At 70.0% G+C, this 57273-nt stretch carries 49 protein-coding genes and 2 tRNA genes (1 of these 51 only partly in view); 13 read left to right on the forward strand and 38 right to left on the reverse strand.

What is annotated here, in order from left to right:
• Window positions 1–335 precede the first annotated feature (335 nt).
• Entirely contained in the window at window positions 336–566 is a 231-nt protein-coding gene (gene rpmB, locus KDK95_RS10780) for a 50S ribosomal protein L28 (RefSeq protein ID WP_212517997.1), read from the reverse strand.
• Window positions 567–1030: 464 nt separating this feature from the next.
• Window positions 1031–1103, reverse strand: a tRNA-Glu gene (locus tag KDK95_RS10785).
• A 133-nt stretch (window positions 1104–1236) separates the two neighbouring features.
• On the opposite strand from KDK95_RS10785, the gene KDK95_RS10790 reads away from it, so the two are divergent.
• Both KDK95_RS10790 and KDK95_RS10795 read left to right on the forward strand, forming a co-directional pair.
• The gene (locus tag KDK95_RS10790) at window positions 1237–1812 is read left to right on the forward strand and encodes a P-loop nucleotide/nucleoside kinase family protein (RefSeq protein WP_212517941.1); all 576 of its coding nucleotides are present in this window, start codon (window positions 1237–1239) and stop codon (window positions 1810–1812) included.
• A 57-nt stretch (window positions 1813–1869) separates the two neighbouring features.
• Window positions 1870–3927 (forward strand): M3 family metallopeptidase, encoded by a 2058-nt coding sequence (locus KDK95_RS10795; RefSeq protein ID WP_212517942.1) that lies wholly within the window; start codon window positions 1870–1872, stop codon window positions 3925–3927.
• A gap of 137 nt (window positions 3928–4064) precedes the next feature.
• On the opposite strand, the gene KDK95_RS10800 is transcribed toward KDK95_RS10795, so the two are convergent.
• The 5 genes from KDK95_RS10800 to cimA all read right to left on the reverse strand — a co-directional run bounded on the left by KDK95_RS10800 (window position 4065) and on the right by cimA (window position 9729).
• Window positions 4065–5345, reverse strand: a complete 1281-nt coding sequence (locus KDK95_RS10800) for an LCP family protein (protein ID WP_212517943.1) — start codon at window positions 5343–5345, stop codon at window positions 4065–4067.
• Window positions 5346–5430: 85 nt separating this feature from the next.
• Window positions 5431–5502: transfer RNA gene (locus KDK95_RS10805), tRNA-Gln, on the reverse strand.
• 123 nt (window positions 5503–5625) lie between these two features.
• Window positions 5626–7164 (reverse strand): glutamate--tRNA ligase, encoded by a 1539-nt coding sequence (gene gltX / locus KDK95_RS10810; protein WP_212517998.1) that lies wholly within the window; start codon window positions 7162–7164, stop codon window positions 5626–5628.
• A gap of 22 nt (window positions 7165–7186) precedes the next feature.
• A complete protein-coding gene (locus KDK95_RS10815; protein WP_212517944.1) occupies window positions 7187–7987 on the reverse strand; it encodes a fumarylacetoacetate hydrolase family protein in 801 nt (266 codons plus the stop codon).
• Window positions 7988–8040: 53 nt separating this feature from the next.
• Window positions 8041–9729 carry a citramalate synthase gene (gene cimA / locus KDK95_RS10820; protein ID WP_372463303.1) on the reverse strand — a complete coding sequence of 563 codons (1689 nt, stop codon included), beginning with the start codon at window positions 9727–9729 and terminating at the stop codon, window positions 8041–8043.
• Window positions 9730–10075: 346 nt separating this feature from the next.
• On the opposite strand from cimA, the gene KDK95_RS10825 reads away from it, so the two are divergent.
• Window positions 10076–10654: a Uma2 family endonuclease gene (locus KDK95_RS10825; protein ID WP_212517946.1), complete on the forward strand. Its 579-nt coding sequence runs from the start codon at window positions 10076–10078 to the stop codon at window positions 10652–10654.
• Between the two features lie 57 nt (window positions 10655–10711).
• Here KDK95_RS10825 and KDK95_RS10830 read toward each other — a convergent pair whose 3' ends face one another.
• From KDK95_RS10830 to serA, 4 genes are all read right to left on the reverse strand, one after another.
• Window positions 10712–11968 carry an MFS transporter gene (locus KDK95_RS10830; RefSeq protein WP_212517947.1) on the reverse strand — a complete coding sequence of 419 codons (1257 nt, stop codon included), beginning with the start codon at window positions 11966–11968 and terminating at the stop codon, window positions 10712–10714.
• A 57-nt stretch (window positions 11969–12025) separates the two neighbouring features.
• Window positions 12026–13147 carry a branched-chain amino acid aminotransferase gene (locus tag KDK95_RS10835; protein ID WP_212517948.1) on the reverse strand — a complete coding sequence of 374 codons (1122 nt, stop codon included), beginning with the start codon at window positions 13145–13147 and terminating at the stop codon, window positions 12026–12028.
• Between the two features lie 152 nt (window positions 13148–13299).
• Window positions 13300–14433, reverse strand: a complete 1134-nt coding sequence (locus KDK95_RS10840; RefSeq protein WP_212517949.1) for a 3-isopropylmalate dehydrogenase — start codon at window positions 14431–14433, stop codon at window positions 13300–13302.
• A 396-nt stretch (window positions 14434–14829) separates the two neighbouring features.
• Window positions 14830–16422: a phosphoglycerate dehydrogenase gene (gene serA / locus KDK95_RS10845; RefSeq protein WP_307844306.1), complete on the reverse strand. Its 1593-nt coding sequence runs from the start codon at window positions 16420–16422 to the stop codon at window positions 14830–14832.
• A gap of 234 nt (window positions 16423–16656) precedes the next feature.
• Between serA and KDK95_RS10850 the strand changes: the two genes are divergently transcribed.
• Complete coding sequence (locus KDK95_RS10850) at window positions 16657–17106, forward strand: DUF2000 domain-containing protein (protein ID WP_212517950.1); 450 nt, start codon at window positions 16657–16659, stop codon at window positions 17104–17106.
• A gap of 41 nt (window positions 17107–17147) precedes the next feature.
• Window positions 17148–17966: an AraC family transcriptional regulator gene (locus KDK95_RS10855; RefSeq protein ID WP_212517951.1), complete on the forward strand. Its 819-nt coding sequence runs from the start codon at window positions 17148–17150 to the stop codon at window positions 17964–17966.
• Here KDK95_RS10855 and KDK95_RS10860 read toward each other — a convergent pair.
• The 9 genes from KDK95_RS10860 to KDK95_RS35725 form a co-directional block, all read right to left on the reverse strand.
• On the reverse strand, window positions 17951–19006 hold the full coding sequence (locus KDK95_RS10860; RefSeq protein WP_212517952.1) for an ABC transporter ATP-binding protein: 1056 nt from the start codon (window positions 19004–19006) through the stop codon (window positions 17951–17953). The genes KDK95_RS10855 and KDK95_RS10860 overlap by 16 nt on opposite strands.
• The gene (locus KDK95_RS10865) at window positions 19003–20148 is read right to left on the reverse strand and encodes an ABC transporter ATP-binding protein (protein ID WP_249160889.1); all 1146 of its coding nucleotides are present in this window, start codon (window positions 20146–20148) and stop codon (window positions 19003–19005) included. Before KDK95_RS10865 ends, KDK95_RS10860 begins: the two co-directional genes overlap by 4 nt.
• Complete coding sequence (locus tag KDK95_RS10870; RefSeq protein ID WP_212517953.1) at window positions 20148–21089, reverse strand: ABC transporter permease; 942 nt, start codon at window positions 21087–21089, stop codon at window positions 20148–20150. The genes KDK95_RS10865 and KDK95_RS10870 overlap by 1 nt, the downstream gene beginning before the upstream one ends.
• 59 nt (window positions 21090–21148) lie before the next feature.
• Window positions 21149–22126 carry an ABC transporter permease gene (locus tag KDK95_RS10875; RefSeq protein ID WP_212517954.1) on the reverse strand — a complete coding sequence of 326 codons (978 nt, stop codon included), beginning with the start codon at window positions 22124–22126 and terminating at the stop codon, window positions 21149–21151.
• A gap of 115 nt (window positions 22127–22241) precedes the next feature.
• Complete coding sequence (locus KDK95_RS10880) at window positions 22242–23993, reverse strand: ABC transporter family substrate-binding protein (RefSeq protein WP_212517955.1); 1752 nt, start codon at window positions 23991–23993, stop codon at window positions 22242–22244.
• A gap of 158 nt (window positions 23994–24151) precedes the next feature.
• Entirely contained in the window at window positions 24152–25153 is a 1002-nt protein-coding gene (gene ilvC, locus KDK95_RS10885; protein WP_212517956.1) for a ketol-acid reductoisomerase, read from the reverse strand.
• 60 nt (window positions 25154–25213) lie between these two features.
• On the reverse strand, window positions 25214–25756 hold the full coding sequence (ilvN, locus tag KDK95_RS10890; protein ID WP_212517957.1) for an acetolactate synthase small subunit: 543 nt from the start codon (window positions 25754–25756) through the stop codon (window positions 25214–25216).
• Window positions 25757–25832: 76 nt separating this feature from the next.
• Complete coding sequence (locus KDK95_RS10895) at window positions 25833–27596, reverse strand: acetolactate synthase large subunit (protein ID WP_212517958.1); 1764 nt, start codon at window positions 27594–27596, stop codon at window positions 25833–25835.
• 213 nt (window positions 27597–27809) lie between these two features.
• Window positions 27810–29858, reverse strand: coding sequence for a diguanylate cyclase domain-containing protein (locus KDK95_RS35725; protein ID WP_212517959.1), 2049 nt, complete (start codon window positions 29856–29858; stop codon window positions 27810–27812).
• 263 nt (window positions 29859–30121) lie between these two features.
• Here KDK95_RS35725 and KDK95_RS10905 point away from each other — a divergent pair, with 263 nt between their 5' ends.
• Genes KDK95_RS10905 through KDK95_RS10920 form a run of 4 tightly spaced genes read left to right on the forward strand, consistent with a single transcriptional unit; the run spans window position 30122 to window position 33510 of the window.
• Window positions 30122–31039, forward strand: coding sequence for a hypothetical protein (locus KDK95_RS10905; RefSeq protein ID WP_212517960.1), 918 nt, complete (start codon window positions 30122–30124; stop codon window positions 31037–31039).
• Window positions 31040–31056: 17 nt separating this feature from the next.
• Window positions 31057–31728: a hypothetical protein gene (locus KDK95_RS10910; protein WP_212517961.1), complete on the forward strand. Its 672-nt coding sequence runs from the start codon at window positions 31057–31059 to the stop codon at window positions 31726–31728.
• A complete protein-coding gene (locus KDK95_RS10915; RefSeq protein WP_212517962.1) occupies window positions 31728–32510 on the forward strand; it encodes a hypothetical protein in 783 nt (260 codons plus the stop codon). The genes KDK95_RS10910 and KDK95_RS10915 overlap by 1 nt, the downstream gene beginning before the upstream one ends.
• Window positions 32503–33510, forward strand: a complete 1008-nt coding sequence (locus KDK95_RS10920) for a hypothetical protein (RefSeq protein WP_212517963.1) — start codon at window positions 32503–32505, stop codon at window positions 33508–33510. The genes KDK95_RS10915 and KDK95_RS10920 overlap by 8 nt, the downstream gene beginning before the upstream one ends.
• Here KDK95_RS10920 and gatB read toward each other — a convergent pair.
• From gatB to KDK95_RS10965, 9 genes are all read right to left on the reverse strand, one after another.
• Window positions 33437–34990: an Asp-tRNA(Asn)/Glu-tRNA(Gln) amidotransferase subunit GatB gene (gene gatB / locus KDK95_RS10925; RefSeq protein ID WP_212517964.1), complete on the reverse strand. Its 1554-nt coding sequence runs from the start codon at window positions 34988–34990 to the stop codon at window positions 33437–33439. The two genes, KDK95_RS10920 and gatB, sit on opposite strands and share 74 nt — an antisense overlap.
• 28 nt (window positions 34991–35018) lie before the next feature.
• Complete coding sequence (locus KDK95_RS10930) at window positions 35019–35282, reverse strand: hypothetical protein (protein ID WP_212517965.1); 264 nt, start codon at window positions 35280–35282, stop codon at window positions 35019–35021.
• A gap of 70 nt (window positions 35283–35352) precedes the next feature.
• Window positions 35353–36855, reverse strand: a complete 1503-nt coding sequence (gene gatA / locus KDK95_RS10935; RefSeq protein WP_212517966.1) for an Asp-tRNA(Asn)/Glu-tRNA(Gln) amidotransferase subunit GatA — start codon at window positions 36853–36855, stop codon at window positions 35353–35355.
• Between the two features lie 5 nt (window positions 36856–36860).
• Window positions 36861–37169 (reverse strand): Asp-tRNA(Asn)/Glu-tRNA(Gln) amidotransferase subunit GatC, encoded by a 309-nt coding sequence (gene gatC / locus KDK95_RS10940; RefSeq protein WP_212517967.1) that lies wholly within the window; start codon window positions 37167–37169, stop codon window positions 36861–36863.
• Window positions 37170–37390: 221 nt separating this feature from the next.
• Window positions 37391–39490, reverse strand: a complete 2100-nt coding sequence (locus KDK95_RS36820) for a putative bifunctional diguanylate cyclase/phosphodiesterase (protein ID WP_212517968.1) — start codon at window positions 39488–39490, stop codon at window positions 37391–37393.
• Window positions 39491–39684: 194 nt separating this feature from the next.
• Window positions 39685–41928 carry an NAD-dependent DNA ligase LigA gene (gene ligA, locus KDK95_RS10950; RefSeq protein WP_212517969.1) on the reverse strand — a complete coding sequence of 748 codons (2244 nt, stop codon included), beginning with the start codon at window positions 41926–41928 and terminating at the stop codon, window positions 39685–39687.
• 74 nt (window positions 41929–42002) lie between these two features.
• Window positions 42003–42308, reverse strand: coding sequence for a hypothetical protein (locus tag KDK95_RS10955; RefSeq protein WP_212517970.1), 306 nt, complete (start codon window positions 42306–42308; stop codon window positions 42003–42005).
• 78 nt (window positions 42309–42386) lie between these two features.
• On the reverse strand, window positions 42387–43313 hold the full coding sequence (locus tag KDK95_RS10960; protein ID WP_212517971.1) for a polysaccharide deacetylase family protein: 927 nt from the start codon (window positions 43311–43313) through the stop codon (window positions 42387–42389).
• Window positions 43314–43376: 63 nt separating this feature from the next.
• Window positions 43377–44345 carry a uroporphyrinogen decarboxylase/cobalamine-independent methonine synthase family protein gene (locus KDK95_RS10965; RefSeq protein WP_249160890.1) on the reverse strand — a complete coding sequence of 323 codons (969 nt, stop codon included), beginning with the start codon at window positions 44343–44345 and terminating at the stop codon, window positions 43377–43379.
• A 207-nt stretch (window positions 44346–44552) separates the two neighbouring features.
• Here KDK95_RS10965 and KDK95_RS10970 point away from each other — a divergent pair, with 207 nt between their 5' ends.
• On the forward strand, window positions 44553–45029 hold the full coding sequence (locus KDK95_RS10970; RefSeq protein WP_212517973.1) for a hypothetical protein: 477 nt from the start codon (window positions 44553–44555) through the stop codon (window positions 45027–45029).
• A 26-nt stretch (window positions 45030–45055) separates the two neighbouring features.
• The gene (locus tag KDK95_RS10975; RefSeq protein ID WP_212517974.1) at window positions 45056–45445 is read left to right on the forward strand and encodes a DUF4190 domain-containing protein; all 390 of its coding nucleotides are present in this window, start codon (window positions 45056–45058) and stop codon (window positions 45443–45445) included.
• A 112-nt stretch (window positions 45446–45557) separates the two neighbouring features.
• Here KDK95_RS10975 and mnmA read toward each other — a convergent pair whose 3' ends face one another.
• The 4 genes from mnmA to KDK95_RS10995 all read right to left on the reverse strand — a co-directional run bounded on the left by mnmA (window position 45558) and on the right by KDK95_RS10995 (window position 49955).
• The gene (gene mnmA / locus KDK95_RS10980; protein WP_212517975.1) at window positions 45558–46676 is read right to left on the reverse strand and encodes a tRNA 2-thiouridine(34) synthase MnmA; all 1119 of its coding nucleotides are present in this window, start codon (window positions 46674–46676) and stop codon (window positions 45558–45560) included.
• A 144-nt stretch (window positions 46677–46820) separates the two neighbouring features.
• The gene (locus KDK95_RS10985) at window positions 46821–48038 is read right to left on the reverse strand and encodes a cysteine desulfurase family protein (RefSeq protein ID WP_212517976.1); all 1218 of its coding nucleotides are present in this window, start codon (window positions 48036–48038) and stop codon (window positions 46821–46823) included.
• A gap of 147 nt (window positions 48039–48185) precedes the next feature.
• Complete coding sequence (locus KDK95_RS10990) at window positions 48186–49145, reverse strand: electron transfer flavoprotein subunit alpha/FixB family protein (RefSeq protein WP_212517977.1); 960 nt, start codon at window positions 49143–49145, stop codon at window positions 48186–48188.
• A gap of 30 nt (window positions 49146–49175) precedes the next feature.
• A complete protein-coding gene (locus tag KDK95_RS10995) occupies window positions 49176–49955 on the reverse strand; it encodes an electron transfer flavoprotein subunit beta/FixA family protein (RefSeq protein ID WP_212517978.1) in 780 nt (259 codons plus the stop codon).
• A gap of 255 nt (window positions 49956–50210) precedes the next feature.
• Between KDK95_RS10995 and KDK95_RS11000 the strand changes: the two genes are divergently transcribed.
• Both KDK95_RS11000 and KDK95_RS11005 read left to right on the forward strand, forming a co-directional pair.
• Complete coding sequence (locus KDK95_RS11000) at window positions 50211–51434, forward strand: hypothetical protein (protein WP_212517979.1); 1224 nt, start codon at window positions 50211–50213, stop codon at window positions 51432–51434.
• An 81-nt stretch (window positions 51435–51515) separates the two neighbouring features.
• A complete protein-coding gene (locus KDK95_RS11005) occupies window positions 51516–51752 on the forward strand; it encodes a hypothetical protein (protein ID WP_212517980.1) in 237 nt (78 codons plus the stop codon).
• A gap of 12 nt (window positions 51753–51764) precedes the next feature.
• Here the strand turns inward: KDK95_RS11005 and KDK95_RS11010 are convergent, their stop codons facing one another.
• The 5 genes from KDK95_RS11010 to KDK95_RS11030 all read right to left on the reverse strand — a co-directional run.
• The gene (locus KDK95_RS11010) at window positions 51765–52751 is read right to left on the reverse strand and encodes an ABC transporter ATP-binding protein (protein WP_212518000.1); all 987 of its coding nucleotides are present in this window, start codon (window positions 52749–52751) and stop codon (window positions 51765–51767) included.
• Window positions 52752–52825: 74 nt separating this feature from the next.
• Complete coding sequence (locus tag KDK95_RS11015) at window positions 52826–53923, reverse strand: ABC transporter ATP-binding protein (RefSeq protein ID WP_212517981.1); 1098 nt, start codon at window positions 53921–53923, stop codon at window positions 52826–52828.
• Window positions 53924–53997: 74 nt separating this feature from the next.
• Window positions 53998–55008 (reverse strand): ABC transporter permease, encoded by a 1011-nt coding sequence (locus tag KDK95_RS11020; RefSeq protein WP_212517982.1) that lies wholly within the window; start codon window positions 55006–55008, stop codon window positions 53998–54000.
• 107 nt (window positions 55009–55115) lie between these two features.
• Window positions 55116–56909: an ABC transporter substrate-binding protein gene (locus tag KDK95_RS11025; protein ID WP_212517983.1), complete on the reverse strand. Its 1794-nt coding sequence runs from the start codon at window positions 56907–56909 to the stop codon at window positions 55116–55118.
• A 142-nt stretch (window positions 56910–57051) separates the two neighbouring features.
• On the reverse strand, window positions 57052–57273 hold the 3' end of the coding sequence (locus KDK95_RS11030; protein ID WP_212517984.1) for an ABC transporter permease. Its footprint extends 789 nt past the window's final position; only the last 222 of its 1011 coding nucleotides appear in the window; its start codon lies beyond the right edge, outside the window; it ends in the stop codon at window positions 57052–57054.

Consider the following 57273-nt stretch of genomic DNA (forward strand, 5'->3'; position numbering starts at 1 on the left):
CATTGAGGGCCTGTCTGTCTTCGGCGTGCGAGTTTGGTCGCTACACACCGAGCCAGAAGGCCCTCACCCATTTCAAGATCCACCGCCAGTGAGCCGTGTCACTAACCTCTGTGGTCAGTACAACTAGCGGACGCACCGACGCACAACGGTGCACCGACGCACCGACGCACCGACGCACAACCGTGCTCGGCCTAGCGCGAACGGCGAAAAGCCGGGTCGGATTGGATCCGACCCGGCTTCGACAAGCTAACCCCGAATGCCTTGAACTGCTGCTGTGTCCCGCGTGAGTTTCGGGGGGCGGCTGAACGGCGTCGACGGGTGCCGACGGCCGCGCACTAGCCGCGCGCCGAGGCCTGACGCTCGACCTTGCCGGCCTTCAGGCAGGAGGTGCAGACCTTCAGACGGGTCGGCGTACCGTTCACGACCGTCTTCACCGGCTGGATGTTCGGGTCGAAGCGCCGCGAGGAGCGACCCTTGATCCGGCGGTGCACAGCGTTCTTACCAAGACGCGAGATCGTCTTGCCGAAAGTGGGCTCCTTGCCACAGATATCGCAACGCCTAGCCATCAGAACATTCTCCACTTCCGGAATACAGAACCGCCACGCAAAGCAATGAGGCGCGCGGAAACACGGCAACAAGGCACCATAGTCTAGCACAGAGCGAGGCAGCCAATTCGCCGACCACTGCGCGCATCGTCGCGATGCCAATCTGGCTTTCGCAATGATACCAGCGCCGCGGGGTCCGACCGGCGCGCCGCCGGCGGCCGCGACCTCGCTGGGCCGGGAGCAGCAGGGACGGTGCGACGTCCGCCCTGCCGCGCTCCAGCTTCGCTCGCCCTCGGCCCCGCCGAGGGCGAGCGCCGGAACGAACGCGTTGATCTCGTCGATTCCCTGAGCCCGCGCGCCGGCTCGAGCGGCATGCGCGCCCGGAGGGCTTTGACGGAGTAGTCCAGATTCGCATCCCTGCGTATCCGACCACGAAGACATCAGAAAAGCCGGATCAGATTTCTCTGATCCGGCTTTCTCCAACGTAGCCCCGACGGGATTCGAACCCGCGCTACCGCCTTGAGAGGGCGGCGTGCTAGGCCGCTACACAACGGGGCCCTAGCGGTGGCTCCGCGGTGTTAGTTCCGCTCGCCAACGGGCTTAACTATAGGCGACGGTGCGCCGTGCGGCCAAATCGATTACCGGAGGGTGGCCCCTGGGCGTCCGGCGAGCGGTCGCCTAGAGTGCGGGCATGGCTGATGCGGCGCGGGTCTGGATCGTGGCGGGGGCGCCGGGCGCGGGGAAGACCACGGTGGCGTCGCTGCTGCTTGCGGCACTGGAGCCGACTCCGGCGCTGCTGGACAAGGACACGGTGTACGGCGGGTTCGTAGCGGCGACGCTGGCCGCCGGCGGCCGGCCGCCTGGCGAGCGCGAGGGCGACTGGTACGACGCGCACATCAAGGCGCACGAGTACGCCGGGCTCACCGCGACGGCGAAGGAGATCCGCGCGCACGGCTGCCCGGTGATGCTCAGCGGGCCGTTCACCGGCCAGATCCGATCGACGGCCCGGTGGACAGCGTGGGTCGAGGCGCTCGGCGGCGATCCGGTGACGCTCGTCTATGTGCGGAGCGACGCGGAGACGCTGCGGTCGCGGCTGCTCTCGCGGGGTAGCTCGCGGGACGCCGGCAAGCTGGAGGCGTTCGACGCGTTCCTCGCGCGCATGACGCCGGATGTGCCGCCGCCGGTGACGCACGTGCTGATCGACAACCGCTCGTCGGCGGCGATGACGCTGCCGGAACAGGTGAGAGCCGTCGCCGCGCTGCCTTGACTTCACCGTGACGATGCTTCAGGGATAACCCGGTGCCGTTTTGGCTAGGCTCCGGTTATGTCGACACCCACCCTCAATGCGAACCCGTTCTTCGCGCCCTCCACCCTCCCCTATCAGCTGCCGCCGTTCGAGTCGATCACGCAGGAGCACTACCGCCCCGCGTTCGAGCGCGGCATGGCGGAGCAGCTCGCCGAGATCGACGCGATCACCTCGTCCGCCGAGGCCCCCGACTTCACGAACACGCTGATCGCCCTCGAACGCAGCGGGCAGGTGCTGCGCCGCGTGGCGGCCGTCTTCTACAACCAGACCTCCTCGGACACGAATCCGGGCGTCCAGGAGATCGAGGCGGAGATCAGCCCGCTGCTGGCCGCGCACGCCGACGCCATCCACCTCAACGGCGCCCTGTTCGGCCGGATCAAGGCGCTGTACGAGGCCCGGGACTCGCTCGCGTACCCCGCCGAGGCCGACGAGGCCGAGTCGCGGCGGCTGGTGGAGAAGTACCACGAGGACTTCGTGCTCGCCGGCGCCGAGCTCTCGTCCGCCGACCAGGACCGGCTGCGCGAGCTCAACGCCGAGCTGGCCACGCTCCAGACCACCTTCCAGCGCAACCTGCTGGCCGACACGAAGGCCCGCGCGCTCGTGCTCGACGACGCGGCGGACCTGGACGGGCTGCCGGCGGACGAGATCGCCGCGGCGGCCGAGAACGGCACGGCGCGCGGCCACGAGGGCAAGTACGTGCTCAGCCTCAAGCTCTACTCCAACCAGAGCGAGCTGGCCTCCCTCAACAACCGGGACGTGCGCCGCCGGCTGCTGGAGGCCTCGCTCGGCCGCGGCTTCTCGGTCAACTCCGAGGTCATCAACAAGATCGTGCGGCTGCGCGCGGAGCGGGCCGCGCTGCTGGGCTTCGAGTCGCACGCGGCGTACGCGGTCGCGGACAAGACCGCGCGCACCGTCGCCAACGTGGAAGAGATGCTCGGCCGCCTCGTGCCGCCGGCCGTCGCGAACGCGCGCCGCGAGGCCGAGGCTCTGCGCGCGGTCAACGGCGGGGCCGAGATCGCCGCGTGGGACTGGCAGTTCTACTCGGAGAAGGTCCGCAAGGCCGAGTACGACATCGACTCCGCCGCGCTCCGGCCGTACTTCGAGCTGGAGAGCGTGCTGCACGACGGGATCTTCTTCGCGGCGAACCAGGTCTTCGGCCTCTCCTTCACCGCGCGGCCCGACCTGCGCGCCTACCATCCGGACGCGAGCGTGTTCGAGGTCTTCAACGAGGACGGCAGCGGGCTCGGCCTGTTCCTGTTCGACCCGTACGCGCGCGAGTCCAAGCGCGGGGGCGCCTGGATGGACAGCCTGGTCGACCAGTCCGGCCTGTTCGGCACGAAGCCGGTCGTCATGAACAACCTGAACATCGCCAAGCCGCCGGCCGGCGAGCCGACGCTGCTGACCTTCGACGAGACCAGGACCGCGTTCCACGAGTTCGGGCACGCGCTACACGGCCTGTTCTCGAATGTGGGCTACCCCTACTTCAGCGGCACCCGGGTGCCGCGCGACTTCGTCGAGTACCCCTCGCAGGTCAACGAGATGTGGCAGGACTGGCCGGAGGTGCTGGCGAACTACGCCAAGCACTACCGCACCGGCGAGCCCATCCCGGCGCCACTCGTCGAGAAGCTGGCGGCGGCGCAGCAGTTCGGCGAGGGCTTCCGCACGGTCGAATACCTCGGGGCGACGCTGCTGGACTGGGCCTGGCACAAGCTGTCCGCGGGCGAGGACCCGGGCGAGGACCTCGCCGCCTTCGAGGCGACCGCGCTGGAGAAGGCGGGCCTCGCCCTGCCGGAGATCCCGCCGCGCTACCGGACCGCCTACTTCGCGCACGTCTTCAGCAGCGACTACAGCGCGGGCTACTACTCGTACATCTGGTCCGAGGTGCTGGACGCGGACTCCGTCGAGTGGTTCAAGGAGAACGGCGGCATGACCCGCGCGAACGGCGACCACTTCCGGGCCACGCTGCTCTCCCGGGGCGGCAGCGTGGACGCGATGCAGGCCTTCGCCGACTTCCGCGGCCGGGCGCCGGAGATCGAGCCGCTGCTGATTCGCAGAGGCCTGACGGCGCAGGGCTAGAAGGCGGGCGGCCGCAGGACCAGCCGACGGATGCCGACGGGCTCGGCGGCCGCAGTCCGATCCACACGCGGCGCAGTTCCATCCACGCGGCGCCGTTCCATCCACGCGCGACGCAGTTCCATCCACGCGCGGACGGCTCAGCTGACCGCGCAGGTGCCGACGTCGGCGCCGCCGGGGGACGCGGTCCCGGTGGCGCCGGCGCTCGCGGTGCTGCCCGCCGTGCCGGCCGCCGTGCCGGCCGAGCCGGCGCCGGTGCTCTCGCCGTTCGCCGCCAGCATCTCGAGCTCCATCACGCTCTCGAGCTGCCGAAGTGCCGCCGCGGACGTCGTCGTTCCCGAGGTGGCCGACTTCAATGCCGCGGCCGGCGAGGTGGTGGCGGCGCCGGTCGGGTCCGTCTCGTCGATCAGGCTCGTCCACAGGTTCGTGGCGGCCGGCTCGCTCCAGATGACGCGGTTGGTGTCCTGCGGGTACGGCTCGTTCGGGACCGTCACGTAGGTGATCTTGCCGCTGGGGATCTCGTTCAGCGTCTGGGTGAGGTTGTAGAGGTCGGTCACGGTGCCCAGGCCGGGATCGGTGGTGATGGACTGGGTCGCCGCGTCGAGCACCTTGTAGAGCTTGACCGGATCGGTGAGCAGCCCCGCCGAACGCACCTGCTGCTCCAGCTGGTCCAGGAAGTACTGCTGGCGCTTGATCCGCTCCAGGTCCGAGCCGTCTCCGACGCTGTGCCGCAGCCGGACGAACGCGAGCGCCTGCTTGCCGGTGAGCGTCGTGGTGCCGGCCGGGATGTCCAGCCCCGAGTCCGCGTCGTCGATCGCCTGCGTGACGCAGACCTTCACGCCGCCGAGGGCGTCGACGACGCCGACCACGCCCTCGAAATCGATCGCGATGTAGTGGGTGAGGGTCAGGCCGGTCAGCGATTCGACGGTCTTGACCGTGCACGGGGCGCCGCCCTCGGTGAAGGCGCTGTTGAACATCCCGAAGTTGGCGGCGACCGTGACCCCGCTGGTGGCCGTGCTCGCGCAGTCCGGGATCTGCACCATCGAGTCGCGCGGGATGGAGACCTCGGTGCCCCGGCGGCGGTCGGCCGGGGCGTCGAAGACCATCGTGGTGTCCGAGCGCGCGCCGGTCACGGCTCCCCCGCCGAGCGTCTGGTTGCCGCCGGCGCGCGAGTCGGAGCCGATGAACAGGATCTCCTGCTTGCCGTTCATCGAGGAGGGCTTGAGCCGCGCGTTCTCGGTCTTGATGTTCCCGTTCAGGTGCCGCCAGACCACCGCGACGCCGACCACCCCGAGGACGATCACCGCGGCGAGCGCGCTGCTTCCCCAGACGAGCAGCTTCTTGCGCAGCGACCACTTCTCGCGGCCGGCTGCGCGCCGCCCGCCCGGCCCGGTCGGCCACCGCGGCCCGTTCTGCTCCATGAATCCGATGTTCGGGCAGAAGGGGGTCCGGGCGCGCCCCGGAAAAGCCAAATGGGCGTATCGCTTTTCAGCGATACGCCCGAAGCTGGGGTACCAGGACTCGAACCTAGAACAACAGAGCCAGAATCTGCCGTGTTGCCAATTACACCATACCCCACTGGTGTTGCAGGCCAGCCGGTTTCCCGGGCGGCGCCGCGAGGACAACTATAGCGGTCACCGCCCGGGGGCCCAAATCAGTTAGTCCCCCGGGGTTCACCCGGCGGTGTTCAGGCGGCCGGGGTCACGCGGCGGCCCGGGCCCGGGCGTCGGCGGCGCGCAGCCGGGCGAGGGTGCGCTCCCGGCCGAGCAGCTCGAGCGACTCGAACAGCGGCGGGGAGACGCGGCGGCCGGTGACGGCCACCCGGACCGGGGTGAAGGCGTTCTTCGGCTTCAGGCCCAGGCCCTCGATCAGCGCGGTGCGCAGCGCCTCGTCGATCGCGGCCGCGGTCCACTCGGGCAGCGCGTCCAGCGCGGCGAAGGCGGCGGTCAGCGTGGGCCACGCGTCGGCGGTGAGCACCTTCGCCGCGTCGTCCTCGTTCAGCGCGAAGGCGTGCCGGGCGTCCGAGCCGTCGCCGGTGTAGAGGAAGCCGAGCATGCCGATCGCCTCGGAGAGCACCGTCATGCGCTCCTGGACCAGCGGGACGGCGGCGAGCAGCGTGCGCCACTCCTCCTCGTTCGCGAGGTGTCCGTCGGTGCCGCCGAGAAGCAGGCCCTCGCGGTCCAGGAAGGGCAGGATCCGCTTGGCCAGGTCCTCGGTCTCCAGCGCGCGCAGGTGCACGGCGTTGATCGCCTCGCACTTCTTCAGGTCGAAGCGCGCCGGGTTGGCCGAGACGCGGGTGCCGTCGAAGGCCGCGACCAGCTCGTCGAGGGAGAAGATCTCCTCGTCGTTGCCGAGCGACCAGCCGAGCAGCGCCAGGTAGTTGACCAGGCCCTCGGGCAGGTAGCCGGTGCGCGGGTAGAAGCTGAAGCTCGCCTCCGGGTCGCGCTTGGACAGCTTCTTGTTGCCCTCGCCCATCACGAACGGCAGGTGGCCGAACTCCGGGACGCCCTTGGACAGGCCGAGCTCGACCAGCGCCTCGTGCAGCGGGATCTGCCGCGGGGTCGAGGAGAGCAGGTCCTCGCCGCGCAGCACGTGCGTGATCCCCATCAGCGCGTCGTCGGTCGGGTTGGTCAGCGTGTAGAGCGGCGAGCCGTCAGCGCGCAGCAGCGGGTAGTCGGGCACGTTGACGGACTCGAAGGAGATCGCGCCGCGCACCAGGTCGTCCCAGCTGATCGTGCGGTTCTCCGGCATCCGGAAGCGCACCACGTGCGTGCGGCCCTCGGCCTCGTACGCGGCGATCTGCTCCGCCGTCAGATTCCGGCAGGTGCCCTCGTATCCGGGCGCGCGCTTTTCCGCCTTCGCCTTCTCGCGGGCGGCCTCGAGCTCCTCGGCGGTGCAGTAGCAGGGGTACGCCTTGCCGGCCTCGAGCAGCTTGGCGGCCGTGTCCGCGTAGATCTCGCCGCGCTCGGACTGCCGGTAGGGGCCGAACTCGCCGCCGACCTCGGGGCCCTCGTCCCACTCGATCCCGGTCCACCGCAGGGTGTTGAGGATCGCCTGGTAGGACTCCTCGGTGTTGCGCGCCGCGTCGGTGTCCTCGATCCGCAGCACCAGCTTGCCGCCGTAGTGCCGGGCGAAGGCGTAGTTGAACAGCGCCGAGCGGACCATGCCCACGTGCGGGTCGCCGGTCGGGGACGGCGGGAACCGGACCCGGACGCTGTTGTCGAGCTTCGAGGTGTCGATAGTCACTGTCTTCTGCTGCCTTCTACCGCTTCACGATCCGGTTCGTCAGGGTTCCGATGCCCTCGATGCTGACCGAGACCCGGTCGCCGACCTGCATCGGGCCGACGCCCGCCGGCGTGCCGGTCAGGATGACGTCGCCGGGCAGCAGCGTCAGCGCCTCGGAGATGAACGCGACGATCTCCTCGATGCCGCGCATCATCTGGCTGGTGCGCCCGGCCTGCCTGAGCTCGTCGTTGACCGTGCAGGTCACGGCGAGGTCGGCCGGGTCGATCTCGGTCTCGATCCACGGCCCGAGCGGGCACGAGGTGTCGAAGCCCTTGGCGCGGGCCCACTGGCCCTCGGCCCGCTGCGCGTCGCGGGCGGTGACGTCGTTGGCGCAGGTGTAGCCGAGGACGACCTCCGTGACCCGCTCACGCGGGACCTGGCTGCACAGCCGGCCGATCACGATCGCGAGCTCCGCCTCGTGCTGCACGTCCTGCGAGAACGTCGGGTAGGCGATCGTCTCGTTCGGGCCGATCACGCTGGTGGACGGCTTGAGGAAGGTCAGCGGGACGGCCGGGACCTCGTTGCCCATCTCCTTCGCGTGATCGGCGTAGTTGCGGCCGACCGCGACGATCTTGCTGGGCAGCACCGGGGCCAGCAGCCGGACGTCCGCGAGCGGCCAGACCCGACCGGTCGTACGCGGCTCGGGCGTGAACGGGTGCCCCTCGAGCTCGGCGATCACCATCGCCTCGGGCTGTTCCACGTCGCCCTCGACCAGGCCGAAGCGGACCGCTCCGGCGTCTGCGGCGCTGTCAGGTAGGGAGAATCTCGCGATACGCACGGAGCCAAGTCTAGGTGCTGCCGAGCCTGGTCAGCGCGCCGGTTTCGGCCCGGTCAGCCCTCCAGCTTCAGCAGGCCGTAGGTGACGGCCTCGACGATGGCGTTCCAGCTCGCCGCGACGATGTTCTCCTGCACGCCGACCGTCGCCCACTCGTCGCGGCCGTCGGTCGTGGTGACCAGGACGCGGGTGCGCGAGCTGCTGCCGTGGTCGCCCTCCAGGATGCGGACCTTGTAGTCCCGCAGCTCCAGCTCGGCGAGCTCGGGGTAGATCTGCCCGATCGCGTTGCGCAGCGCGGTGTCCAGCGCGTTGACCGGTCCGTTGCCCTCGCCGACGGAGATGATCCGCTCGCCCCTGGCGTGCAGCTTCACGGTCGCCTCGCTCATGTGGCTGCCGTCCTGCCGCTGCTCGACGATGACCCGCCAGCTCTCGACGTCGAAGAAGCGCTGGCTCTCCTCGCCCTTGAGCTCGTCCAGGATCAGCAGCTCGAAGGAGGCGTCGGCCGCCTCGAAGGAGTGCCCCTGCGCCTCGAGCACCTTGACCTTCTCCGTGATCCGGGACAGCGCGTCCCGGTCCCCGGACAGGTCGTAGCCGAGCTCGCGGCCCTTGAGCTCGATCGAGGCGCGCCCGGCCATCTCGGAGACCAGCATCCGCATGTCGTTGCCGACGACCTCGGGGTCGATGTGCTGGTAGAGCATCGGGTCGGCCTTCACCGCCGACGCGTGGATACCCGCCTTGTGCGCGAACGCCGAGAAGCCGACGTACGGCTGCTTCGTGTGCGGCGCGATGTTGGTGACCTCGGAGATCGCGTGCGCGATCCGGGTCATCTCGGCCAGCGAGTCGTCCGGCACGACGTGCAGGTTCTTCTTGAGCTGCAGGTTCGCGACGATGGTGAAGAGGTTGGCGTTGCCGGTCCGCTCGCCGTACCCGTTCGCCGCGCCCTGCACGTGCGTCGCCCCCGCCTCGATCGCGATAAGCGAGTTCGCGACCGCGCAGCCGGAGTCGTCGTGGCAGTGGATGCCGACGCGCGCCCCGGTCCGCTCGATCACCGTGTGCACGACGTCGCCCAGCTCGCTCGGCAGCATGCCGCCGTTCGTGTCGCACAGCGCGACCAGCGACGCGCCGGCCTCGGCGGCGGTGCGCACGAACTCCAGCGCGTACGCCGGATTGTCCTGGTATCCGTTGAAGAAGTGCTCCGCGTCGACGAATACCCGCCGGCCTTCCGACACCAGGTGCTCGACGGTGTCCCTGACCATCGCCAGGCACTCGTCCAGCGTCGTGCGCAGCGCGAGCTCGACGTGCCGGTCGTGCGCCTTGGCCACCAGCGTGACGACGGGAGCGAGGGAATCGCGCAGGGCGGCGACCTGGGGGTCGTCGGCCGCCGCCAGGTCGGCCCGGCGGGTCATGCCGAACGCGGCCAGCTGCGCGTGCTTCAGGTCGAGCTCGGTCCGAGCCCGCTCGAAGAACTCGGTGTCCTTGGGGATCGCCCCCGGCCACCCTCCCTCGATGAACCCGACCCCGAGCCCGTCCAGCTGGCGGGCGATGACGAGCTTGTCCGCCACGGACAGCGCGAGCCCCTCCTGCTGGGCTCCGTCGCGCAGCGTCGTGTCGTAGACGTGGAAGCTGTCGTTCACGGCTGGCACCTCGTTCGCCTTCTTCGGCTGGTATCGGTCAGGGTCGGCGGTCGGCACTGAAATCGCGGCGTAAAACAAGAAAACCCCTCGCGGAGCGCGAGAGGTCTGCACATCGACGGCGGGAGAAGAGGATCAGCGTCTGCTTCAGCCCTGTGCCGATGCGCCCACGGTAATAATGAACCGCCGAGACTGCATGCTCCGCAGTCTGCCACGCCTCCCCCGATCACGGACACCGCGTCTCGCACCGTGAGACGCGCGTGAGGAAGCGGTAACCGTGGGGTGATCGGCGCGCAAGCCTTTTCACCCGGAATGCGACGCCCCCGTCGCTCACTCGTTCGAGCGAAGATTGGATCACCCGATGAGGTGATCGGAATCTGAAAGCTTGTCAGCCGAGGTTTGCGCAGGCCACGCTTGTGTTCGGCAGACAGGATCTATCGCTGGAGTTACCATGACCCTCATGAGCCTTGCTCCGGTTCCAGAGTGGATGTTCCCGCCGGAAGGCGGATTCACCGCGGAAGACCTCGACCACCTCCCCGATCTGCCGCCGCACACGGAACTGATCGACGGGAGCCTCGTCCTCGTGAGCCCGCAAGCTGCTTTTCACGCACTCGTCCTCTTCGTGATGGAGCACGCGCTGCATCACGCCGCGCCGCCGCACCTGCGGGTTCGCCGCGAGATGACGATCACGCTCGACGACGACCAGCGGCCGGAGCCGGACCTCCTGGTCATCCACGCCAACGCGGCGCGCAACCTGCCCCAGACCACGTTCGTTCCCAGCGACGTCGTCCTTGCCGCCGAGGTCGTCTCCCCCGAATCCCGCTCGCGAGACCGCAAGCGCAAGCCGATGCTCTACGCCGAAGCAGGGATCGAGCACTTCTGGCTGATCGAGAACGAGCGGGGAAAGCCCGTTCTCTACACGCACCAAATCAACGATTCCAGCGACGGATACGACCAGACCGGGCGCCACGAGGGGATCGCCAGGCTCGGCGAGCCCTTCCCGGTCGAGATCGACTTCGGCGAGATCGACCGGCTTTGATCCGCCCCGCGCGCGCCGATCCGCGCCGCCGCCGATCTCGTTGATCCTTAGTGATCCTCACTGATCCGGCACGTCGCGCATCGTTCTGAGCGGGGAGAAGAGGACGAACAGGCCGCCGAGGGCGCTGCCGAGGACGCCGATCCAGACGGTGGGGCGGATGCCGATCCAGGTGCCGAGGGCGCCGCCCATCAGGGAGCCGAGCGGGAGGGTGCCCCAGACGATCCAGCGGACGGAGGCGTTCATGCGGCCGAGGAGTTCGGGCGGGCAGATGCGCTGGCGGTAGGAGACCTGGGCGGAGTTGTAGAGCAGGGCGGAGAACGAGAAGACGATGTTGCCCGCGGCGAACAGGAGCGTGCCCCAGCCGGGGGTGGCGAGCGGGATCATCACGACGAGGGGGGCCGGGATCAGGATCGAGGCCCAGATGATCCGTGCGGAGCCGACTCGTCGGGAGAACCAGCCGGCGGTGAGGCCGCCGATGAGGCCGCCTACGGCGCCGAGCGAGAAGAGCAGGCCGACCAGGGCGGCGGAGGCGTGCAGGACGCGGACCAGGTAGACGATCTCGACGGCCTGGACGGCTGAGCTGAAGAGATTGCACATGCCGGTGCAGGCGACGATGCGGCGCAGGATCGGGTGCTTGACGACGAAGTTCAGGCCCTCGTGCATCGCCGCGCGGAAGGTGACGTGCTCGGCTCTCCGCTCGGGCCTGGGCTCGGGGGTGCGGATCATGACGAGCGAGAGGGCGCTTATCGCGAAGGAGACGGCATCGACGGCTACGGCCTTCGCCGCGCCGATCAGGCCGACCAGTGCGCCGCCGACGGACGGTCCCAGGAGGCCGGCGAAGGAGTTGGTGGTGCCCAGCTTGCCGTTGGCGTCCATCAGCTGGTCGCCTTGGACCAGCGCGGGAACGTAGCTCTGATACGCCACGTCGAAGAAGACGCTCAGCGCGCCGCCGAAGAGGGCGACGAGGTAGATCTGCCACAGCGTCACGTGCCAGAGCACCGCGACGACCGGGATGGAGCCGACGAGTGCGGTGCGGGCCAGGTCGCACCACATCATCAGGCCGTGCTTGCGCACCTGGTCTACCAGCACTCCGGCCGGCAGGGTGATCAGCAGGTACGCAAGGTATGTCAAGAATATGATGAGCGAGACCTGGAACGTCGTCGCCTTCAGCACGGAGACGGCGAGCAGCGGCAGCGCGAGCGCGGTGACCGCGCTGCCCATGTCGCTGACCGTCTGGCCGCCCCAGAGCAGCAGGAAGTCCGCGTGCCGCCAGAGGGATCCGGAACTGCTCGCGGATCCCTCCGCGTCCGTCATCACACCGTCGTCTTCGCCACCGTCGAAAGTCTCAGACAACTGGGTCACATGATGACGTTACCGGGCGGCGGTCTGCCGCGCCGGGACGATCGTGTGCAGCCAGCCGTGCTCGTCGGCCACGTCGCCGTGCTGCACGCCGAGCAGGTGCGCGCGCACCTGCTTGGTGATCTCGCCGGGCTGGCCGTCGCCGATCACGATGCCGCCCTCCGGCGACTTGAAGCCGCCGATCGGGGTGACCACGGCGGCAGTGCCGGAGCCGAAGGCCTCGGTGATGGCGCCGGAGGCGGCGTCCTCGCGCAGCCGGTCGACCGTGATCCGGCCCTCCTCGGCGGGGATGCCGAGGTCCTTCGCGGCCTGCAGCAGCGAGTCGCGGGTGATGCCGGGGAGCAGGGAGCCGGACAGCTCGGGGGTGAAAAGCCTCGCGTCCGCGCCGCTGCCGTAGACGAAGAAGACGTTGTTGGAGCCCATCTCCTCGATGTACCGGCGCTCGATCGCGTCCAGCCAGCACACCTGGTCGCAGCCCTCGGCCACGGCCTGGGCCTGGGCCAGGAAGGAGGCGGCGTAGTTGCCGCCGCACTTGGCCTCGCCGGTGCCGCCGGGCGCGGCGCGCACGAAGTCGGTGCTCAGCCACGCGGTGACCGGCTTGCCCACGCCGCTGAAGTAGGCGCCGGCGGGCCCGGCGATCAGCATGAACAGGTACTCGGCCGCCGGGCGGTTCACGCCCAGGCCGACCTCCGTGGAGAACATGAAGGGGCGCAGGTAGAGGGACTTCTCCGGGTCCTCGGGCACCCACGCCTCGTCCTGGGTGACCAGGGCGTCGATCGCGCCGACGAACAGCTCCTCGGGCAGCTCCGGCATGGCCATCCGGCGCGCGGAGCGGGCCATCCGCTGGGCGTTGGCCTCCGGGCGGAAGCAGGCGATGGAGCCGTCGGTCTGCCGATAGGCCTTCAGGCCTTCGAAGATCTCCTGGCCGTAGTGCAGCACGGAGGTGGCCGGGTCGAGCTGGATCGGGCCGTACGGCCGCAGTTCGGCCGAGTGCCAGCCGCGTCCCTCGGTGTACTCGATGGTGACCATGTGGTCGGTGAAGTACTGGCCGAACTTGGGGTCGGCGAGGATGGCGCTGCGCTCGGCCGCGCTCAGCGGCTCGGTGGTCGGCTTGAGCTCGATGTTCACGGTCATCGCGGTAATCCCTCTATGTCGGGCCGGAGCTGGGGTGATGCTGCTGCTCGGTGACGGCCCGACCCGCGGGGAACCCGGGTGGCGCGGGATGTGGGACCGTCACACTAGTTTTTCTCGCCTAGTGAGACGGTAACCCACAACGCGCTACCGTCTCACCCCGCTACTCGTACGCGGATGGCGTCGCCGATCTCCGAGGTGCTGCGCGCGGCCGCGCCCTCGCGCTCGATCAGGTCGGCGCCGACGGCGGCCTCGATCCTGGCGGCGGCCTCGGCGTGGCCGAGGTGGGCGAGCAGCAGCGCCGCGGAGAGGATCGCGGCGGTCGGGTCGGCCTTGCCGGTGCCCGCGATGTCCGGGGCCGAGCCGTGCACGGGCTCGAACATGGACGGGAAGGTGCGGGCCGGGTTGACGTTCCCGGAGGCGGCCAGTCCGATGCCGCCGGTGACGGCCGCGGCCAGGTCGGTGAGGATGTCGCCGAAGAGGTTGTCGGTGACGATCACGTCGAAGCGCTCGGGCTGCGTGCTCAGGAAGATGGTGGCCGCGTCCACGTGCATGTAGTCGGTCGTGACCTCGGGATACTCGGTCGCGACCGCGTTGAAGATGCGGGTCCACAGGTGCCCTGCGAAGACCAGCACGTTGTTCTTGTGCACGAGCGTGAGCTTGCGCCGCGGCCGGGCCTTGGCGCGCTCGAAGGCGTCGCGCACCACGCGCTCGATGCCGTAGGCGGTGTTGACCGAGACCTCGGTGGCGATCTCCTGGTCGGTGCCGGTGCGCATGGTGCCGCCGTTGCCGGCGTACGGACCCTCGGTGCCCTCGCGCACGACGATGAAGTCGATCACGGGTTCAGTGGACGCAGCGTCGCTCGAACCGGACCCGCTGTCGTTGGGGGACCGTTCAGCTCGCGAGCGCAGCGGGCCGGTGGTGCCGGGCCACAGCTTCGACGGGCGCAGGTTCACGTAGTGGTCGAACGCGAAGCGCAGCTTGAGCAGCATCCCCCGCTCGATCAGGCCGGACGGGATGCGCTTGTCGCCGGGGGCCGCGCCGACCGCGCCGAACAGGATCGCGTCGTGCGCCTTGAGCCTCTCGAGGGTCTCCTCGGACAGGGCCTCGCCGGTGGCCAGCCAGTGCTCGGCGCCGAGCTTGTACTCGGTGGTCTCGAGCTTGACGTCTTCCGGGAGGACCGCGGCCAGGACCTTGAGGGCCTCGGCGGTGACCTCCGGGCCGATCCCGTCGCCGCCGATGACGGCGAGGTCGATCAGCTTACTGCGGACTTCGGTGTCGCTGGGCATGCCCGGTAGGGTACTGCCGTCTCAAATCCGCGCAGAACCTCGTCCGCATCGCGAGACTCGGGCGCGGACTCGTCGCGCCAGTCGTAGGCCTGCTGCAGGGCGAAGCGCGCGGCGGCCTTCGCCTCGGAATCCTGGGTGCTTCGACGGTGGTACATGATTCGTGTTCCGTCCCTCGCGCAACGATCGGGTCTGGGTACGGACACTCGGGCTTGTGGCCTGCGAGCGGTTTCCGGCCGGCCGGGTTGTCGCCGTTACTCGGAAGTCCTAGTAATCGAACGGTACCCCGATGCGGGCGGACTTGTCTCGTTTTTCTTCGGACTTCCTACCATCTGAGACGCGGACGTCCCCCGGTCGAACCCGACCGGGGGACGTCTGGCGGTTCTGGAGCTGCGGGGATCAGTCGCCGAGGTCGGCGGTGCGGGCCCAGCTCGCGCCGATGGACTCGGTGATGCCGCCGAGCAGGTCGGCCGAGACCTTGGAGTCGACGGTGAGGGCGACCAGCGCCTCGCCGCCGCGCGCGTTCCGGGAGACCTGCATGCCGGCGATGTTCACGCCCGCCTCGCCGAGGATCCGGCCGAGGGTGCCGATCACGCCGGGGCGGTCGGCGTAGCGGAAGAAGACGGTGTGCTCGTCCAGGCCGACGTCCACGGTGAAGCCGTTGACGTCGACGATCCGGTGCACCTGGTTCTTGCCGGAGACGGTGCCGGAGACCTCGACGATCTCGCCGCTGGCCAGGGTGCCGCGCACGGTGACCAGGTTGCGGTAGTCCGGGGACTCGGAGGTGGTGGTCAGCCGCACCTCGAGGCCGCGCTCCTGGGCCAGGTACGGGGCGTTGACGAAGGAGACCGGGCTCTCGGTGATGTCCGCGAACACGCCTTTGAGCGCGGAGAGCTCGAGCACCTTCACGTCGTGCTGGGTGATCTCGCCGGCCACGACCACGTCGAGCTGCTGCGCGGCGCCGCCGGCCAGGTGCGTGAACAGCCGGCCCAGCTTCTCGGCGAGCGGCACGCCCGGGCGCACGTCCTCGGCGATGATGCCGCCCTGGATGTTGACCGCGTCCGGAACCAGCTCGCCGCCGAGCGCCTGGCGCACCGAGCGGGCCACCGACACGCCCGCCTTCTCCTGCGCCTCCTCGGTCGAGGCGCCGAGGTGCGGCGTGACGACGACCTGGTCGAGCGCGAACAGCGGGGAGTCGGTGCACGGCTCCTTGGCGTAGACGTCGATGCCCGCGCCCGCGACCCGTCCCTCGGTGATCGCCGTCGCCAGGGCGGCCTCGTCGACGAGGCCGCCGCGGGCCACGTTGATGATCCGGACGTTCGGCTTGACCTTGCGCAGCGCGTCCTCGCCGATCAGGCCGAGGGTCTCCGGGGTCTTCGGCATGTGCACGGTGATGAAGTCGGACTGCGCGAGCAGATCGTCCAGCGAGACCAGCTGGGCGCCGATCTGCGCCGCCTTGCCCGCCTGCACGAACGGGTCGTACGCGACCAGCTTCACGCCGAAGGGCAGCAGCCGGGCCGCGACCAGGGCGCCGATCCGGCCCAGGCCGACGATGCCGACCGTCTTGCCGTCGAGCTCCACGCCGCTGTACTTGCTGCGGGCCCACTTGCCGCCCTTGAGCGCGGCGCTGGCGCTCGCGACGTTGCGGGCGCTGGCCAGGATGTGCGCGACGGTGAGCTCGGCGGCCGAGGTGATGTTCGAGGTGGGCGCGTTGACCACCATGACGCCGGCCCGCGTGGCGGCGGCGATGTCCACATTGTCCAGGCCGACGCCCGCGCGGGCGATCACCTTGAGCTTCTTGGCGGAATCGATGGCCTCGGCGTCGACCTGGGTCGCGGAGCGCACCAGGATCGCGTCGGCCTCCTCGATCGCGGGCAGCAGGGCCTCGCGATCGGCTCCGTCGCAGTAGCGCACTTCGAAGTCGGGGCCGAGTGCGGCCACGGTCGCGGGGCTGAGTTCTTCGGCGATGAGCACAACGGGTTTGCCTGACACAGCGATCTCCGGTCGTCCGTCGGTGAGGGGGGATAACGGATGCGCGCCCGGGTCCACGACGCTGTGGTCCTGGCATACGTGGATCACACGGACGGTCGGCGAATGTTAACGTCGCGTGTCTTCCTGCCGTACAGGTGCCATGGTACAGATTCGCCGGGCGGACGCCAGGACCTCTTTCGACAGGTGGACAAGAACGTACAAGAGTCCCGTCCGCCGCGTGCGGACGATGAATGCATGAGCGAACAGACAGCGGCCGACGACGCTGCGCAGCCTATCCGTTTCTACACCAAGATCGCCGTGCTGCTGCGCGAGGACCTGCAAGCCTGGCAGGCGCTGAACGTCTGCGCGTTCCTGATGAGCGGGATCGCGGCGGCCAATCCGGAGACGATCGGCGAACCCTATGCGGACGCGGACGGAAATGCGTATTGCGCCATGTTCCGGCAGCCGGTGGTGGTTCTGGAGGGCAACAAGGAAATCCTCCGGCAGGCGCACGGCCGGGCGCTCGATCGGGAACTCCCGATGGCCATTTACACGGAAAACCTTTTCCTGACCGGAAACGACCGGGACAACCGCGCGGCGGTGGCCGCGGTGCGCCGGGAGGACCTGGATCTGGTCGGCATCGCCGTATACGGCCGGAAGAACGCCGTGGACAAGGTGATGAAGGGCGCGGCGATGCACCGGTAGGAGCTCGGTGGTAAGCCCGGCGGGCGGCTATCGTCGTAGGCATGCGGGCGGCACAGGAGGTCCGGGCTTGGCGGCCGCGCGTGCCGGGCCTGGCCGAGGCCCTGCACGCGCGGTTCATCGACCACGTCTACCCGATGCACACGCACGCGACCTGGACGCTGATCATCCTGGACTCCGGCGGCATCAAGTACGACCTGGACGTGCACGAGCACGGCTCGCTCGGCCAGACCGTGACGCTGCTGCCGCCGCACGTCGCGCACAGCGGGAGCTCGATCCGGCCCGAGGGCTTCCGCAAGCGCGTGCTGTACCTGGACGAGTCGTATCTGAGCGAGAGGCTGATCGGCCACGCCGTCGACCACCCCGTCCTGGTGGACGAGCTGCTGCGCGACCGGATCAGCAGGCTGCACGAGTCGCTGGTGTCGCCGGGCCGGGAGTTCGAGGCGGAGAGCCGGCTGGCGCTGATAGCCGACCGGCTCGCCGGCCATCTGCGGGGGACGGCCGACCTGCTCCCGCACAGCCGGGACCCGCGTCTCGCCTGGGATCTCAGGGACCTGATCGACGGGCGGCTTCCGGCGGATCTCTCGCTGGAGGAGGCCTCCCGGATCCTGCACGCGGATCCGGCGTACCTCGTCCGGGTGTTCAGCCGCCAGTTCGGCCTCGGCCCGCATCAGTACCTGACGGGCCGCCGGGTCGATCTGGCGCGCCGGCTGCTGCTGGCCGGGATGCCGGCCGCGGAGGTCGCCACCGCCGCCGGCTTCTACGACCAGTCACACCTGACCCGGCACTTCAAGCGCTTCCTGGCCACCACGCCCGCCCGCTTCGCGGCGAGCGGGCGCGGCGAGGCTCACAGCACGTCCTGAACCCGGGCGAAGTGGCACGCCGCCGGATGCCGGTCGCCGAGGCCGCGCGGCACCAGCGGAGGCTCCTCGTTGACGCAGCGGCCCTGGTCGGCCTCGGAGAGGGTGAGGAACAGCGGGCACCGGGTGCGGAACCGGCAGCCGGAGGGAGGGTTGGCCGGGGACGGCACGTCGCCCTGGATGAGGATCCGCTCGCGCTCGCGCTCCCGGCGCGGGTCCGGGATCGGGATCGCCGAGATCAGCGCCTGCGTGTACGGGTGCAGCGGACGCTCGAACAGCTCGTCGGTCGGCGCCACCTCGACGATCTTGCCGAGGTACATGACCGCGACCCGGTCGGCGATGTGCCGCACGACGGACAGGTCGTGCGCCACGAACAGGTAGGCGAGGCCCAGCTCGTCCTGCAGGTCCTCCAGCAGGTTGATGACGCCGGCCTGGATCGAGACGTCGAGCGCCGAGACCGGCTCGTCGAGCACCAGCACCTTCGGCTTGAGCGCGAGTGCGCGGGCGATGCCGATGCGCTGGCGCTGGCCGCCGGAGAACTCGTGCGGGAAACGATTGCCGTGCTCGGGGTTCAGGCCCACCCGCTGCATCAGGTCGCTGACCGTCTTCCGGCCGTCGCGGCCGTAGAGCCCGTGGATCTTCAGCGGCTCGGCGATGATCTCGCTGACCGTGATGCGCGGGTTCAGGCTCGCGTACGGGTCCTGGAACACGAGCTGCATGTCCCGGCGCATCCGGCGCACCTTCTCCTTGCCCAGCTTGGTCAGGTCCTGGCCCTCGAACAGCACCTCGCCGCTCGTCGCGGGCTGCAGGTGCAGGATCGCGCGGCTGGTGGTGGTCTTGCCGCAGCCGGACTCGCCGACCAGGCCGAGCGTCTCGCCGCGGTGCAGGTCGAAGGAGACGCCGCTGACGGCGTGCACGGCGCCGACGACCCGCCGGACCAGGCCGCGGGAGCGGATCGGGAACTCCTTGACCAGGTCGCGCACGGACAGGATCGGCTCGCTCTTGTCGACGGCGTGGCCGGGGCGGTCCTGTTGCGTCGTCATCGAAGCTCATCCTCCGAACCGTCGTCCTCCAGCGGCGGCTCGACGAGGCCGGGCCCCGAGCCGAAGTCGGCGGGCAGCTCCGCGTCGCTCGCGGAGGTGGCGAACAGGTCCGCCGGGTCGTGCCGGGCGACCTGCTCCTTGAAATGGCAGGCGCTCAGGTGGATGCGCAGGCCCGCGGCGGTGAACCCGCTGCCGTCGACCGGCTCCAGGTCCGGCTCGCGGGCCTGGCAGACCGCCGCGGCCAGCGGGCAGCGCGGCGTGAACGGGCAGCCCGGCGGCAGGTTGACGAGCGAGGGCGGCGAGCCGTGGATCGGCGTCAGCCGCTGCTGGTCGCGCTTGTCGAGCCGGGGCAGCGAGCCGAGCAGGCCGAGCGTGTAGGGCATCCGCGGGTTGTAGTAGATGTCCTCGACGGTGCCGATCTCGACCGGCTTGCCGGCGTACATCACCAGCACCCGGTCCGCCTGGCCGGCGACGACGCCGAGGTCGTGGGTGATCAGCACCATCGCCGCGCCGGTCTCCCGCTGCGCGGCGCGCAGCGATTCGAGCACCTGCGCCTGCACGGTCACGTCCAGGGCGGTGGTCGGCTCGTCCGCGATGATCACGTCCGGGTTGTTGGCCATCGCGATCGCGATCACCACGCGCTGGCGCATACCGCCGGAGAACTCGTGCGGGTACTGCTCGACGCGGCGGTCCGGCTGCGGGATGTTGACCATCTCCAGCAGCTCGATCGCCCGCTTGTTCGCCGCCTGCTTGCTCACGTCGTTGTGCGCGAGCACGGCCTCGGCGAGCTGGAAGCCGATCTTGTAGACCGGGTTGAGCGAGGTCATCGGGTCCTGGAAGATCATCGCGATCTTGCTGCCGCGGACCCGGGTCATCTCCTTGTCCGTCAGGCCGAGCAGCTCCTCGTCGCGGAACCTGACCGAGCCGGAGGTCCGCGCCGTCTTCGGCAGCAGGCCCATCACCGCCATCGAGGTGACGGACTTGCCGGAGCCCGACTCGCCCACGATGCCGAGCACCTCGCCCGGCCGCAGGTCGTAGGACACCCCGCGCACCGCGTGCACCACGCCGTCGCCGGTCGGGAAGTCGACGGTCAGGTCCCGCACCGAGAGCACGGTGTCGGTCGTCGTCGCGGACTGCGTCATCAGGCACGCACCCTCTGCTGGCTCGGGTCGAACGCATCGCGCAGGCCGTCGCCGATGAAGTTGACGGACAGGCAGATGAGGATGATCATGATGCCCGGAAAGTAGAACAGCCACCACTGGCCGCCCTGCAGCGCCGTCTGCGCCGAGGCGATCAGCGTGCCGAGCGAGGTGTCCGGCGCCTGCACACCGAAGCCCAGGTAGGACAGCGAGGACTCGGTCAGGATCGCGAGCGCCACCAGGATCGTGACCACGACGATCACCTGGCCGATGACGTTCGGCAGGATGTGCCGGAAGATGATCCGGCTGTCCTTCGCGCCGAGCGCGCGGGCCGCCTCCACGTATTCCTTCTCGCGCAGCGAGAGCGTCTGCCCGCGCACGATCCGGGACACGGCCGGCCAGGACAGGCCGGCGATGACCAGCGCGAGGGCCCACCAGCCGGCGGACTGGAAGTGGTGGCCGAGCAGGGCGCCCGCGGCGATGATCGGGATGGTCAGCACGAGGTCGACGAAGCGCATCATCGCCGAGTCGGCGATGCCGCGGTAGTAGCCCGCGATCGCGCCCCAGACGGTGCCGACGATGGTGGCCAGGATCGCCACCGTGAAGGCGATCTCCAGCGAGCGCTGCGTGCCGCGCATCACCCGGGCGAACTCGTCGTAGCCGAGGTTGTCGGTGCCGAAGGGGTGCCGGGCCGAGGGCGACACCGAGTTGTCCGGGGTGATGTCCGTGTAGCTGTAGTGCCACAGGGCGCCGCCGACGAAGGCCAGCAGGACGATCGCGACCAGAACGAAAACGCTGACCACGGCCAGCTTGTGCTGCAGGAACCGGCGCACCACCAGCTGGGTCTGGGTGCGCGCCTTGACGGTGAACTCGCGCTCGATCTGACCGGCGGACGGGGTGAGGTTGCCGGTGGTCTGCGTGTTCTCGGAGGGCAGATCATGCATGTCGGATCACCTCGCAGGTCGCAGCGTCGAGAACGCCGGGGTCGGTGACCGGGCTGGGCCTAAGCATTTCGGATCCTCGGATCGAGAACGCCGTACAGCAGGTCGGCGATGAGGTTGAACAGGATGACGATGATCGCCGCCACGGTGAGCCACGCCAGGACCGCGTTGAAGTCCCCGGCGTTGATCGCGTTGACGAGCATGGTGCCCATGCCCTGCCAGCCGAAGACGCTCTCGGTGAGCACCGCGCCGCCGAGGATCGCCGCGGTGTCCAGGGCGACCTGCGTGGTCAGCGGGATGAGCGCGGTGCGCAGTCCGTGCCGGACCATGACCCTGCGGCGGCTGAGGCCCTTCGCGCGGGCCAGCCGCATGTAGTCGCTGCCGAGCACGTCGAGCATCGAGGCGCGCTGGAACCGGGACCAGGAGGCGTACGAGGACATCGCGAGGACGATCGTCGGCAGGACGAGGTGGCCGGCCGCGTCGCTGAACGCGGACCAGCCGGTCAGCCCCGGCGTGTTGGCGCCGTAGGTGGAGATCCAGTACCAGTTCAGGCTGTTGTTCATGTTCACGACCAGCTGCTTGAGCAGGATCGCGAACCAGAAGACCGGCAGCGAGAGGAACAGGAAGCCGATCAGCGTGATCGAGTAGTCGGTCTTCGAGTACTGCCGCGTCGCGCTGATCACGCCGGCGATGATCGCCAGGATGACGGCCAGGATCATCGCGAGGATGACCAGCCGCGCGGTCAGCGTCAGGCTGGTGCGCAGCAGCTGCCCGATGTCGGTGCCTGACTGCACCGACGGCCCCCAGTTGCCGTGGAAGAACAGCTGGCTGAACCAGTGCCAGTAGCGCTCCAGCAGCGAGTGGTTGATGTAGAGCGTGTTCGACATCGCATCGATCACGGCCTGGGAGGGGGGCGGATTCTTGGCCTTGAGCTGCGCGAGCGGGTCCGCTCCCCAGGTCACCAGGAGGAAGACCAGGAACGTGGAGAGGATGAAGACCGGGATCGACACCAGGAGGCGTCGTACGGCGAATGCGAGCATGGTGTGGCCTCGGGCCCTTGGGAGTGCGTGCGGCGGGAACGATTGCCGGGTGGAGGTCCTGCAGGGCGCGGGGCTTGCGACCGCGCACGCGCCCCGCAGGACGGCTGTCACCGCGTCAGGACATGCCCCACTGCCCGATGTTGTACGTCGGGCCCATCGAGGTCACGTTGTCGCGGACGTTCACCAGGTTCGGGTAGAAGGCGATGAGCGTCGGCTTCTGGTAGAGCGGCAGCGTGTACGCGTCCTTGCTGATCTGCGCGTCCGCCTGGTTGAGGTTCGTGATCTGGGTGGACTGGTTGCTCGTCTCGGTCGCGGCGGCCAGCCACGCGTCGACGTTCTTGTTCGAGTAGCCGCCGTAGTTGCCGCCGCCTCCGGTGGAGTACAGCGGCTGGTTCGCCGACGCCGGGAACGGGGTGTTGACCCAGGCGAAGTCGACGATGTCGTAGCTGTAGCCGCTGGACTGCGAGAGCGTCGCGCCCAGGTTGCTCGTCGGCGAGACCGCCACCGTGATGCCGAGGTTCGCCATCTCCGCCGCGAACAGCGTGCAGGTGTCCAGGCGGATCTGGTTGCCGACCGTGTACTTCATCTGGAAGGTCGGGATCTTGGTGCCGTCGGGGGCCTCGAGGCCGCCCTTGCCGGCGCCGACGTTCTTGAAGCCGGCCTTGGTCAGGATCGACTCGGCGGACGAGGCGTTGCCCTCGCCCAGCCCGTACTTGGTGACGTTGTCCTGGTAGCCGGTCTGACCGGGCACCAGCATGCGGCTGTTGAGCGGCACGGCCGAGGACTGGAACTGCTTGATGGTCTTGTTCAGGATCGCGTTGCGGTCCGTGGCCGTGAACATCGCGGTGCGTAGCGCGTTGCCCCAGGTGGCGTTGCCGAGCGCGGCGTTCTTCAGGTTGAAGTCGATGTGCTCGAAGCCGAGGCCCGCGTCGATCTGGTAGCGGATCGTGGAGCCCATGTTCTTCAGCTGCGTGACCAGGTTGGTCTGCGGCTGCGGATAGATGCCGTCGACCTCCTTGTTCTGCAGCGCCGTCGGCTCCTGCGAGGAGTCGGTGATGGCCCGGAAGGTGACCTTGTCCAGGTACGGCTTCTTGCCGTAGTACTTCGGGTTGGACGTGAGGATCACCGACGTGTGGTCGGAGGAGACGCTGGAGACCACGAACGGGCCGCCGGAGACCGGCAGCGGGTTCGTCTGGAACCAGTTGAACGAGGCCAGGTTGTCGCCGTGCTCCTTGGCGATGTGCGCCGGGTACATGGTGGTGAACAGCGACTTCCAGTCGGAGAACGGCGTCTTGTAGACCGTGGTGACGGTCTTTCCGTTGTCCGAGCCGGTCACGGACTCGATGTTCTGGTAGCCGGTGGTGGAGGCGGCCGCGATGTTGGCGTTCGAGCCGTTCTGCACCTCCCAGTTGTAGACGAAGTCGTCCGCGTTGATCTCGGTGCCGTCCGACCAGACCGCGTTCGGCTGGATCTTGTAGACGACCGTCTGCGGGCTGGTGCTCGTCTCGGTGGCGCTGACCAGCAGGTCCGAGTTCATGGTGACCGAGTACGAGGGATTGAAGATGAACGTCGACGGGGTCAGCGCGTTGATGATCTGGCCGTAGTCGAAGGTGTTGCCGTCCGCGGACAGCAGGTTCCAGTTGTCCATCGTCTTCTCGATGGTCCAGGTCAGCGAGCCGCCCTGCTTGGGAGTCCCGCTGTTGTACGTGTCTGCGGCCGAGGTGCCGGAGATGGACGTACTCGAGCTGCCGCTGCCGCCGCTGCTGCTTGACCCGCTGCACGCCGCCAGTACGGCGAGACCGGTGATCCCCGCCAGTGCTACGACGAGCCGGCGCCTGCGACGCGGCCGCCTTTCCTTCTGGGACATGCGCGCTCCTCCAGGACCCTAGGCATGCGTTCCACGGGTCATCTCACCCGACAACTAGTCACAAACTAGGACGTTATGTCGGGCGACGCGCGATAATGGGGCCGAATGAATGAAGGCCCTGTCCTCGCGGACAGGGCCTTCATTCATTCGGCGGAGAATTATGCCTCGCTGTCGACCCAGGACATCAGGCCGCGCAGCTTCTTGCCGACCACCTCGATCGGGTGGTTGGTGGTGGCGTCGTAGAGCTTCTTGTACTCGACCAGGCCGCCGTCGTACTCGGCGATCCACTCGCGGACGAACTGGCCGGACTGGATCTCGGAGAGGATCTTCTTCATCTCCGCCTTGGTCTCCGGCGTGATGATGCGCGGGCCCGACTTGTAGCCGCCCCACTCGGCGGTCTCGGAGACCGACCAGTTCATCTTGGTCAGGCCGCCCTCGTAGATCAGGTCCACGATCAGCTTGAGCTCGTGCAGGCACTCGAAGTAGGCGATCTCCGGCTCGTAGCCGGCCTCGGTCAGCGTCTCGAAGCCGGCCTTGATCAGCTCCTCGACGCCGCCGCAGAGCACGACCTGCTCGCCGAACAGGTCGGTCTCGACCTCGTCCTTGAACGTGGTCTTGATGACGCCGGCCCGGGTGCCGCCGATGCCCTTCGCGTAGGACAGCGCCAGGTCCTGCGCCTTGCCGGTGGCGTCCTGGGCGACCGCGATCAGGCAGGGAACGCCGAAGCCGTCGGCGAACTGGCGGCGCACCAGGTGGCCGGGGCCCTTCGGCGCGACCATGGCCACGTCGATGTTCGCCGGGGGCTTGATCAGCTCGAAGTGGATGTTCAGCGCGTGGCCGAAGAAGATCGCGTCGCCGTCCTTGAGGTTCGGGGCGATGGCCTCCTCGTAGACCGCGCGCTGGACCGGGTCCGGCACCAGCACCATGATGACGTCCGCCTCGGCGCACGCCTCGAAGGGGGTCACCACGCGCAGGCCCTGCTCCTCGGCCTTCGCGCGCGACTTCGAGTCCGCCTTGAGGCCCACGCGCACGTCCACGCCCGAGTCGCGCAGGCTCAGCGCGTGCGCGTGGCCCTGCGAGCCGTAGCCGAGGACGGCGACCTTACGCCCCTGGATGACCGAGAGGTCGGCGTCGTCGTCGTAGAACATCTCCACTGCCATGATTTTCCGTGTTCCTTCTCGTGTGTGTACGGGTCGACGCGCGCCCCGTAGGTACAGTGCTCAGGCGGCGCGCTCGACGGCGCGCAGCGAACGGTCGGTGATGGAGCGCGAGCCGCGGCCGACGGCCAGCAGGCCCGACTGCACCAGTTCCTTGATGCCGAAGGGCTCGAGCACCCGCAGCAGCGCCTCCAGCTTGGCGGTCTCGCCGGTCGCCTCGATCACGAGGCTGTCCACGGCGACGTCCACCACCCGGGCGCCGAAGGGCTCGAGCGTGGCCAGCACGTGCTGCCGCTCGGTCGCGTCCGCCCGCACCTTGACCAGGATCAGTTCGCGCCGGACGCAGGAGGCGGGTTCCAGCTCCACGATCTTCAGCACGTTGACCAGCTTGTTGAGCTGCTTGGTGACCTGCTCCAGGGGGTGGTCCTCGACGTTGACCACGAGGGTGATCCGGGAGATCTCCTTGTGCTCCGTCGGGCCGACGGCGAGGGACTCGATGTTGAAGCCGCGCCGGGAGAACAGCGCGGAGACCCGGGCGAGCACGCCGGGACGGTTCTCGACGAGCACGGACAGCGTGTGCGTCTGGCTCGGGGCCAAGGTGGACATCACTCAGTCACTCCCTCTCACCTGCAGAAGTCTTGATGGCATCAGTCGGGTCACTCGCTCTCGTCACTGTGAACCATCATTCGACCTCGTCGAAGTCGGGACGCTGGTCGCGCGCGGCCAGGATCTCGTCGTTGGACAGCCCGGCCGGGACCATCGGCCAGACCATCGCGTCCTGGTGCACCACGAAGTCGATGACCACGGGCGCGTCGTTGATGGCCATGGCCTTCTCGATCACCGAGTCGACCTGGTCCGGGCTCTCGCACCGCAGCCCGACACAACCATAGGCCTCGGCGAGCTTCACGAAGTCCGGGATACGCCGGGAGTGCAGGGTCGTGTTGGAGTAGCGCTGGTCGTAGAACAGCGTCTGCCACTGCCGGACCATGCCCAGGGCGCCGTTGTTGATGACCGCGATCTTGATCGGGATGTTGTTCAGCGCGCAGGTGGCCAGTTCCTGATTGGTCATCTGGAAGCAGCCGTCGCCGTCGATGCACCACACCGTCGTGTCGGGCTGCCCGGCCTTGGCGCCCATCGCGGCCGGCACGCCGTAGCCCATCGTCCCGGCGCCGCCGGAGTTCAGGAACGTGTTCGGCTTCTCGTAGGAGATGAACTGCGCGGCCCACATCTGGTGCTGGCCCACGCCGGTGGTGAAGATCGTGTCGGGACCGGACAGCTTGCCGATCCGCTCGATCACGTACTGCGGGGCCAGCTCGCCGGGGACGGTCTCGTAGCCCAGCGGGTAGCGGGTGCGCCAGTCCTCCAGCAGCTCCCACCAGGCGCTGTAGTCGCCCGTGCGGCCGGCCTGCTGCTCGGCGCGCACGGCGGCGGCCAGCTCGGTCAGCACCTCGCGGCAGTCGCCCACGATCGGCACGTCGGCGGCGCGGTTCTTGGAGATCTCGGCCGGGTCGATGTCGGCGTGCACGACCTTGGCGTCGGGCGCGAAGGAGGAGAGCTTGCCGGTGACGCGGTCGTCGAAGCGGGCGCCCAGGGCCACGATCAGGTCCGACTTCTGCAGGGCGGTGACCGCGGCCACCGAGCCGTGCATGCCGGGCATGCCCAGGTGCAGCCTGTGGCTGTCCGGGAACGCGCCGCGGGCCATCAGAGTGGTGACCACGGGGGCGCCGGTCAGCTCGGCCAGCGCCAGCAGCTCGTCGGTGGCGCGGGCCTTGAGCACGCCGCCGCCGACGTAGAGCACCGGCCGCTTGGACTGCGCGATCAGCCGGGCGGCCTCGCGGATCTGCTTGCCGTGCGGCTTGGAGACCGGCCGGTAGCCCGGCAGGTTCAGCTCGACCGGCCAGTGGAAGGGCGCGGTCGCCTGCAGGGCGTCCTTGGCGATGTCCACCAGCACCGGTCCCGGCCGGCCGGTGGCGGCGATGTGGAAGGCCTCGGCCACCGCGCGCGGGATGTCCTCGGCGCGGGTGATCAGGAAGTTGTGCTTGGTCACCGGCATCGTGATGCCGCAGATGTCTGCCTCCTGGAAGCCGTCCGTGCCGATCAGCCCGGAGGCGACCTGGCCGGTGATGGCGACCATCGGCACCGAGTCCATGTAGGCGTCGGCGATCGGGGTGACCAGGTTGGTCGCGCCCGGGCCCGAGGTGGCGATGCACACCCCGACCTTCCCGGTGACCTGCGCGTACCCGGTGGCGGCGTGCCCGGCGCCCTGCTCGTGGCGCACCAGGATGTGGCGCAGCTTCTTCGAGTCCAGCATCGGGTCGTAGGCCGGAAGGATGGCGCCGCCCGGGATGCCGAACACGGTGTCCACGCCGAGTTCCTCGAGGGCGCGGATGAGGGCCTGGGCTCCGGTCAGCATCGTCGCGCGGTGGCTGCTGCCCTGCTCCGTCATGGTGACTTCTCTCGGTTTCGGTCCGGGCGGGCCCCGGAAAAGCTGTCTTCGGCCAACAAAAAACCCCCGGGCCCTAAAAGGGCAACCGAGGGAAGCGCGCTGGCGTGTGGCCCTGGAGGGCTTCAGCCGGCGCGCTGGCCAAGTACGAGCTCGCGCTTGCGCGCGGAGGGGATCTGCATGGCTCGAACAGTACTCCCGGCAGGCCCCGTGCCGTCAAGTTTCCCCGCCGGGAGTCTCGGCATGCGGACGGGCGATTCTCACCCCGGGTACGGTCGGCACCTCGGGAAGGCCGATCCGCACCGGGGTCAGGGCGGCCCGCTCGCGCACCACGACCCGGCCCTTGCCCTCGGCTTTCGCCTCGTACATGGCCAGATCCGCCTGCCGGAGCAGCTGCGCGATGCTGGTCCCGGGCCGCCAGTGCGCGACGCCGACGGACGCGCCGACGACGAAGCGGCCCGAGGCGAGTTCATACGGTCGGGTGAGGGCCTCGTGCAGCCGCCCGGCGACCTCGCGCGCCGCGGTGCCCTCCCGGTCCTCCCGGACCAGCGCGGCGAACTCGTCGCCGCCGAAGCGGGCCACCACGTCGCCGGGCCGCACGGCCGCGCGCAGCCGGGCCGCCGCCTCCACGAGCAGCGCGTCGCCGGCCGCGTGCCCCTGCGCGTCGTTGACCTCCTTGAACCAGTCCAGGTCCAGGAAGATGACCGCGGGCGGCTGATCGGATTCGGCGCATCGGCCGACGGCCTGTTCGAGCCGCTCGGTGAACATCGCGCGGTTCGGCAGGCCGGTGAGCGCGTCGTGGTACGCGCTGTGCGCCAACTGGTTCCGCAGCGCCACGCGGTCGCTGATGTCCCGGATCGTGAACACGAGGCCGCCGTAGTGCCGGGTGATGGTCGCCTCGGCGTGGCGCCAGATCGATTGCGCGCTCTCCCCCGCGGCGGGCAGCGGCAGCGCGCGGGAGGCGCGCATCCGGCACTCGACGAGGGCGGCGGGCGAGACGCCGGCGAGGAATCCGTCGACGGTGTCGATGACGTGGCGTCGGTCCTCGGCGTGGATCAGGTCGTAGAGCGAACTGCCGATCAGCTGCTGCGGCTCGTAGCCGAGCACGCCGCGTACGGCGGGTGAGATGTAGCCGAGCCGCCCGGGGCGTTCCAGGGTCATGATGACCTCGCTGGCGCCCTGCACGAGCGAGCGGAAGTGGTTCTCGCGCAGCCGCAGCTGCTGGGTGAGCCGGTAGTTCTCGACGATGGTGACGGCCTGCCGGGCGGCGAGCGCGGCCAGCACGCCGCAGGCCGTGCACAGCGGGACCGGGTGGATGCGGTGCGAGCCGCGCAGCCCGTCGGCCAGGATCACCGCGAGGCAGGTGGATCCGGCGAGGTAGGGGAAGCCGAGGCCGATCACGCCGAGGACGCGCTTGGTTCCCGCGTCGAGGCGCACGACCCACTCGCGCTGCTCGTCCGGCCGGGCGCAAGCCTCGATCCATACCGATACCCACGGCGCGATGGCGAGCAGCAGGTAGCCGAAGAACCAGCCCGAGTCCATCAGCTCGCCGGACGTGTAGTGCTCGCGGATGCCGGGCATCGTCCAGAGCCCGTCGAAGACCACGATGACGGTGTATCCGGCCACCAGTATCGCCATCGACGCGCCGTCCCGGCCGCGGCCGCGGGTGCGCAGCGAGAGCACGAGGCTGACGAGCATGATGTCGAAGACCGGATAGCCGAGCTCGAAGGCCACCTTGACCGGCGAGTGCCCGTCGCTGAAGGCGTCCCTGGACAACGCGATCCCCCACCCCGCGCTGAACAGCGCGCCGCCGATCAGCAGCCCGTCCAGGCACAGCCGGGTCCAGGCCAGCGCGCCGCCGAGGCCGCGCTGGTGGGCGAGCGTGCCGGCTATGGCGAACGGCGCGAAGCACAGGAAGGCCCAGTCCGCCACGGAGGGGAACGGCGGCGAGGTGCGCAGCACCAGCTCGTACCAGCCCCACACCGCGTTGCCGAAGCCGGCGACCAGCGCGGAGCCGGCGAACAGCAGCCAGGAGGCGCGCCAGCGGCCGTGCAGTTGCAGGGCCCTGCGAAGGCTGGAGGCGGCGGCCAGCACGGCGGCGGCCGCCAGGCCGAAGTCGCCCATCAGGTCGGAGACCGTGCGGCTGGCGTGCGCCCCGCCCCCGGCGCCCCAGTGCACGACGGCGCCCAGCACGAAGACCCCGGTGGCGAGGATCACCGCGGCGACGGCGAGCACCGCGCGGCGGCGGATCTGGTTGACTGGCACGGCCGTCACTCTACGCGATAGGCCGGACGCCTCCGGTGAGGATTCGGCAGCGTAGCCCGGAAATGGCAAAGGCGGACGGGGCCTTGTGAGTGACTGCGGCGAAGTATGGAGCGCAGCGTCGGCGCCGTTCGCGCGACGCCGATCACCGGGAGATCCAATCGTTGTCTAAACCACGTGACGGAAGGGGCCTTAGGGGGTGTAGACATAGCTGGCCCTCCTGAGTCACGGGGGCCTACAGCACACATAACGAGGGAGGGGAGACCGTGTCCGAGCAAGAACCGGACCCGGACGACGGGGGCGCGCAATCCTTCGCCGGCGCCGGGATCGAGGGCGATCCGGCGGTCTCGGCGGCGATGCCGCAGGAGTACTCTGAGATACCGACAAGCGTCGGAAACAAGCCCGCGCGACGGGCCGGATGGGCCGTCGCGCTCGGGGTCGGATACGTCGTTCTGGCGGCCGGCACCGCCTTCGGCGTCATCGCCGACAAGTCCCCCGCGGCAGTGGACGTCACCGCCGTCAACGCGTCGGCGTACGCGGCCACGGCATCGCCCACCGCTTCGGCCTCCGCGGCCGCGGGCGCGCACGCGAGCAAGAGCGCGAGCGCGAGCGCGAGTACCGCGCCGTCGCCCAGTGCCGCGGCGACCACCGCCGCCGCCACGCCGAAGTCCACCGTCACCGGCTCGGTCAGCGACGGAATCCACAGCGGGGACCTGCGCTACTTCCTGCTCACCCCGCCGCAGGGCGCGAGCTCGGTGCAGGGCGATCCGGACGGCACGACGCAGACGATCGACGACGTGATCTCCACGTACACCGACCAGTCCCAGGTCAAGAGCTCGCTGCAGCAGATGGGATTCAAGACCGCCTGCGAGCGGACGTACCAGGACACGACGATGAGCGCGAACGTCGACATCGAACTGCTGCAGTTCGACGGATCGGGCGGCGCCTCGCAGTGGCTGAGCGACTTCAGCTTCTCCGGCAACGGCTACCAGAGCATCTCCGTCTCCGGCGAGTCCGGCGCGGTCGGCTGGAGCTACGCGAAGGCGGGCTACTACGAGCTCGTCGGCGCGTACCGCGAAGGCGACACGTTCTTCCAGGTCACGATCTACGGCCAGTCGGTGATTCCGGCCCAGGATCTCGGCCAGGTCATCAGCGCCGAGCACGCGCGCCTGGCTCACGGCTAAGCGGGAGGGGAAAACACTTGCGTACCACCACTCTGCTGGGCGCGGCCGTCGCCGTCGGCGTGATCGGCGGTGTCGGAACCGGCTACGCCGTCCAGGCCGCCCGGCCGGCCACGCCGCCGCCGCCGCTCGCCCAGACCCAGCCGGCCTACCTGCCGACCGCCGTGTATCAGGGCGCTGCCCCGGCGATGCTGCCGTCGTCCCAGGACGACGCGGCGCTGACCGACGGCAGCCTGGTCAAGCTGCTGCTGCCGACGCCGGCCGGCGCGACCACGGACGCGAACCTGTGGGACCACGAGTCGATCGACATCGAGCAGAACGCCGACCTGTGCGACAGCGCGGTGAACTGCTTCAGCAACGCCCTGAGCAACGGCGTCGTCGCCATCGCCGACACCAACTGGGAGCGGAACGGCTACCACTACGAGATCCGCATCACCCGCTACGCCGCGGGCGAATCGAAAAATGCGCGCAACGCCGCCCTCGGCTACTCGAACGCCGACGGCTCCTTCTCGCTGCCTGCCGGCATCGAAGGGTCCGGGGGCGAGTACTACGACAAGTACGACGAGAACGACAGATACGCCAGCGCCGTGCACGGCGACCTCCTGCTGGACTTCTGGGTGTCCTCGCCGAGCACGGTCCCGTCCACGTCGCTGATCGACGACGTGATCACGCAGCAGATGGGGAGGCTGTGATGCCGAAGAACGCGGCCAAGCCGATCCTCGCCGTCGTCGGCGCACTCGCGTCCGTCGCGATAGGCGCCGGAGCCGGCGCCTACGTGGTGCACAACCGCGAATCCGACCGGGCACAGCAGATCTCGGCGATCCAGGCGGCCGACGCCGCGCAGCTCGCCAAGCTGCGTGCCCCCGTTACCGCCGGCGCCCGCTCCGACGGCTCGCACTACGGCTCGCTGTTCGCGTACCTGCTGCCGATGCCCGGCGACTGGAGCCCGGGCCCGGACGTCGGCCTCGTCGGCAACAACGACTACGTCAGCGGCAGCCAGATCGACACCGAGCTGCAGAACTCGCTGCTCGACGTGCCGAAGTCGGACCTCAGCAGCACCCAGAGCACGCTCACCAACCTGCACCTGCAGGGCATCGCCGTGCGCTCCATGGCGAACGGGAACGACACGCTGCAGATCGATTTCCAGCTGCTGCAGCTGGACCCGAAGCTGGCGAGCTCGGACCAGAAGGCGCTGCGCCTGCTGGTGAACGGCTTCGGCTGGCGGCAGGGTCCGTCAGTGCCCGGATACCCGTCGGCCAGCTGCGCCCTGCCGCCCGGCCTCGGCAGCGACACCCTCGACGCCATGCTCTGCATCGCCGCCTACGGCGACATCGAGGTCGTGGTCCAGGCCGAGGGCACGGTGCCGCTGGATCAGAACACGACGGTGCAGATGCTCACCCAGCAGCTGAACCGGCTGAAGTCGACCCAGACGCTCACGGCGTCCTCGGCGGACCAGGGGGATCAGAATGAGTGAGCGGGAGACGGACGTGGAATCCGAGGCCGCGATCGAGGTCGTGGATGAGGTGGCCGAGACCACTGCGGTCGCCGAGGTCCCTGAGACCGAGGCTGAGGTCCCTCAGGTCGACGACGTCGCCGAGACCGAGCCGGGGTTTGCGCCGCTGGAGGCCGCCGCGGAGCCGGAAGCGGCCGCGCCTGCCGTGATGCCGACGTTCGAGCAGTTGGCCGCCGAGATCGACGGGCAGTTCGCCGGGGTGGCGGCCGGGCTCGGTGACGGCGGCGTAGCCGTGCCGGGGAAGGCGAAGCGTCGGTTCCCGTGGCGGTGGGCGGCGGCCGTGGTGACGGCGCTGGCCGTGGGGACCGGGTGCGCGTTCGCGGTGATGGCGCCGAAGCGGACCGATCTTCCGGGGCTCCAGACCGCGCCGGACGGGCGGTACGACTTCGCGACGCTGACGCTGCCCACACTCGCCCCCGGTCAGGTCGATCCGACCAGTACCGCGAACAGCGGCAGCCAGCACCTGTCCGACATCAGGAAGCTGCTTCTCTCGCCTCCCGCGGGCGCCACGCGCGACTATTCGCTGCCGGGCACGGCCGGGTGGGTCTCGCGAGCCGACACGGTCACGCTGTTCGGCGGCGGCGACGCGGCCAAGCAGCTGGAGGCCGACGGCTGGCGGCACACGGCCGGGATCGCGTGGAAGACCCCTGACGGCGCCGAGACGAAGATCTGGCTCGTCCAGTTCATCGACAACACCGCGGAGTCGGATGCGACCACGGCGCTGACGAACTTCGACGGCGGCACGGCGATGAGCGCGGACGGCAACGACATCAAGAGCTTCGAGGTCAACTCGACCGCGGAGGTCACCTACTCGCGCGTCGTCAAGGGCGGCACGGCTACGTGGTACGGCCAGCTCGCGCTGGGCGACATCGCGTTCGAGATCGTGTTCACGGCCCCGACCTCGGTCGGACTCGCTCCGTTCCAGCAGGAGGCCAGCCTGCAGACGGAACTGCTGGAGTAGCCCGGAGGCGAAAGGCGCGGGAAACGCGGGTGGCCTTCATGACCGCGCCGACGATGACGCCCGCGGCCTTGTGGTTGCCGCCGCGGATCTTCTCGGCCACGGCCGGGTTCGCGGCGATCGCCTCGTCGATGGCGGTCAGCAGCGCGCCGTCGTCCGAGACGACCTTCAGGCCGCGCTTGGCGACCACGGCGTCCGGGTCGCCCTCGCCCGCGAGCACGCCCTCGATGACCTGGCGGGCCAGCTTGTCGCTGAGCTCGCCGGCGGAGACCAGCTCGACGATGCGCGCGACGTGGGCCGGGGTGATCGGGAGCTCGGCCAGTTCCACGGCGCGCTCGTTGGCGGTGCGCGCCAGCTCGCCGAGCCACCACTTGCGCGCCGAGGCCGGGTCGGAGCCCGCCGCAACCGTGGCCTCGATGACGTCGAGCGCGCCGGCGTTGACCACCGACTGCATGTCGAAGTCCGAGATGGCCCAGTCCTGCGCTAGCCGCTTGCGCCGGGCGCCGGGCAGCTCGGGCAGCGTGGCCCGCAGCTGCTCGACCCACTCGCGCGACGGGGCGACCGGAACCAGGTCGGGCTCGGGGAAGTAGCGGTAGTCCTCCGCCTCCTCCTTCACCCGGCCCGAGGTCGTGGTGCCCTTGTCCTCGTGGAAGTGCCGGGTCTCCTGCACGATCGTGCCGCCGGAGGCGAGCACCGCGGCGTGCCGCTGGATCTCGAAGCGCGCGGCGCGCTCCACCGAGCGCAGCGAGTTGACGTTCTTCGTCTCGGAGCGCGTGCCGAACTTCTCCGCGCCGGCCGGCTTGAGCGAGAGGTTCACGTCGCAGCGCATCTGGCCGCGCTCCATCCGCGCCTCGGAGACGCCGAGCGCGACGATCAGCTCCCGCAGCTCCGCGACGTACGCGCGGGCCACCGCCGGGGCCAGGTGCCCGGGGACGCCGACGATCGGCTTGGTGACGATCTCGATCAGCGGGATGCCGGCCCGGTTGTAGTCGACCAGCGAGTAGTCGGCGCCGTGGATCCGGCCGGTCGCGCCGCCCACGTGGGTGGACTTGCCGGTGTCCTCCTCCATGTGCGCCCGCTCGATGCCGATCCGGAAGCTGCGGCCCTCCACCTCGACGTCCAGGTAGCCGTCGTACGCGATCGGCTCGTCGTACTGCGAGGTCTGGAAGTTCTTCGGCATGTCCGGGTAGAAGTAGTTCTTCCGCGCGAACCGGCACCACTCGGCGATCGAGCAGTTGAGCGCGAGGCCGATCCGGATCGCCGACTCCACCGCGACCGCGTTGACCACCGGCAGCGCCCCGGGCAGCCCCAGGCAGGTCGGGCACACCTGCGTGTTGGGCTCGGCGCCGAACTCGGTCGGGCACGAGCAGAACATCTTCGTGCTCGTGCCCAGCTCGACATGCACCTCGAGGCCCATGACCGGGTCGAAGCGCGCCAGCGCCTCGTCGAGGTCCATGAGCTCGTCGGTGGTCGCGGTGCTCATAGGAAGTTCAGCTCCTTCAACGCTTCTGCTACGACTTCGACCCGGAGGTCAGGGCCTTGGGCTCGACGAGCTCCCCGTCGGCGACGTCGGACTCGGCGGACTGCTCGCGCACGGTGCGCAGGGCGACGACGGCGGTCACCGCGACGACGGCGCCGGTGAGCACACCGTGCAGCAGCGCGAGCTTGTCGCCCTTGCTGCGGGCGTCCTTGATCGCGCGCAGGGCGGCGAGCGCCGCGGCGACCTGGCCGCCGGCGAAGACCAGCCGGCCGATCCTGCCCTTGGGAACCTTCACGGGGGGACGTTCCTTCTTTGCCATCTCGGGCTCACTCCATCCGTCTCGTGCGCGCGGTCGCGACGCCCGGCTAGAGCGCCGGGGCCAGGTCCAGGATCGGACGACCCCACTGTTCCAGCAACGCGGCCTCGAGCGCCGCGCCCACGCGGTAGAGCCGGTCGTCGGCCATCGCGGGGGCGAGGATCTGCAGGCCGACGGGCAGGCCGTCCTCCGGGGCGAGGCCGCAGGGCAGCGACATGCCCGCGTTGCCGGCCAGGTTGGTCGGGATGGTGCACAGGTCCGCGAGGTACATCGCCATCGGGTCGTCCGCGCGCTCGCCGATCTTGAACGCGGTGGTCGGCGTGGTCGGCGAGACGAGCACGTCCACCTGAGTGAACGCGGCCTCGAAGTCGCGGATGATCAAGGTCCGCACCTTCTGCGCCTGGCCGTAGTACGCGTCGTAGTAGCCGGAGCTGAGCGCGTACGTGCCGAGCATGATGCGGCGCTTGACCTCGGCGCCGAAGCCGGCCTCGCGGGTGAGCGCGGTGACCTCCTCGGCGCTGTGGGCGCCGTCGTCCCCGACGCGCAGGCCGTAGCGCATGGCGTCGAACCTGGCCAGGTTCGAGGAGCACTCGCTCGGCGCGATCAGGTAGTAGGCCGGCAGCGCGAAGTCGAAGGACGGGCAGTCGATCTCGACGATCTCGGCGCCGAGGGCGCGCAGCAGTTCCACGCTCTCCTGGAAGCGCTGCACCACGCCCGCCTGGTAGCCCTCGCCGGCGAACTGCTTGACGACGCCGACGCGCAGGCCCTTGATGCCCTGGGTCGCGCCCAGCTTCGCGGCCTCGACGACGGCCGGGACCGGCGCGTCGATCGAGGTGGAGTCGAGCATGTCGTAGCCGGCGATGGCCTCGTGCAGCAGCGCCGCGTCCAGCACGGTGCGCGCGCAGGGCCCGCCCTGGTCGAGCGAGGAGGAGAAGGCGACCATGCCGTAGCGCGATACGCCGCCGTACGTCGGCTTCACGCCGACGGTCCCGGTGACCGCGCCGGGCTGGCGGATCGAGCCGCCGGTGTCGGTGCCGATGGCGAGCGGGGCCTGGAAGCTGGCCAGCGCCGCGGCCGAGCCGCCGCCGGAGCCGCCCGGGATCCGGTCCAGGTCCCAGGGGTTGCGGGTCGGGCCGTAGGCCGAGTTCTCGGTGGAGGAGCCCATCGCGAACTCGTCCATGTTCGACTTGCCCAGGATGACCACGTCGGCCTCGCGCAGCCGGCGGGTGACGGTCGCGTCGTAGGGCGGGAGCCAGCCCTCGAGGATCTTCGAGCCGCAGGTGGTCGGGATGCCGCGGGTGGTGAACAGGTCCTTGAGCGCGAGCGGGACGCCGGCCAGCGGGCCGAGCTTCTCCCCCGCGGCGCGCTTGGCGTCCACGGCGCGGGCGGCGGCGAGCGCGCCCTCGGCGTCCACGTGCAGGAACGCGTTGATCCGGTCGTCGACCTTGGCGATCCGGTCCAGGTGCGCCTCGGCGACCTCGACGGCGGAGACCTCCCCGTTCGCGATCGCGGCGGCGGTCTCGGCGGCGGTCCGCTTCGTCAGATCCGTCATCGTGATCAGTCCTCCCCGAGGATGCGCGGAACCCGGAAGCGGTCGTCCTCGGCGGCCGGGGCCTGGGCGAGCACCTCGGCGCGGTCCAGGATCGGCGTGCCCGCGGGGCGCACCACGTCCTGGCGGAAGACGTTCGTCATCGGCAGCGCGTGCGAGGTCGGCGGCACATCCTCGGTCGGCAGCTCGCTGACGCGGGCGACGGCGCCGACGATCGCGTCGAGCTGCTCGGCGAAGTGGTCGAGTTCGGCCTCGCTCAGCTCCAGCCGGGACAGCCGGGCGAGGTGGGCCACCTCCTCGCGGGTGATCGCGGACATCGGTCCTGCCTTCTCTGCTCTAGCGGGCCTGCCGACCCAGCGCGCACTCGGACCGCTCCATCCTATCGGCGGCGGGCGGCACCCCGTTCCCCGATTTCCACGGCGTCGACCGGCGCCCCCGGGGCGCGCGCCGCTCAGGGGCGGGTCGTGCGCACCGGGGGACGCGGGCGCGGCGCGGCGAGCGCGGCGGCGCGTCCGGGCGGCGCCGACAGGGGCGCCGCTCAGGGGCGGGTCGTGCGCACCGGGGGACGCGGGCGCGGCGCGGCGAGCGCGGCGGCGCGCCCGGGCGGCGCCGACAGGGCCCTGCGGTTGAGCCAGGCGGTCGCCTCGTGCGCGGGCAGCGCCTTGGCGAGCAGCCAGCCCTGCGCCACGTCGCAGCCGAGCTCGGCGAGCCGCTGCCAGGTGATCTCGTCCTCGACGCCCTCGGCCACGACCTTCAGGCCGAGCGAGTGCGCCAGGTCGACCGTGGAGCGCACGATCGCCGCGTCCTCGGCGTCGTGCGCCAGGCGGGCCACGAAGGACTTGTCGATCTTGATCTCGCGCACCGGCACGCTGCGCAGCAGCACCAGCGAGGAGTAGCCGGTGCCGAAGTCGTCCAGCGAGAGGTTCACGCCGAGGGCGTCGAGCCGTTCGAGCGTGGCCTTGGCGCGCTGCGGGTCCTGCAGCAGCACGCGCTCGGTGATCTCGAGCTGGAGCGCCTCGGCCGGGACGCCGTGCTTCTCCAGGCCCTCCTGGATCGAGGCGACGAAGTTGGGGGCGTGGATGTCGCGCATCGAGACGTTCACCGCGATCGGCACGGACAGGCCCGAGCGCCACCAGACCGCCGCCTGGGCCAGCGCCCGCTCGACGACGTACGAGGTCAGCGTGGACATCAGGCCGGTCTGCTCGGCGAGCTGGACGAACTCCTCCGGGTTCACCGGGCCGCGGGTCGCGTGGTTCCAGCGCACCAGCCCCTCGAAGCCGACCACCTGGCCCGCCGCGAAGGAGACCTTCGGCTGGTAGTGCAGCTGGATCTCGCCGCCGGCCAGCGCGCGGCGCAGGTCGCCGAGCAGCGCGAGCCGGTCCGGGGTGTTCTGGTCGCGCTCGGCCTCGTAGCCGGAGATGCCCGCCCGCGAGCGCTTGGCCTGGTACATCGCGACGTCCGCGCGCTGCAGCAGCTCCTCGAAGTCCTCGGCGTCGCGCGGGTACTCGGCGACGCCGATCGAGCACTCCAGATCCAGCGTGTACTGCTCGAGCTGGAACGGGATCGTGAAGCACTCCGCGATCCGGTGCGCCGCGGCGAACGCGTCCTGGCCGCTGCGCACCCGGGGCAGCAGCACGACGAACTCGTCGCCGCTCCACCGGGCCAGCGTGCCCTGGCTGCCGACGCAGGCGGAGAGCCGGCTCGCGACCACCCGCAGCAGCTGATCGCCCGTCAGGTGGCCGAGGGTGTCGTTGACGTCCTTGAAGCGGTCGAGGTCCAGCAGCAGGACCGCGGCGTTTCCGCGGGTGCGCGCGGCCTCCTCGAGCGCCCGGTCCCCCTCGGCGCGCAGCTGCCTGCTGTTCGGCAGGCCGGTGAGCAGGTCGTGCTTGGACTCCCACTCGCGCTCCCAGCGCTCGGTGCTGCTGCCGTGCACGACGTAGATCGCGGGCAGCAGGCACAGCAGCAGCCAGGCGCGGTAGACCGTCGCGCCGACGACCAGCGGCCCGAGGCAGACCATCGCGGCCGAGGCGCGCGTCTGGCGCCAGCCGTCGCGGTGCAGCTGAAGTCCGAAGGGCACGCCGCGCACGGCGGTGACGCAGAGCCAGACGAGCACGTGGTTGACGACGACCACGACGGAGGCCGCGAGCATCAGCGAGGCCACCCGGGCCGGCCCGAGCACGTTCGAGAGACGGGCGATGGCCGTGCCCCCGTCCGCCAGGGTGTAGAAGAGCAGACCGCCCACGGCGTACGAGACCGACTGCTGCGCCACGTTGAACGACAGCCTGGACCAGCCGTGCCGTCGGCCGACCTCGGAGAACACCATCGCGAGCGCCTGCGCGAACACGGCGTCCTGCCAGCAGTCCACGGCGAAGATCGCGGCGCCGAAGGCGAGGCCCAGGCTGGCGCCGTCGGTTCCGCGCCGGGAGAGCACCGGGCGCGCCTCGCCGAGCACGACCAGCGCCACCAGCAGCCACATCACCGCGGGCGGCACGTGCATCCTGGAGTGCTGGACGGTGACGTGGTCGAGCTTGGTGACGGCGGCGCCGAGAAGGGCGAAGAATCCGGCGCTGATGACTGCGGCGAGGTAGGCGCGAGCACGGAGCGTCGGATCGGACCAGAACGCTCGCCAACGAGCCATCTGAGCCACCACTTCTTCCCGCGTTGATCGTGAGCCGGTCCGGTTCGGTACCCCTGACAGCCGATGCGCCCGACGGCACCGGCGGTGCGCCGTGAAGGCGCCGCGAGCGCGTGAGGCTCCAGGGTATTCGCAAAGCGCGATATCGCGGGGAAGTTTGGCCGGATCGTGACGATCCCTCAGATGATCTTAGTCTTTTATGAGTCCGCGTCAGCAGATTCTTCGAACTCCGCCGGCTGAACCGATTCCCCGGCCAGCAGCGCGCGGAATCCGTCCTCGTCAAGCACCGGAACGCCGAGCTGCTCGGCCTTGTCCGCCTTGCTGCCGGGATTCTCCCCGACGATCACGTAAGAGGTCTTCTTCGATACGGATCCGGCGACCTTCGCGCCGGCCGCCTGAGCCGCCTCCTTGGCGCCGTCCCTGGTGAATCCGGAAAGCGTTCCGGTGATCACCACGGTGAGCCCGGTGAGCGGCTGCGGCGCGTTCTCGTCCTGCACCGGCACGCTCGGGCGCACCCCGGCGGCGAGCCAGCGCTCGACGATCTCCCGGTGCCAGTCGACGCCGAACCACTCGACGACCGCGTTGGCGATCGTCGGCCCGACGCCCTCGACCGCGGCCAGCTCCTCGGCCGACGCGTCCCGGATCGCCTCCAGGGAGCGGAACACGCGCGCCAGCTCGCGGGCCGCGCTCGGGCCGACGTGCCGGATGGAGAGCGCGACCAGGAAGCGCCACAGCTCCTTGGTCTTGGCCACCTCGATCTGCTCGAGCAGCTGCAGGGTGGTCTTGGTCGGCACCGAGCCTTCCAGCGCGTTGGACGCCTTGCTCCGGGTCCCCTTCGTGTAGAAGTACGGCACCAGCTCGCGTGCGCCCTCGACCGCCTCCTTGCCCCTGGCCTGCTGGTACATCTGAGGCGACGCCAGCTGCTCCAGCGTCAGGTCGAAGATGTCGCCGTCGATGCGCACCGGCGCCTCGCCGCCGTCCGGCTGGGTCAGCGCGACCGCCGCCTCGTAGCCCAGCGCCTCGATGTCCAGGGCGCTGCGGCCGGCGAGGTAGGCGATGCGCTCCTTGAGCTGGCCCGGGCAGCTGCGCGCGTTCGGGCAGCGCAGGTCGATGTCGCCCTCCTTCTGCGGGGCGATCGGCGTGCCGCAGGCCGGGCATTCGGCGGGCATCACGAATTCGCGCTCCTCGCCGGTGCGCAGCTCCACGACCGGGCCGACGACCTCGGGGATCACGTCGCCCGCCTTGCGCAGCACGATCGTGTCGCCGATCAGCACGCCCTTGCGCTTGACCACGTCCTGGTTGTGCAGCGTGGCCTGCGCGACCACCGAGCCGGCGACCAGGACCGGCTCCATCACCGCGTACGGCGTCACCCGGCCGGTGCGCCCGACCTGCACCCGGATGTCCAGGAGCTTGGTGGTGACCTCCTCCGGCGGGTACTTGTAGGCGATCGCCCAGCGCGGGTCCTTCGACGTCGCGCCGAGGCGGCCCTGCAGCGCGAAATCGTCGACCTTCACCACGACGCCGTCGATCTCGTGCTCGACGTCGTGCCGGTGCTTGCCGTAGTAGGCGATGTAGTCGAGCACGGCGTCGAGCGAGTCGACGACCTTGACCCGGTCCGAGGTGGGCAGGCCCCAGGCCTTCAGCAGCTCGTACGCGTGCGACTGCGAGGTCACGGCGAAGCCGCGGCGGGCACCGATCCCGTGCACCACCATCCGCAGCGGGCGCTGCGCGGTCACCCGGGGATCCTTCTGCCGCAGCGAGCCGGCCGCCGTGTTGCGCGGATTCGCGTAGGAGCGGCCCTCGTGCTCCATCGACCAGGCGTTGAACTCCTCGAACTGGGCCGAGGGGAAGTAGATCTCGCCGCGCACCTCGACCAGCTCGGGCACCGGGCAGTCCGCGGAGCCCTTGAGCGTGCCCGGGATGCCCTTGATCGTGCGCACGTTCCCGGTCACGTCCTCGCCGGTGCGCCCGTCGCCGCGGGTCACTCCGCGGATCAGCCGGCCGTGCTCGTAGACCAGCGCGATGGCCAGGCCGTCCACCTTGAGCTCGCACAGGTACGCCGGGGCCTGCCCGACCTCCTTGGCCACGCGCTCGTTCCACGCCGCCATGTCCTCGGCGTTGAAGGCGTTGGCCAGCGAGAGCATCCGCTCCAGGTGCTCGACGGAGGCGAAGTCGGTGGACAGCTCCGCGCCGACCTTCTGCGTGGGCGAGTCCGGAGTGCGCAGCTCCGGGTGCTCCTCCTCGATCGCCTGCAGCTCGCGCATCAGCGTGTCGTACTCGCCGTCGGCCATCGTCGGCCGGTCGAGCACGTGGTAGCGGAAGCGCGCCTCGTCGATCGTGCCGGCCAGCTCGGCATGGCGGTGCGCCGCCCTGGCGGCGGATTCGTCGACGGCGGCGACGGCGGGATCGCTGGTCGTGAGCGTGCTGCGCGGTTCTGCCATGGACAACAAGCTACCGCCTGCCTCCGACAAAACCAGCGACGCCGCCGCGGGCGGAAGGGCGCCGCCGGGCCGGCCTAGATGACCTCGTCCAGGTCCAGATCGAGCAGGTAGCGGCTCTCGTCGAATATCTCCAGCAGCACGACGACGAGGATCTCGCGCACCACCGTGTACTCGAGCATCAGGCCGGGCGCGACGTAGGCCTTGCGGTAGTTCTCGTTCGCGCCGATGGACGCCGTGGCCGTCTTGTGGAAGGGGTCCTTCGCCAGCACCTTCATGGCGTGATCGAGCATGGCCTGGCGCTCGGCGGGCAGCTCGTCGCGCGTCTGCATCGCCTCGACCGTGTAGGTCACCTTGTTCACGTCGGGCCGGGTGGTCATCATCCGACTCCCCGTTCCGCTTCGTGGCTGGACATGCCGCGATTCTACCTTTCGGTAGCTTCGCGGCGATAGGCGCTCGGCCTAGACATACTGCGTGACGTCCGCGACGGTGAACCCCTGGGACTGGATGTGGCTGTAGAGGTGCGTCATCATCTTCACCATCGTCTCGCCCTTGAGCTGAGCCGGCCCGCGGAAGTGGCACAGGATGATGTCGCCGGTCTGCAGGTGGCGGTCGGAGGTCTGATACTCCATGTCCTGGATCTCCATGGCCTCCTTCCACAGCATCATGCCCTTCAGCCCGGCGGCGCGGCAGGCCTCGCGGGTGACGGAGTCGTAGTTGCCGCCCGGCGGCCGGAAGATGTACGGCGTCACGCCGTACTCCTTGTGCAGCTTCGTCTGCTGCCCGGCGATCTCGTCCAGCTGCTCCTGGTAGCCGAGGCTCGGCATGGACAGCGGGTGGTTGACGGTGTGGTTCTGGTAGGAGACGTAGCCGGTCTCGTAGAGCTTCTCGAAGTAGGCGTAGTCGTCCTTGATCAGCGTGTCGGCGAGCGAGCACGTGATCGGGATCTGGAAGTCCTTGACCATCTGGATGAACGCCGGGTCCTTGTCGATCCCGTCGTCGATGGTCACGAAGCAGATCTTCTCCGCGGTGGGCACCTTGGAGAAGACCGTCGGGTTCTGCGGATCCAGCGTGATCGCCTTGGCCGCGGGGGCCGCGGGCGCGGCGGCGAAGGGCTTGAGGCCGTACCGCTGCATCAGCAGATCGGCGTCCACGCCGCCGCCGGCGCTGCCGCTGCCGCTGCTCGACGACGCGCTCGCGCCGGCGACCGCGTTCACCGCGCCGGCGCCCGCGCTCCCGCTCGCCGCGACGTTCCCCGCCGCCGGGGAACCGCCGCTCGATCCGCCGCACGCCGAGCTGAAGGACCCCAGGGTCGCCAGACCGGCCGCGCCGCCCAGAATCCGGCCGAAGCCGCGGCGGGTCCACCGGGCCGGTTGATTGTCGGTCATGCCTGAAGAGATGCTGAACCCGGTGGTTCGGTTGCCGGATTCCTCAGCTGTCATTCAGACGGTCTAATCGACGTCCGCGAGGGCCCGGGCGGCGTCCAGGCACAGCCGCTGCGCGCGCCCGGCCCACTGCGGGCTCGCGCCGGCCAGGCCGCAGGCCGGGGTCACGGTGACGGCCTCGGCGAGCTGGCGCGCCGAGAGCCCGACGCGGCGCAGTGCGAGGACCGAGTCGACCACGTCCTGGTACCTGAGCGGTACCTTCGCGGCCGGGTCGAGCGACGGAACGACCCCCGCGTAGAGCCCCACCCCCGCCTCGACCAGCTCGGCGACCGTCTCGTCCTGGCGGGTCGTCAGCAGCGACCAATCCAGCGCGACGGCCGCCGCCCCCGCGCCGCGGAACGTCGCGAAGGGCACGTCCGGCGCGCAGCAGTGGAAGACGACCGGCACCCGCTCCGGCGCGCTCTCGCCGATCGTCTCGACGAGCCGGCGCAGCGTGTCCCGCACGACCGGCTCCTCGACCGCGCGCAGCTTGCCGAAGCCGCTGGCCGTCGGGACGCTCCCGCGCAGCACGCCGGGCAGCGCCGGCTCGTCCAGCTGGAGCACGAGTCTCGCGCCGGGCACGCGGCGGCGCAGCTCGGCCAGGTGCTCGGCGACGCCCTCGGACAGCGACTCGGCGAGCTCGCGGCAGGCGCCCGGGTCGGCGAGGAGCTTGTCGCCGTGCTTGAGCTCCACGGTCGCGGCGAGCGTCCACGGGCCGACCGCCTGGACCTTGAGCGGCCCCTCGTACCCCTGCGTGTGCTCCTCGAGCTGGTCCAGGTCGCGGCGCAGGTGGCTCAGGGCGCGCGCGTGATCGCGGCCCGGCCGGTCGGCGACCCGCCAGCCCGAGGGGGCGACCTCCGCGACCAGGTCGACCAGCAGCGCGAGCCCGCGCCCGGCCAGGTCCGCGCCGACCCCGCGCGCGGGCAGCTCCGGCAGGTACGGCACGCCCGGAGCGCCGCCGAGCCCGTCGAACACCAGCCGAATCGCGGCGGGCATGTCACTTCCCGGCAACGATCCGATCCCGGAGGCGGACGGCCCGCCACCCCCCGCGCGAAGATCCTGAGTCATGGCTGCAGAATATGGCCCTAACCCGCAAAGGCGAATCTCGCGCGAAAACCGCGGCGGATCCTCCCGGGTTATGCAAAACTCTGGCATTCGACGGCCAGAATGCCGAGAGCGGGACCAGTGAGAGGGGAGATCCGCGTGCAGACCATGTTCTTCACCGCCACCGCCGGGGAGCTGGCCCGTCTCGCCGGCGCGTGGGGCTGCGGGATGGACGCGCGGGAGGCCGGCGTGCGGCTGGCGTACGTCGACGCGGCCGACCTGGACCCGGTGCAGCTGCTGGAGCTCGACACCCTGGCGACCGGCCACGACCCGGTGACGGTCCGCGAGGCGCTGCTGACCCCGGCCCGGGAGATCGGCGGCGGCGCGGTGGCGCCCGGCGCGCTGGCTCAGGGCACTGAGGAGCAGGTCGTGCTGACCGTGCGCACGGCGCTCTACCGGCAGCTCGGCCGCAGCGCGGACGTCCGGCTGCGCGAGCTCGCCGAGCGCTGGGAGGCGCGTTCCTGGGGCGTGGACTGGGACGCCGAGCGCTACTTGGGTCTGCTGCGCGGGCTGGCTATGCTCTCCGAGCTGGCCACCCGCGAGTGCCGGGGCGTATACGTGCGCTTCGACGTCTGATCTGTCCGCAATAGGGGGATGCACGCATGACCGAGGTGCCTCAGGGCTCTTACGACATACCGCCGACCGGCCCGCAGCCGCAGGCCGGTCCGTACGCGCCGTACGGCTACCCGTACCCGCCGGTGCAGCCGGGCACGAACACGCTGGCGATCCTCGCCCTGGTGTTCGCGTTCATCTTCGCGCCGGCCGCGATCGTGCTCGGCGCGGTGGCCCGCAAGCAGATCAAGCGCACCGGCGAGCAGGGCATGGGCCTGGCCACGGCCGGCCTGGTGCTCGGCATCGTGTTCACCGCGATCTCGGTGCTCTGGATCATCGCCGTGGTGGTCTTCTTCGCCTCCGCGGTGCACCAGATCAACAACGACCCGTACTCGACCGGCGCCGCGCTGCTCGGCGCCCGCGCGTACTTCGGGATCTGAGCCGGTCCGGGGTCTGACCCCGCCGCGGGATCCGATCCGGCCGCGCCCTGAGACGACGGACGGGGCGGTTCCTTTCGGGACCGCCCCGTCTTCGCGTCTGCCGCCTGGCCGCTCACGCGGCCGTGTTGACCGTCCCGGCCGCAGCGGCGGCCCTGCTGGTGACCGTGATCGTCGCCGAGCCGATGACCCGGGTGCCGTCGTAGAGCACCGCGGTCTGCCCGGGAGCGATGCCGCGCACCGACTCGGCGAACGCGAGATTCACCGTTCCGGCGGATTCGTCGTACCGCGCCTCGGCCGGAACCGGGGAGCCGTGCGCCCGCAGCTGGACCGAGCAGGCGAAGGCCGCGCCGCCGACCGGTCCGCACCAGCGCACGTGCCCGGCCTCCAGGGCGTCCACCGACAGCTCCTCGGCCGTGCCCACGGTCACCGTGTTCGTCACCGGCGAGATGTCCAGCACGTAGCGCGGCCGTCCGTCGCCCGCCGGATCGCCGATCCGCAGGCCCTTGCGCTGCCCGATCGTGTACCCGTAGGCGCCCTGGTGCTCGCCGACCACGGTGCCCGAGCTGTCCACGATCTGACCGGGCGCGGTGCCGAGCCGGTCGGCCAGGAAGCGGCGGGTGTCCCCGTCCGCGATGAAGCACACGTCGTGCGAGTCGGGCTTGTCGGCCACGGCCAGCCCGAGCCGCTCGGCCTGCGCGCGCACGTCGGTCTTGAGCGAGTCGCCGAGCGGGAAGAGCGAGCTGGCCAGCTGCTCCGCGTCCAGCACCCCCAGCACGTACGACTGGTCCTTGGCCGGATCCGCCGCCCGGTGCAGCTCCCGCCCGCCGTCCGGCCCCTCCACGATCCGCGCGTAGTGCCCGGTGCACACGGCGTCGAACCCGAGGGCCCGCGCCTTGTCCAGCACCGCCGCGAACTTGATCTTCTCGTTGCACCGCAGGCACGGATTCGGCGTGCGCCCGGCCGCGTACTCGGCGACGAAGTCGTCCACCACGTCCGCGTGGAAGCGCTCGGCCATGTCCCACACGTAGAACGGGATCCCGATCACGTCCGCCGCCCGCCGCGCGTCCCGCGAGTCCTCGATCGTGCAGCACCCGCGCGCCCCGGTCCGGAACGACTGCGGATTGCGCGAGAGCGCCAGGTGCACCCCCGTCACCTCATGCCCCGCCGCCACGGCCCGGGCAGCCGCCACCGCCGAGTCGACTCCCCCGGACATCGCTGCTAGAACTCGCATACCTCCAGGGTACGCGAGCCGCGATACCGGTTTGTCGTACTAGCGGGCGGGGACGGTGAGCGGGATGTCGATCGGGAACGGCACCTCGGTGGTCAGCCGCCCGACGTGGGTCTGCGGCGCCTCGCCTTCGCCCGCTGCGACGCCTCAGCTCAGGCCGGCCGCGCGGGCCCGGGTCACCACCGCGGGCAGGGCCTCGAGGAGGGCGTCGACATCGGCGTCGGTGGAGGTGCGGCCCAGGGAGAAGCGCAGCGAGCCGCGCGCGAGGTCCTCGCCGGCGCCCATCGCGAGCAGGACGTGGCTGGGCTGGGCGATGCCGGCGGAGCAGGCGGAGCCGGTGGAGCAGGAGATGCCGCGGGCGTCGAGCAGCAGCAGCAGGGAGTCGCCCTCGCAGCCGGGGAAGCAGAAGTGGGCGATGCCGGGCAGGCGGTCGGGGACCGCGGGGGTGCCGGCGGCGCCCAGGGCGGCGCCCGGCCCGGCGCCGTCGATCGGGGGGCCGGAGAGGACGGCGTCGGGGACGGCGGCGAGGACGCCCGCGATCAGGCGGTCGCGCAGGGCGCTCAGCCGCTTGAACTCGGCGGCCCGGTCGGCCTTGGCGGCGGTGGCCGCGGCGGCGAAGCCGGCGATGGCCGGGGTGTCCAGGGTGCCGGAGCGCACGTCGCGCTCCTGGCCGCCGCCGTGCTGCAGCGCGGTGAGCCGGACCTCGCGGCCGAGCAGCAGCGCGCCCACGCCGATCGGGCCGCCGAGCTTGTGGCCGGTGATCGTCATCGCGTCCAGGCCGCTGGCGGTGAAGTCCACCGGCAGGTGGCCCGCCGCCTGGATCGCGTCGGAGTGCATCGGCACGTCGTACCGGTGCGCGATCGCGGCCAGCTCGGGCACCGGCAGGACCGTGCCCACCTCGTTGTTCGCCCACATGACCGTGACCAGCGCCACGGTCTCGGGCGACGGCGCGAGCGCAGCCTCAAGCGACTCCGGCCGGACCGAGCCGTCCGGCTCCACCGGCAGCCAGGTCAGCTCGGCGCCCTCGTGCTGCTCGAGCCAGAAGAGCGTGTCGAGCACGGCGTGGTGCTCGATCCGCGCGGCCACGATCCGCACCCGGCGCGGGTCCTGCTCGCGGCGGGCCCAGAACAGTCCCTTGACCGCGAGATTGTCCGCCTCGGTGCCGCCGCCGGTGAACACGACGTGGCTGGGCCGGGCGCCGAAGGCGGCGGCGACGGCCTCGCGCGACTCCTCGACGACGCGGCGGGCGGCGCGCCCGGGGCCGTGCAGCGAGTTCGCGTTGCCCACCAGGCCGAACTGCGCGCTCATCGCGGCGATGGCTTCGGGGTGCAGGGGCGTGGTCGCCGCGTGATCGAGGTAGGTCATGGCATGGTCGATTCTAGTGTGCCGCCGTGCCGACCTGGCCCGGCGTCCAGACTTGCCGGGAAACCGGAACGTCCCCCTGCCCACCAGGCTAGGGCGGGAGGGGGACGTATGCGGGCGTTCCGCGGGAACTCCGCGGACCGTACGCCGCTACTTGCGCTTGGCGATCTCCTCGGTGGCCTGCGGGACCACGGTGAACAGGTCGCCGACGACGCCGTAGTCGACGAGCTCGAAGATCGGCGCCTCCGGGTCCTTGTTGATGGCGACGATCGTCTTCGAGGTCTGCATGCCCGCGCGGTGCTGGATCGCGCCGGAGATGCCGGCGGCGACGTAGAGCTGCGGGGAGACGGTCTTGCCGGTCTGGCCGACCTGCGACTGGTGCGGGTACCAGCCGGAGTCCACCGCGGCGCGCGAGGCGCCGACGGCCGCGCCGAGCTGGTCGGCGAGCGCCTCGATCACCGAGAACTTCTCCGCGGAGCCGACGCCGCGGCCGCCGGAGACCACGATCGCGGCCTCGGTCAGCTCGGGGCGGTCGCCCTTGGGCACGGCCACCTTCTCGACGATCCTGGCCAGCTTCGCCGACTCGGTCAGCTCCACGGCGGCGTCGACGCGCTCGGCGGCGGCGGCCTCGGGGACCGGCGCGGTGGCGTTGGGCCGCATGGCCACGATCGGGGTGCCGACGGTGACCGCGGAGTGCACGATCGAGGAGCCGCCGAAGATGGACTGCTCGGCCACGAACGTGCCGCCGTCGAGCTTCAGGTCCACCGCGTCGGTCAGGATGCCGGAGCCGGTCTTGATCGCCAGCCGGCCGGCGATCTCCTTGCCCTCGGCGGTCGCGGCCACCAGCACGGCGGCGGGCGACGCGTCGGCGACCAGCTTGGCCAGCAGCTCGGCCTTGGGGGCGACGACGTAGCCGGTCAGCTCGGCGGCGTCGGCGACGTACACCTTCGCGGCGCCGTACTCGCCGAGCTTGTCCTTGGCCTTCTCGAAGCCGGCGCCGACGAACACCGCGCTCGGCGTGCCGAGCTCGCGGGCCTTGGTCAGCAGCTCGAGGGTGACCTTCTTTACGTCGCCGTCGGTGTGCTCGACCAGGACGAGAATTTCAGACATGTGAATCAAAACCTTCCCGGACCGGCCGCTTCAGACGAACTTCTTGGACGCGAGGAACCCGACCAGCTCGGAGCCGCCGTTGCCCTCGTCGGTGACGATGGTCCCCTTCGCGCGCGGCGGGGCCACGGTCGCGTCGAGCACCTTGGAGCGGGAGCCGGCCCAGCCGACGCTCCCGGCGTCCAGGCCGAGGCCGGCCAGGTCGAGCGCCTCCACCGGCTTCTTCTTCGCCGCCATGATGCCCTTGAAGGAGGGGTAGCGCGGCTCGTTGATCTTCTCGACCACGGAGACGACGGCGGGCAGCGCGGCCTCGACCACGTCGTGGCCGTAGTCGGTGAGCCGGTTGACGCGGATGGCGGAGCCGTCCACCTCGACCTTGGAGGCGAAGGTCAGCTGCGGCAGGCCGAGCCGCTCGGCGAGCAGCGCCGGGACCAGCGAGGTGCGCGCGTCGGAGGCCTCGGAGCCGAGGATGACCAGGTCGTACTCGAGGGTGCCGAGCACCTTCGCGAGCGCCTCGGAGGTGGCCAGCGCGTCCGAGCCGGCCAGCGCCGGGTCGGACAGGAAGACGGCCTTGTCGGCGCCCATCTGCAGCGCCTTCTTGTACGCGTCGGTGGCGTCGTCCGGGCCCATGGAGACGACCGTGACCTCGCCGCCGTGCTTCTCGACGAGCTGCAGCGCCTCTTCGACCGCGAACTCGTCCATCTCGTTGATCAGCCCGTCGACCGCACCGCGGTCCACGGCCAGGGTGTCCGGGTCCAGCCGCTTGTCCGCGGCGGTGTCCGGCACCTGCTTCACCAGGACGACGATTTTCATGCGCGAAAGCCTCCGTGGGGGACGAACTCTTCTTCCGACATCGTAATGGGAATCGCCGACAGAACTACCGTTCAGTAACGTGAGCTACGCCACATCGGGAACGCCTGTCGAACCTGAATCACCACTGCCTGTTATCAGATGGTTATCATGCCGCCGGGGTACCCGTGCCGCACCGGGCGTAGCGTACTGAGGCCATGTCACCTCGGGGGAGGGCACGCCTCCCGCGCGTGAAGAGAATCGAGTCCTGATCCACAAATGAATGAGAGCGTTAACCCGTCCGGGGAGGGGTCCGAGGGCGCGCAGCCGCCGGACGCGGGATTGACCGTCGACGAGAAGTTCGCCCGGCTCGCCGCCGAGGTCGACGGCTCGCGGGTCGAGGGGCCGGCGGCCAAGGAGGAGTCCGCCCGCACCCGCGAGCTGCGCGCGAAGTGGGCGGAGAATCCCCCCGAGCCGCAGCCGTGGCGCTCGGACGGGCCGCGGCTGACGCCCTATCCGGCACCGGAGTACGACGCCTGGGCCAAGCCGAAGAAGACCACGCGCGACCGGGCCCGCGGCTCGGCGAAGGCCCTCGTCGGGCTGCTGCTCGTCGGGATCATCGCCTACGGGTTCTGGCCGCGCCACCACTCCCCCGCCCAGTTGAACGCGAGCCCCGCCGGCACCGCGGAGCCGTGGACGACGGCTCCGGCCACGGCTTCGGTGAACGCCGCCGCGCCGGCCACCTCGGCCAGCCCGACCTTCACCAACCCGGACGACCAGTACTTCGTCGGCAGCCCGGCGCTGAGCTGGGCGGACAACGAGGCCGGATTCGTCATCCCCAAGATCTCCTCGCTCAACGGCGTCAGCCGCAGCGAGATCACCGACGGCTACCAGGAGCTCGAGAAGCTCATGGAGGCGGGCAACCTCGACGCGACCGTCCTGAACGGCGGCTCGGTCAGCGACTTCACGAACCTCACCGACCCGGGAAGCGGGGCGAAGTCCGATCTGGAGTCCTACATCGCCCATCCGAGCTACGCCCACGACCCGCTGATGCTGGTCACGCGGTTCAACCCGGCGACGACCCGGCTGCTCGGCCACACGGTCAAGGTGGACGGCTCGATGTCGGCGACGGCGGGAACGCACTACCACACCGTGATCCTGACGGCGGATTACGTCTTCGCGTACGCCGTCGGACCGGTTTCCGGCGCGACGGACGAGGACACCCGCTCGACCGTGCACCGCACGTTCAAGATCGAGGTCGTCGACCCGAACTACTACAACGCCGTCGCCGGCAAGGCGTGGGTCTACAACTACGCCGTCTCCGAGGGGAACGACGAGTGCTACACGTATAACGGCTACATCAACCCGGTCTTCGACGGCGGCGGCAGCACGCCGAACTCGACCGCCACGATGAACCCGTACGCGACCGGCGACCAGCTCACCGCCTCCGCGGGGCCGAGCAGCACGTCGACGCAGGAGGAGTGCATGTCGGGCACCACCTGACAGGCCGGGCGGCCGCGCTCGACGGCACGCCGGGAGCACTGTTCACCCGGCGCACGCGTTACATCACGTAATGTGCTCGGCATGACGACGAGCCCGGCCGCGCCCGATCCCGCGCCCGACCCGGAGTACTGCGGGGCCTTCCCCGGACTGAGCGCGGCAGGCACCCGCGTGCCGTGCGTCCCGGGCGAGTGCCCGACCGAGCCGATCTGCCGCGCCCTCAAGCGGCTCGACCGCGAGGCGGGCCTGGCCCGCGCGGAACGGAACAGGGCCCTGCTTCCTTCGAAGCAGGGCCCTGTCGCCGTTTCGGAGCGGCGCTGATCTGATCCGGAACTAGTCCGGGAAGTGGCACGCCACCTTGTGCTCGACGCCGGTCGGGCGCACGCCGCCGATCTGCATCAGCGGCGGCTCCTGCGCGGCGCAGATGTCCTGCGCCTTCCAGCAGCGGGTGCGGAAGCGGCAGCCGGACGGCGGGTTCAGCGGCGAGGGCACGTCGCCCTGCAGCAGGATCCGCTCGCGGCTGGCCTCCTCGCCCTTGCGGTCCGGGTCCGGGAGCGGGACCGCGGACAGCAGCGCCTGGGTGTACGGGTGCCGGGGCGTGCCGTACAGGTCGTCGCGCGGGGCGATCTCCATGATCTTGCCGAGGTACATGACCGCGACCCGGTCGGAGATGTGCCGGACGACGGACAGGTCGTGCGCGATGAAGACGTACGCCAGGCCGAGCTCGGCCTGGATGTCCTCGAACAGGTTCACGACCTGCGCCTGGATCGAGACGTCGAGCGCCGAGACCGGCTCGTCCGCGACCAGCAGCTTCGGCTTGAGCGCGAGCGCGCGGGCGATGCCGATGCGCTGGCGCTGGCCGCCGGAGAACTCGTGCGGGTACCGGTTGTAGTGCTCCGGCGAGAGGCCCACCAGCGAGAGCAGGTCCTGCACGGCCTTCTTCCGGCCGCCGGGCGGCTCGACGCCCTGGATCGCGAACGGCGCGCCCACGATGGTGCCGATGGTGTGCCGCGGGTTCAGCGAGGACTGCGGGTCCTGGAACACCATCTGGATGTCCCGGCGCAGCGGACGCAGCTGGCCCTGGCTCATGTGGGTGATGTCCCGGCCTTCGAAGACGATCGAGCCGCCGGTGGGCTCGCCGAGCCGGGTCAGCATCCGCCCGGTGGTCGACTTGCCGCAGCCGGACTCGCCGACCAGGCCGAGGGTCTCGCCCGGATGGACCGTCAGGTCCACGCCGTCGACCGCCTTGACGGTACCCACGGTCCGGTGCAGCACGCCACGCCGCACTGGGAAGTGCATCTGCAGGCCGGAGACGGACATCAAGGGTTCAGTCCCGCTCGCGGCAGTGCCGACCGACGTCGTGGAAATCGCCTCGGATCGGTAGTCTTCGATGCTCACAGGTGGTTCCTGATCTCTTCGGTGAACGTCGTCCGGCGGGTCTCGACCGGCAGATGGCAGCGCACCAGGTGCTTTGCCGCCCCGTCGGTCGGCTCCAGCTCGGGCACGACGGTGGTGCACGCCGTACCGCACGCCTCCTTGTATGCGCAGCGCGGGTTGAAGGCGCAGCCGGAGGGCAGGTTGATCAGCGAGGGCGGGTTGCCCGGGATCGGCAGCAGCCGGTCCTGGACCGGCCGGTCGAGTCGCGGCATCGAGCCGAGCAGGCCCCAGGCGTAAGGGTGCTCCGGCTCGGTGAACACGGACTTGGCCGGTCCGTATTCGACCGCCTTGCCGCCGTACATCACCATGATGTCGTCCGCGAGCTCGGCGACCACGCCGAGGTCGTGGGTGATGATGATCAGCGCGGAGTTGAACTCCTTCTGCAGATCACGCATCAGGTCGAGGATCTGCGCCTGCACGGTCACATCGAGCGCCGTGGTCGGCTCGTCGGCGATCAGCAGCTCCGGGTTGCACACCAGCGCCATCGCGATCATCGCGCGCTGCCTCATACCACCGGAGAACTGGTGCGGGTAGTCGTCCACCCGCGAGTCCGGCTGCGGAATGCCCACCCGGTCGAGCAGCTCGATAGCGCGCTTGCGGGCCTGCGCCTTCGAGACCTCGTTGTGCACCCGGTACGCCTCGGCGATCTGCGCGCCGACCGAGTAGTACGGGTGCATGGCGGAGAGCGGATCCTGGAAGATCATCGCCATCTTCTGGCCGCGCAGCGCCCGCAGCTGCTCGGGCGTGGCGGAGACGAGCTCCTGGCCGTCCAGCCAGATCTCGCCGCTCAGAATCGCGCCGCCCTTGCCCTTGCGGTCGGCCCGCGGATGCAGCCCGAGCAGCGACATCGAGGTGACGGACTTGCCGGAGCCCGACTCGCCGACGATACCGAGCGTGCGCCCGCGTTCGAGCTGGAAGGAGAGCCCGTCCACCGACTTCACCAGGCCGTCCTCGGTGCCGAAGTGGACCCGCAGGTCGCGCACATCGAGGAACGCCCGGTCTGACGTGCCGCCCGGCGGCACGGAGAGGGTGTGGACTTCGGTTTCTCTACTCATGGAATGGGCTCCCGCGATGGTGGACCGTTCGGTGCGTCGTTCGTTCGCGGCGGCGCCGCCGACGTGCCGCCCGGTCACGCCAGCCTCACCCGAGGATCGAGGGCGGCGTACGCGACGTCGACCACCAGGTTCGCCAGGATGACGAAGAGGGCGGCGAACAGCGTGACACCCATGATCATCGGGAAGTCCTGGCTGGCGATGGAGTTGATGGCCAGCGCGCCGACGCCGTGCATCGAGAAGGCCTGCTCGGCCAGGACCGCGCCGCCGAGCAGCGCGCCGAAGTCCATCCCGAAGATGGTGACGATCGGGGTCACCGCGGCGCGCAGCGCGTGCTTGCCGATGACGCGGTGTTCCGGCAGGCCCTTGGCTCGCGCGGTACGTGTGAAGTCCTCGCTCATCGCGTCGAGCATGCCCGCTCGGGTCAGCCGGGTATAGAGCGCGGCGTATCCGAAGGCGAGACAGGTCCACGGCAGGATCATGTTCTCCGCCCAGGACGCCGGATTCGTGGTGAATCCGACGTATGTCGGCGACGGGAGCAGGCTCCAGTTGTAACAGAGGACGAGCATAGCGAGCGGGGCGATGAAGTACACCGGCAGCGAGACGCCGAGCAGCGAGATGAACATCGAGGCGCGGTCCCAGACCGAGCCCTTGAAAACCGCGGACACCACGCCGGAGGCCACACCGAAGATCAGCCACAGTACGCCGGCGCCGAGTGCGATGGACAGGGTGACCGGGAAGACGCTCAGAACGGTCGGCCACACCTCCTGGTAGGTACGGAAGGAGTAGCCGAAGCAGGGGGCGCTGCAGTGCAGGTACGTCGTGCCGTCGAAGTACGTCGTCCCGACGAACATCGCCTTCAGATAGTCGAAGTAGTGCGGGAGGAACGCCTGGTTGAAGCCGAGCCTGGTCTCGACGATCTGCAGCTCCGCTGGCGTGGTACCCCGACCCACGTAGGCGCGCGCCATCTGCTCGGGCGTCTGGCCGGCCCACTGCGGCACGACGAAGAAGATGACAAATGTGATGAAGCTGACCACGATCAGCAGGCCGATGGCGGCCACTAGGCGCCGAGCGATGAAAGTGAGCATTGGTGTTGCGGCGCCGACTCCGGCCGGTCCTGATCTGGTGGACCGGGACCGACCGGAGTCTTTCCGCCTTCACCTACCTTCGTGAAGGGTAGCGGAGCGGTCGGGACTTACTTGTTGGACGTGCCGATGATCGAGTAGTCGTACATGCCGTACGCCTCACTCACCGTCACGTTCGTCGTCGACGACGGGCGGTACAGGAGCGTCGACTGGTAGAGCAGCGGCACGATCACGGCCTGGGACATCGCGTAGGCGTCGGCCTGGGCGTAGTACGACTGGGTCTGCGCCGGGGTCGAGGCGGCGAGCGCGTTGTTCACCAGCGAGTCGAACTTGCTGTCGTTCCAGTACGACAGGTTGTACGAGCCGCCGGCCTTGTTGATGCCGTCACTGGTCAGGATCTCGTCCATGTATCCGTAACCGGTCGGGAAGTCCGCGCCCCAGGCCCAGAGCGAGAGGCCGATCCGGTTCGAGTCGGCGTAGCTGGGCAGACCCGCGTAGGAGTTCCAGAACGAGCCGTCACCGTAGCTGTACTGCGCGATCGAGACCTTGAAGCCGACCTTGTCCAGGTTCTGCTGGATGACGTCGGCGGCCGCGATCATCTTCGGGTTGTCCGAGGTCTTGTACGTGGCCAGGGTGAAGGACGGGTTGAAGGAGGCACCCTCGGCCGTCTTGCACTGGTCGAACAGCGAGGTGGCCTTGCCGATGTCACCCTCGTTGCCACCGGTGGCGTACTGGGTGGAGGCGGCGTAGCCGGTGTTCGTGGTCGGCAGGACCGTGTTGGCGACGGCGCCACCGGCGATCGAACCACCGGACACGTCCTGCACCTGCGCCTTGTTGACCGCGTACTCGATGGCCTGTCGGCAGTAGACGTTGTCCAGCGGCGCGACCTGGGTGTTCACCGACATGAAGGTCTCGAAGCCGTCGACGTCGACGTCCGCATTGGCCTTGTCCGTCGGGTTGGCCAGCACGATCGACTGCGTTCCGGTGCCGACGCCGATGCCGCGCACGTCGAGGTTGGAGCTGCCGTTGAGCAGGTTCTGGTCGACGGTCGTGGTGTTCACGTCCAGCGCGACGGTGACCTTGCTCGCGTAGCGCTTGTGCACGCCGTTCGGGTCCGAAGAGGAGTCGAACGCGGTGTTCGGCACGAGCGTCAGCTGCGAGTTCGGCGTGTACGAGGAGACCATGTACTGACCGGAGAAGGAGTCCTTCGCGACGTCGGTCGAGTACTGCGCGCCCGGGTCGTGCGACGACTCGACCGGAGCGGTCTGCAGCAGGGTCATCAGGTAGTTGAAGTCCGCGAAGGGCTTCGTCAGGTTGAACGTGATCGTCGTCGCGTTCGGCGTCGAGATGCCGGAGACCTGGCCGCTCGGGTCCTTGTACGGGCCCTTGTAGCTGTTGGTGTTCTGGATCAGGCTCGCGAAGTACGACGGCCCGCCGTGGATGGCGCCGGACGCGTCGAAGTTCGAGCGCTCGATCGCGTAGGCGACGTCCTTCGTGGTGATCGTGTCGCCGTCGGAGAACTTGGCGTTCGGGACGATCGTGTAGGTCCAGGTCTTGTTGTTGTTACTGGCCTTGAAGCTCGTGACCAGGTCGCCCTGCAGCTGGAGGCCGGTCTTGCCGGGCTCCTGCTTGAAGGTCATCATGGTCCGGTCGAACAGGCGGTACAGGTCCCAGCTGGCCGCCTCGTACGTGATGCCGCCGTCGAGGCTGTCGAAGCCGGAGGAGTCCTCCAGCTTGAGGGTGCCGCCGACCGCGCTGGACTGGTTCACGATGCTCGTGAGCGCGGCGTTGTATCCACTCGAGCCGCCTGAGGCCGAACCGCCCGAATGACTCCCACAGGCGGCGGCGGTGAGCGCGACGGCGGAGGCCGCGGCCGTGAGCGCGACTACTCGCTTCTTACGCATGAGGTTTACTGACCTATCCTTAGCAGTTGTAGTGCCTTGACACGATCGGCGCCGCGCGTGTTGCGGTCCGGGGGTGATGGTGCCGCCGGCGGAGCACCGGCTGGACTGTGGCCCGCCCGACGTCGTGCGGGCGGGCCGACCGTCAACGGGAGGCCTTCGGGTCGAGGGCATCCCGCAATCCGTCACCGAGGAGGTTGAACGCCAGCACGGTGAGGAAGATCGCGACTCCGGGGACGATGAGGAACTCAGGGTCCACCTGGAACAGGCCGTTGTTGACGGCCTGGTCGATCATTTGCCCCCAGGAGGGCGTCGGGTCCTTCATACCGACCCCGAGGAAGGACAGCGCGGCCTCGAACAGGATGTT

It is taken from the genome of Actinospica acidithermotolerans, assembly GCF_018139625.1.
GTDB classification, from domain to species: domain Bacteria; phylum Actinomycetota; class Actinomycetes; order Streptomycetales; family Catenulisporaceae; genus Actinospica; species Actinospica acidithermotolerans.

Coding starts and splice junctions, on each gene's coding strand:
- KDK95_RS10995 (WP_212517978.1), bottom strand. CDS start 49,955: ATGAAAATCGTCGTCCTGGTGAAGCAGGTGCCGGACACCGCCGCGGAC.
- mnmA (WP_212517975.1), bottom strand. CDS start 46,676: ATGCGAGTTCTAGCAGCGATGTCCGGGGGAGTCGACTCGGCGGTGGCG.
- KDK95_RS10790 (WP_212517941.1), top strand. CDS start 1,237: ATGGCTGATGCGGCGCGGGTCTGGATCGTGGCGGGGGCGCCGGGCGCG.
- KDK95_RS11000 (WP_212517979.1), top strand. CDS start 50,211: ATGAATGAGAGCGTTAACCCGTCCGGGGAGGGGTCCGAGGGCGCGCAG.
- KDK95_RS10915 (WP_212517962.1), top strand. CDS start 31,728: ATGCCGAAGAACGCGGCCAAGCCGATCCTCGCCGTCGTCGGCGCACTC.
- gatA (WP_212517966.1), bottom strand. CDS start 36,855: ATGACGGATCTGACGAAGCGGACCGCCGCCGAGACCGCCGCCGCGATC.
- gatB (WP_212517964.1), bottom strand. CDS start 34,990: ATGAGCACCGCGACCACCGACGAGCTCATGGACCTCGACGAGGCGCTG.
- KDK95_RS10825 (WP_212517946.1), top strand. CDS start 10,076: ATGAGCCTTGCTCCGGTTCCAGAGTGGATGTTCCCGCCGGAAGGCGGA.
- ilvN (WP_212517957.1), bottom strand. CDS start 25,756: ATGTCCACCTTGGCCCCGAGCCAGACGCACACGCTGTCCGTGCTCGTC.
- KDK95_RS10990 (WP_212517977.1), bottom strand. CDS start 49,145: ATGTCTGAAATTCTCGTCCTGGTCGAGCACACCGACGGCGACGTAAAG.
- KDK95_RS10830 (WP_212517947.1), bottom strand. CDS start 11,968: ATGACGGACGCGGAGGGATCCGCGAGCAGTTCCGGATCCCTCTGGCGG.
- rpmB (WP_212517997.1), bottom strand. CDS start 566: ATGGCTAGGCGTTGCGATATCTGTGGCAAGGAGCCCACTTTCGGCAAG.
- KDK95_RS10880 (WP_212517955.1), bottom strand. CDS start 23,993: ATGTCCCAGAAGGAAAGGCGGCCGCGTCGCAGGCGCCGGCTCGTCGTA.
- KDK95_RS10870 (WP_212517953.1), bottom strand. CDS start 21,089: ATGCATGATCTGCCCTCCGAGAACACGCAGACCACCGGCAACCTCACC.
- KDK95_RS10835 (WP_212517948.1), bottom strand. CDS start 13,147: ATGACCGTGAACATCGAGCTCAAGCCGACCACCGAGCCGCTGAGCGCG.
- KDK95_RS10850 (WP_212517950.1), top strand. CDS start 16,657: ATGAGCGAACAGACAGCGGCCGACGACGCTGCGCAGCCTATCCGTTTC.
- KDK95_RS11020 (WP_212517982.1), bottom strand. CDS start 55,008: ATGCTCACTTTCATCGCTCGGCGCCTAGTGGCCGCCATCGGCCTGCTG.
- KDK95_RS36820 (WP_212517968.1), bottom strand. CDS start 39,490: ATGGCTCGTTGGCGAGCGTTCTGGTCCGATCCGACGCTCCGTGCTCGC.
- ligA (WP_212517969.1), bottom strand. CDS start 41,928: ATGGCAGAACCGCGCAGCACGCTCACGACCAGCGATCCCGCCGTCGCC.
- KDK95_RS11010 (WP_212518000.1), bottom strand. CDS start 52,751: ATGTCCGTCTCCGGCCTGCAGATGCACTTCCCAGTGCGGCGTGGCGTG.
- KDK95_RS10855 (WP_212517951.1), top strand. CDS start 17,148: ATGCGGGCGGCACAGGAGGTCCGGGCTTGGCGGCCGCGCGTGCCGGGC.
- KDK95_RS10975 (WP_212517974.1), top strand. CDS start 45,056: ATGACCGAGGTGCCTCAGGGCTCTTACGACATACCGCCGACCGGCCCG.
- KDK95_RS11015 (WP_212517981.1), bottom strand. CDS start 53,923: ATGAGTAGAGAAACCGAAGTCCACACCCTCTCCGTGCCGCCGGGCGGC.
- KDK95_RS10865 (WP_249160889.1), bottom strand. CDS start 20,148: ATGACGCAGTCCGCGACGACGACCGACACCGTGCTCTCGGTGCGGGAC.
- KDK95_RS10840 (WP_212517949.1), bottom strand. CDS start 14,433: ATGCCCAGCGACACCGAAGTCCGCAGTAAGCTGATCGACCTCGCCGTC.
- KDK95_RS11025 (WP_212517983.1), bottom strand. CDS start 56,909: ATGCGTAAGAAGCGAGTAGTCGCGCTCACGGCCGCGGCCTCCGCCGTC.
- KDK95_RS10795 (WP_212517942.1), top strand. CDS start 1,870: ATGTCGACACCCACCCTCAATGCGAACCCGTTCTTCGCGCCCTCCACC.
- KDK95_RS10860 (WP_212517952.1), bottom strand. CDS start 19,006: ATGACGACGCAACAGGACCGCCCCGGCCACGCCGTCGACAAGAGCGAG.
- gatC (WP_212517967.1), bottom strand. CDS start 37,169: ATGTCCGCGATCACCCGCGAGGAGGTGGCCCACCTCGCCCGGCTGTCC.
- KDK95_RS10875 (WP_212517954.1), bottom strand. CDS start 22,126: ATGCTCGCATTCGCCGTACGACGCCTCCTGGTGTCGATCCCGGTCTTC.
- KDK95_RS10895 (WP_212517958.1), bottom strand. CDS start 27,596: ATGACGGAGCAGGGCAGCAGCCACCGCGCGACGATGCTGACCGGAGCC.
- KDK95_RS10920 (WP_212517963.1), top strand. CDS start 32,503: ATGAGTGAGCGGGAGACGGACGTGGAATCCGAGGCCGCGATCGAGGTC.
- KDK95_RS10965 (WP_249160890.1), bottom strand. CDS start 44,345: ATGCCCGCCGCGATTCGGCTGGTGTTCGACGGGCTCGGCGGCGCTCCG.
- KDK95_RS10960 (WP_212517971.1), bottom strand. CDS start 43,313: ATGACCGACAATCAACCGGCCCGGTGGACCCGCCGCGGCTTCGGCCGG.
- ilvC (WP_212517956.1), bottom strand. CDS start 25,153: ATGGCAGTGGAGATGTTCTACGACGACGACGCCGACCTCTCGGTCATC.
- KDK95_RS10955 (WP_212517970.1), bottom strand. CDS start 42,308: ATGATGACCACCCGGCCCGACGTGAACAAGGTGACCTACACGGTCGAG.
- KDK95_RS11005 (WP_212517980.1), top strand. CDS start 51,516: ATGACGACGAGCCCGGCCGCGCCCGATCCCGCGCCCGACCCGGAGTAC.
- KDK95_RS10800 (WP_212517943.1), bottom strand. CDS start 5,345: ATGGAGCAGAACGGGCCGCGGTGGCCGACCGGGCCGGGCGGGCGGCGC.
- KDK95_RS10985 (WP_212517976.1), bottom strand. CDS start 48,038: ATGACCTACCTCGATCACGCGGCGACCACGCCCCTGCACCCCGAAGCC.